A 56,155-nucleotide genomic window follows, 5' to 3' on the forward strand; every position below is an offset into this window, starting at 1 on the left:
CGAGAGCAGGGCCCCTGCCCCGAACCCGTGCGCGTCCGCCACGGCGCGTTCGACGAGCAGTGGCTGATCCCGGACCACCGGCTCATCGACGTCGCCCGCCCCGAGCTGTGGCGGGTCGCCGGCCGCGGGCAGCTGTTCGCCGTCGAGCAGGGGTACGTGCCCGGCAGCGGCCCGGGGCCCGCGGTCGTCGCGTCCGCCGCGCTGCCGGACGGGTACGCGCCCGCCGGGCGGCCCGGCCGCATCCGGCCGCTGTTCCGCCGCCCCGGGGGCCTGGAGCCCAATGTGGCGCCCGGACTGCTCGGGCATCTGTCCGGGATGCTCGGCCAGGAGGTGACGGCGCGGTCGCTGCTCGCCTGGGTGCTCGCGCTGGGGTCCGGCTCGGCGGCGGGCTGCCGGGTTCCGCTCACGGCCGACGCCGCCCTGTGGGCGAGCGGCGTACGGCTCGGGGAGCGGCTGCTCCGGCTCCAGCTGCGCGGTGAGGGCCCGCGCCCGAAACTCCCCGGCGGGCGCAGGCCCTACGTCCGTGCGCCGCTGCCCGCCCGGCCGCGTGACCTGGCGTACGACGCCGAGGAGCAGGTCCTTCGGGTCGGTGGGACGGGCGTCATCTCGCCGGTGCCGCGAGCGGCGTGGGAGTTCGAGGTGAGCGGGGTACGGGTGCTGGAGCGGTGGTTCGAGGAGCGCGCGGACGCTGCGGAGGCGGAGCCGGGGACCCTGGAGTCGATCCGCCCCCGGGCGTGGCCGCAGGCCTGGACGTCCGAACTGCTGGAACTGGTCACGGTCCTGGCGCTGACGGCCGAACTGGCGCCGGAGCGAGCCCAGTTGGCGGGGGCCGTGGGTCGCGGGATCACCGCGGGCGAGCTGGGCGGCGCGGGCCTGCTGCCGGTGCCCGACCGGGCGCGGCGGCCGGCGTCCGTCCTCGATCACCTCGAAGAGGGACCCGAGGGGCAGTTCGCGCTGCTGTAGACCCGCGGGGCGGTCCGGGCCGTGCGGGGTGGGTGGTGCGCACGGCCGTCGCGCCGTCGGCGGGTGCGCGCACGTCGTGCGGCGTCACCGGGGTGGTGTGACGGGTGAGAGGGGAGGGGCGAACGAGGGGATGGGAAAGATCCGCCGCGGAGCGGCGGCTCAGTCCCGGGGGCCGCCTGTGGTCAGCGGCCGCCGAAAAGCGATCGCCGCAGCCTGCGCAGAGGCGCGAAGAGCGAGACACGCCTCACTCGGGCTCCCCTGCTGCTGCGGGCGTGCGCGGTGTCACGTGAGGTCAGCTCACGCATCAGCAGCGTCGCCTCGTGCGACTCCCGCTGCGGGACGGCTGGGCCGCCCAGCACCGAGAGATGGCGGTCGAGGCGCGAGCTGCTCGCGCTGCTCCCACAAGTGATCGCAGGGACACGCGCCCTGCTGCGCACCGTTATCTGTTCCATGTCACTCCCCACCCGTACGAGGGCACCCGGCCCAGGGCAGGTTAACCCTATCGCCCCGGCGGGACACACGTGTATCCCGGCCACAGGATTCACCTGCCCCGCAAGGGGGTTGACGACCCCGCTCCGAATATGACTGATTCCAGGGCGACTTGGACATTCGACCCCGGTGGGCGGTGCCGTACGGGCCCCGGCGGCCCTCGCGTGGGGTATCTCACGTGCCAGCGTCCGCGATCCCGCTTCGCGCGGGCGGCGGGCTCCCGGTTCGCACGGAGAGTTGCTACTTTTGTGGAGAATCGCACCACTGCGAAGGGGGACACCCGTGAGCCCGTCAGAGCGTGTGATCGCCGGGCGGTACCGCCTGCTCGCGCCGCTGGGCGAGGGCGGCATGGGCACGGTGTGGCGGGCCAGGGACGACGTGCTCGGGCGTGAGGTGGCCGTCAAGGAGGTCCGCGCGCCCGCCGGCCTCCCCGCCGCCGAGATCGACCGGCTGCACGCGCGCCTGGAGCGGGAGGCCTGGGCCGCCGCCCGCATCCCGCACCGCAACGTCGTCACCGTCCACGACGTGGCGATGGAGGAAGGGCGGCCCTGGATCGTCATGGAGCTGGTGCGCGGGCTCTCGCTCTCCGACGTCCTGGAGGCGGAGGGCGCCCTGCCCCCGCGCCGCGTCGCCCGCGTCGGCGCCGAGGTGCTCGCGGCCCTGCGCGCCGCCCATGACGCCGGGGTCCTGCACCGCGACGTGAAGCCCGGCAATGTACTGATGGCCAATGACGGCCGGGTGGTCCTCACGGACTTCGGCATCGCCATGGGCGAGGGCGGTTCCGCGCCGACGATGAGCGGTGAGGTCGTCGGGTCGCCCGAATTCCTGGCCCCGGAGCGGGCGTTGGGCCACCGGCCGGGCCCGGCGTCCGATCTGTGGTCGCTCGGCGTGACGCTCTACGCGGCCGTGGAGGGGACCTCGCCATTCCGTCAGGAGACGCCGCTGAGCACGCTGCGCGCGGTGGTGGACGAGGAGCTGCCGCCCGCCCGCCGTGCCGGGCCGCTCACCTCGGTCGTCGAGGGGCTGCTGCGCAAGGACCCGGACGAGCGGATGTCCGCCGCCGACGCCGAGCGCGATCTGCGGCTCATCGTCTCGGGCGGCAGGCCGCTGGCCGGGGCCCCGCTCCCCTCTGCGCCGCCCGCCACCGCCGAGCACCCCCCGCCGGAGCCCACGGCGCGGCAGGCCGCGGCCGTCCGTGAGACGGCGCCGACGAGCGTGCCGGACCGGCGCCGACGCGCGATGCCGGTCCTTGTCGCGGTTTTGATCGCCCTGGCGCTGGCCCTCGGCGGGTTGACGTACGCCCTGGTCACCCGCGACGACGGAGGCGGCGGCGACAACGGCGGCTCGGTGAGCGGTGACGTGCGCGCAGGAGACCCCGACGGGCGGGGTCTCCTCCACGCCGGACGCGTTCGTCCGGCCCGCGGTGATCAGGGTGCGGTGATCAGGCCGCCGAGGTGAACACAGGGAGGTAGCCACCGGACTGTCCGGCGGCCGTGGGGTGGTAGGACTCGCCGATGTTGAGCCAGTTCACGCTGTGCAGCCATGCGCTGCCCGAGCAGATCTCGTGCCCGGTGAAGGCGCCGGTGACCCCGGCGAAGGTGAAGCCGTGGTCGGCGGCCCGCTTCTCGGTGGCCGCGTTGAGGTAGTCGGAGGCGTCGTTGATGGCGGCCCGCTCACGCTCGGAGAGGCCGGTCACGCAGGTGCCGTTCAGCTTGTAGAAGCGGGGGTAGCCGAGCACCACCACATGGGCGGCGGGGGCCTTGGCCTCGATCGCGGAGTACACCTTGTCGAGGTTGCCGGGGAGCGTCGAGTCCACGTACGAGCGGGCCTGGGCGATGCGGTTCAGACAGGTGGCCTCGGACTGGAGTACGCAGGTCGTCATCACGTCCGAGAAGCCCGCGTCGTTGCCGCCGACGGAGAGGGACACGAGGCCGGTGCCGGCGCCGAGCGGGCCGAGCTGGTTCGCCAGAACATCACCCGTACGAGCGCCCGAACACGCCGTGAAATGGAAGCTGGAGGGTGAGTGGGCGGCCGCCCAGAGAGCGGGGTAGGCGCGCGTGCTGCGCTTGCAGTCGCCGCTCGCGCTGTCGTAGCTGCCGGCCCCGACCCCCGAGGAGTAGGAGTCGCCGAGCGCCACATAGCCGGTGGCCGCCGCGTTCTGGTCCGCGTGGGCCGTCGTGGCCCCCGCGAGGGCGAAGGCGGCGGAGAGGAGGAGCGAGGACATGTATGCCGTGAAGCGGGACAATCTCATGGAACCTCCTTTAGCAGGGTTTCTGCCTCGACCGTGGTAGCACGCGGCCGCGCCCGCCGATAGTGTCCATGTCAACGAATTCGTTCACAATTCCCCTTCCCGCTCCCGGAGTTCACTCCGGTCACACAGGTGTTTCAGCGAACATCTGCACGCATCCGCCGCGTCTTGACGGGCCGATCGGGACTGCGCCACATTGAAGCGCCGGAATTCGGCGCGTCGGGGGGCAAAGCAGTCCATGCAGACCATCAGGCTCAAGTCACCGCCATCGGGAACGGACCGGGACACCGGTCGGGGCGGCGGGACGGATCTGCTGCCGCTGGCAGCGGGCGCGGCCGTCGCCGTGGGAGGCGTCGGCGCGGCGCTCGCCCTCTTCGACCTGGACGCGCCGCTGCGCGGCCCCTGCACCCTCTTCTTCCTGATCGCCGCACCCGCGGCGGCACTCGCCACGGCCCTGCGGGCACTCGAACCATGGGGCCGCGCGGTGGCCGCCGTGGCCGGCGCCCTCGCGGTCGACGTCCTGGTGGCCCAGGGCATGTTGGCGCTCCACGTGTGGTCGGTGCGCGGCGGTGTCGTCGCCGTCGCCGCCCTCAGCGCGCTCGCTCCGCTCCTGGCGGCGGCGCGGCACCTGCGCCGCCACCCGGCGAGAAGGCGGACCACCTGAACATCGGGCGTACCGCGCTCCGATCAGAGCGCTGCGCACCACCGTGCTCTCCCGACCGGAATTCTTCGGAACGGTCGCCACATTGCTCAAGCGGGTGGGCGGAATCCGATCGCCGAGCAAGAAATTGAGCAGTCCGAATGCGACCGCATAGATTGCCCGTCTCATGAGAGAGGTGAGGGGAGAGAGCTCAGGATCTCGGTGGTTTCGCGCGGGGCGCGGTAGGGGGGTGCCCGTGCCCGGTGAGCGCTGTTCAGCCGGGTCACGGGCCGCGCTGTGCCAGTGCATTCGACATGCCCGGAGATCTCCCTTCGGCGTGCTCGGGTGAGAACCCCCCTTTCGACCCGGATCGATTACCGGACCGCCCGGGGGCGGGCGGTCCACCGGTGAGAGGGATTTTTCGGACTCATGACTTCTTTTCTGCGCCCGGCAGACGCAGGGCAGGACCCGTTGGACGAGTTCAGCCACCATTACCGTCCCATCTCCACGCATCTGGCGATCACTCCGCCGGTCAGTGTGGTCATTCCCGCGATGAACGAGGCGGAGAATCTTCCCCACGTCTTCAAGACACTTCCCGACTGGATCCACGAAGTCGTCCTGGTGGACGGGAATTCCACCGACGACACCGTGGCCGTGGCCCGGGAGCTGTGGCCGGAGGTGAAGGTGGTGCGCCAGCTCGGCACGGGCAAGGGCGACGCCTTGATCACCGGATTCGCCGCGTGCACCGGCGACATCATCGTGATGGTCGACGCGGACGGCTCCGCGGACGGCCAGGAGATCGTCTCCTACGTCTGCGCCCTCGTCTCGGGCGCGGACTTCGCCAAGGGCTCGCGGTTCGCCAACGGCGGCGGCACGGACGACATGACGCCGATCCGCAGGCTCGGCAACCACGTCCTGTGCTCGGTCGTCAACGCCAAGTTCGGCGCCCGCTACACCGACCTGTGCTACGGCTACAACGCCTTCTGGCGGCACTGCCTGGACAAGATAGAGCTGGACTGCACCGGCTTCGAGGTGGAGACCCTGATGAACATCCGGGTCGTCAAGGCGGGGCTGAAGGTGCAGGAGATCCCGAGCCACGAGTATCTGCGGATCCACGGCACCAGCAACCTGCGCGCCATCCGGGACGGCATCCGCGTACTGAAGGTGATCCTCGGCGAGCGCTCGGGCCGGCGCGGGCGCGGCGCGCGGCGCAAGGACGTCCGGGGCCTGCCCCTAGGCGCGGGCCGGGGAGAGGTGTCTTGAGCCCGGACGTGTCCGTCGTCATCTGCGTGTACACCGAGGACCGCTGGGCGGACATCCTCGCGGCGGTCTCCTCGGTGCGCGCGCAGTCCGTGGCGGCCCTGGAGACCCTGCTGGTCGTCGACCACAACGCCGTGCTCCTGGACCGGCTCGCCCAGGAGTACGAGGGGAGTGAGGGGGTGCGGGTGCTCGCCAACGCGGGCCCCCGCGGCCTGTCGGCGGGGCGCAACACCGGTGTCGCCGCCGCGCGCGGCGCGGTCGTCGCCTTCCTCGACGACGACGCCGTCGCCGAGCGCGACTGGCTGCGCCACTTCGCCGAGGGGTTCGCGGACCCGCGGGTGTTCGCCGTCGGCGGGCGCACCGTGCCGCTGTGGGCGTCCGGGCGGCGGCCCGTCTGGTTCCCCGAGGAGTTCGACTGGGTCGTCGGATGCACGTACCGGGGCCACCCGGCAGGGCGCGTACGGGTGCGCAACGTCCTCGGCGGGAACGCCGCCTTCCGGCGCTCCGCCTTCGACGTCGCGGGCGGCTTCGCGACCGGTATCGGACGCGACGGCGGCGGCCGGCCGCTCGGCTGCGAGGAGACGGAGTTCTGCATCCGGCTCACCCGGGCGAGACCGGACGCGGTCCTGCTGGTCGACGACCGCGCGGTGATCCACCACCGGGTGCCCGCGGCGCGGGAGCGGTTCGCGTACTTCCGTACGCGGACGTACGCCGAGGGCCTCTCCAAGGCGCTGGTGGCCAGGAGTGTCGGCGCCGGCAGGGGACTTGCGTCCGAGCGGCACCACACCACGCGCGTGCTGCCCGCCGGGGTCGGCCGCGGCCTGCGGGACGCCGTGCTCGGGCGGCCCGGCGGCGCGGGGCGCGCGGGCGCGATCGTGGCGGGAGTGGCGGCGGCGGCCGTGGGCTATCTGCTCGGCAGCGTCCGTGCGCGCCGGGCGGGCACCGCGTTCCGTGTCACGGAGATCACCGGCCCGACGGAAGACGTGCGGGGCAGGGGTGGCGAGGGAGCCGCCGGATGAGCGACAGACGCGTGCCGATACTGATGTACCACTCGGTCGCGCGTGAGCCGAGCGAGGCGACGCGCGGCCTCTCGGTGTCGCCCACCGCGTTCGCACGCCAGATGGAGATGCTCGGCGAGCGGGGCTTCACGCCCCTCACCACCGCCCGGCTGGCCGCGGCCTGGCGCGCCCCGGGCGGCCCCCTGCCCGAACGTCCCGTCCTGATCACCTTCGACGACGGCTACGAGAGCGTGCACCGGTACGCGCTGCCGGTGCTCGCCGCGCACGGCTTCGCCTCCACCCTGTTCGTCTCCACGGGCTGGCTGCGCGGCGCGCACGACACCGGGGGCGGCCTCGACCTCATGCTCGACTGGGGCCAGGTGCGCGAACTGGCCGCCGCGGGCGCGGAGATCGGCGGCCACAGCCACACGCATCCCCAGCTCGACCAGCTCCCCGACGCGGAGCTGCGCCGGGAGCTGCGCCGCTGCCGGGACATCATCGCCGACGAGACGGGCACCCGGCCGGCCTCCTTCGCCTACCCTTACGGCTACTCCAGCCGCCGGGTGCGCGAGCGGGTGCGCGAGGCGGGCTTCGCCCAGTCGCTCGCCGTCGGCAACACCCTGGCCCGCCGCGCCCAAGGCCCTTACGCCCTGCGCCGGGTCACGGTGCGCAGGTCCACCGGGCCCGAGGAGTTCCTGCGGCTCGTCGAGGGCCGCGCGCTCGCCCGTACGTTCGTCAGGGACCACGCGCTCACCAAGGGGTACGCCGTGGTCCGCAGAGTCCGACAGGTCCGCCGGAAGGCCATCCGTTCCCGTGTCTGACACGTCCACCGCCCAGGCCGACGTCCCGGGTTCCCCGCACGGCGGCGAGCGGCCGCCGCCCGGCGGGCCACGCCGCATGCGCCCGCCGGGGTCGGGCGGCGCCGGCCCGCTGTTCCGCAACGCCTACGCGCTGATGCTCAACACGGGGATCTCCGGGGTGCTCGGCGTCGGCTTCTGGCTGGCCGCCGCCCGGTACTACTCGGAGTCGGCGGTCGGTCAGGGCTCGGCGGCGATCGCGGCGATGAAGCTGCTCGCCGGGCTCACCGCCGTGACGCTGACCGGCGCCCTCGCCCGGTTCATCCCCGTCACGGGGCGCGCCGCGGGCCGGCTGATCCTCCGTACGTACGCGGGCAGTTCGCTCGCCGTGGCGCTCGCCGCGGGGCTCTTCCTGCTGACGCTGGACCTGTGGGGGCCCTCGTACCGCTTCCTGCACGGTCCCGTGCCGGGCGCGGGGTTCGTCCTCGCCGTCGTGGCGTGGTCGGTGCTGACCCTTCAGGACGGTGTCCTGACCGGGCTGCGCGACGCGCTGTGGGTGCCCGTCGGCAACACCGTCTTCTCGGTGGCGAAGCTGGTGCTGCTCATCGTGATGGCGGCGGCGCTCCCCACCGCGGGGGTCTTCGTCTCCTGGGTCGCCTCGATCCTCGTCTCGGTGATCCCGCTGGGCTGGCTCGTCTTCCGGCGTCTGGTGCCGCGCCATGTGCGGGCCACCGACGGCCGCACGCGACCGCCGACGCCGCGGGAGGTCGGCCGTTTCCTCGCCGGGGACTGCACCGGCTCGCTCTTCTCGCTCGCGGTGGTCTACCTCGTCCCGGTCGTCGTCGCCTCGCAGGTCGGTTCGGTCGACAATGCGTACTTCTACGTCACCACCGCCATCGGCGGCACCGTCAACCTCCTCGCCGTCAACATGGGCGCCTCGCTGACCGTCGAGGGCGCGCACGATCCGGCGCTGCTCGCCGCCAACACCCGCTCGGCGCTGCGCCGGATGGCGGTCATCATGCTGCCGGTGTGCTGCGTCCTCTTCCTGGCCGCGCCGCTCGTGCTGAGCATGTTCGGCCGGGGGTACGCGGACGCCGCCACGCCGCTGCTGCGCTGGCTCGCGGTGGGGGCGCTGCTGCGGGTGGTCATGGAGACGTACTTCGCGGTGCGCCGGGCGCAGAGCAGGACCGCCGGAATCGCCTGGCTCCAGGGCCTGTTGTGCGTGCTGGTCCTCGGCCTCACGCTGGTCCTGCTGCCGCGGATGGGGCTGACCGGCGCGGGCGTCGCGGAGGTCTCCAGCCTGGCGGTGATCGTGGCGGTCGCGACGCCGAGGCTGTACCGCGTGGTGCGGGCGGCCCCCTCGGGCGGGCCCCCCGGGAACACGGCGCCGGACGCTGACCTGACCGGCCCGGGGAAGCCGGCCGCGCCCGTCCCAGGCCCTGACGGGGGCGCCGGCCGCGAGGGGCGGCACGGGCCCGCGTGGGCGTGGCGGGACTCGCTCGACTCGGACACCTCGCAGCTCGCCGTACAGCCCGACTTCGACCACTTGGAGCGCGGGCCGGACGTCCGCCCCGGCCCCGGCACGCCCGTGCACACGGGGCCCGCACCGAGGAGCGGGAGGGGCGGGAAGGACGAGGGGGACGACGCGGAGGGTGCGGTTGCCGCCGGGGAGGGGGCGGCGGCGCGCCCGGGGCGCCCGGGGCGCCCGCGTGTTCTCGGCGTGGCGCTGCTGCTCGCCGGAGCGCTCGGTCTGTACTGGGGGCCCGTCGCCGGTCTCGGTGACGCGGACCTGGACGGCATGGGCGGGCTCGGCCTGGTCTCCGTGCTGCCGGTGGCGACGCTGCTCGGCGCCGCGCTCCTGGTCCTCGTCTTCGCACTCCTGCTGCGGATGGACCGGCCGGTCAAGACCCTGCTGCTCGTGACGCTGCTGGCCACGGCCGTGTCCCTGCACGCGCTGCCGGCCGTCGTCGAGACCGAGCCGCGGTTCGCCACGGCCTGGCAGCACCTGGGCTTCCTGGAGTACATCGAGCGGACCGGCACCGCCGTGCCCGACCTGGACGCGCGCTGGAGCTGGCCCGGCTTCTTCGCGGCAGCCGCGTTCGTCGCGAAGGCGTGCGGCGTCTCGGACCTGACCGAGGTGATCCGCTGGTGGCCGACGGCCGTCCAACTGCTGTATCTGGCGCCGATGTTCCTGCTCGTGCGCGCGATGCGGGCGTCCTGGCGCGCCAAGTGGGCCGGTTTGTGGATCTTCGTACTGAGCGGCTGGGTCGGTCAGGACTACTTCTCCCCGCAGGGCTTCACGTACCTGCTCCACCTCGCCTTCGTCGCCGTACTCCTGGTCTGGTTCCGCGCCCCGCGCGTGCTGTGGGCCAAGCGGCGGCCCGGCGAGAGCGAGGTGGAGCCGACGGGCCGCGGGGAGCGGGCGGTGCTGCTCCTGGTCCTGATCGCCCTCTTCGCGGTGACCGTCCCCGCGCATCAGCTGACGCCGTTCGTGATGCTCGGCGTCCTCACGGCACTGGTCCTGGCCGGCCGCTCGGAGCTGCGCGGTCTGCCGATGCTCTGCGGCGTGCTGGTCGTCGGCTGGCTGGGGTTCCTCGCCGAGCCCTACTGGTCGGGGCACTTCCAGGACCTGTTCGGCGGGGTCGGGGGCGTCGGCGGCAACGTCTCCTCGTCGGTCTCCGGGCGCATCGAGGGCGGCAGCCCCAGCCACCGGCTCGTGCTGTACGCGCGGGTGGCGCTGGCGGGCGGCGTCATGGCGCTCGCCTGCTGGGGCTGGTGGCGGCGGCGCTCGTACCGGTACGGGGAACGCTCGCTCCTCGTCCTGACCTTCGTGCCGTTCCTGGGCTTCGCCATGCAGTCGTACGGCGGTGAGATGGCCCTGCGCGTCTTCCTGTTCGCGCTGCCGGGCGCGGCGCTGCTCGGCGGTCTCGCGCTGTTCCCGCGTGCGGGCGTCACCCCGGCGGAACGGGACCGCGAGCGGGTGAGCCGGGCGCCGGCGGCCTCGCTGCTGGCCGGGCTCGTGCTGATGGGCGGCTTCCTCGTGGCGCGCTGGGGCAACGAGTCCTTCGAGCGCGTCCGGCCCGGCGAGGTCGCGGCGATGGAGTACGTGTACGCGCACGACGAGCCGAGCGCGCGGCTGCTGTGGCTGAGCGACGACACGGTGAACGACGTGACGCCGGCGATGCCGTGGGGCGCCCGGGACATGGAGAAGGTGGAGTACGTCCCGACGCCCGCGCCCGCCGACCCGGTCCTGGTCTCCGGCCTGGTCAAGGCGCTGAAGGACGCGGGGCCCCGGTCCTACCTCATGGTCAGCCGCGGCCAGTCGGTCTCTCTGGAGCTGAACGCGGGCTATCCGGGGAACTGGGAGCCGCGGCTCATCCGGCACCTGGACGACCGCGAGGAACTCGAGAAGGTGTTCTCCCACCGGGACGCGACCGTCTACAGCCTGCGGGACCAGCCGGACGGCGCGGTGCCCAAGGCCGACCCGGGGGCGGTCGGGCCGCAGGTGACCTGGACACCGTGGTCGGTGGTGGGCGCGCTCACCGGCGCCGTGCTCGTGCTGCTGCTCACCGCGCGTGAGGTGGTGCGGGTCGCGGCGGCGCCGGGCGTACGGCAGCAGCGGTGGCTGGAGGGCAGTTTCTGGTTCGCGCTGCCGCTGCTCGCCGTGCTGCTCGCGTCGCTGGTCCAGCGCTTCGTGACGATGGCGTGAGCCGGGGCCCAGGAAGTCACCGCTTCAGCCACTTCACCTCGTACCCCTTCAGGGCGAGGGAGTGCCCGTCGACCTCGGCGCTGATCCGCCGGTCCTGGGTGTTCACGACGAGGACGGCCTTGTCGTCGGCGAGGACCCGGACCTCGGCGGCGTCGTCGCCGGCGACCGGCACCTTCTCGTACGAGGTGCCGGGGCCGAACTCCTCGCCGAACCGCTCGATGAGCCGCAGCATCGGCAACGGCCGCCCGCCGTCCGCCTGCTGGGTGGCCGTCCACAAGCAGCCGGCGCACGCGGCGCCGCGCTTCTGCGGGTTCCAGTAGAAACCGGTGGTGGCTCCGCCGCGGGCCATCGCCATCAGGCCCGAGGCGTGGACGGCGACGCGGTGCGCCTCGGACCAGTCGTCGCGGTTGTCCTGGCTGTCGCCGGGCTCCACGTAGTACTCGGCCCACCACAGGGGCAGGTCCCCGGTCCGTTCGCGCACCCAGTCGCCGACGGCCGTGAGCTTGTCGGTGGCCGTGAACTCGTCGGGCAGCAGCTCGTCGTCCTTGGTGTAGCTGGAACCGTCGACGACGACGAAGTCCGCGCCCCTCTTGTGCTGGTTCCAGTACTCGAAGGCGTCCAGGGGCCGTTGGTCGAGGCGGCCCCAGGGGCCCTCCACCCGCGAGGCGTTCTCGCTACCGCGCGGGCCGAGGCTGTCCATGACCAGGTAGGGGCCGCCGACCAGGATGTCCTCGTCGACCTTCTTCAGCTCCTCGTAGACGAGGTTGTACAGCTCGGTGTAGCCCTCCTGGTCCCAGCGTGCCTCCTCGTCGTTCCAGAAGCCCTTGAACTCGTTCCAGACGATGAAGTGGCGTACGTCGGGGTAGCGCTTGGCGACGGTCGCGGCGAGCCTCGCGAAGTCGCCGTAGTGCTCGGGCTCGGGGGCGGTCTCCAGGGCCTGTTGGCTCCAGTCGGTGTTGTCCGCGCCGGGCTCGCCGCCCTTCATCCAGTCCGGGGCGCAGCACAGGGTGACGACGGGCGTGCCCTTGCTGCCCCGGATGAAGTCCATCCGGCTGTCCATCGCGGCGAAGTCGTAGTGGCCCTTGACGGGCTCGGGGTTGCCCGCGCCCCAGCCCATGATGTGCTGGATCTGCGGGACGGGGCGACCCTGGGCCGCCAGCTCGGCGCGGACGCGCGCGACGGCGTCCGGCTCCCCGTCGTCCGCGCTGTACTGGGTGTGGGTGAAGCCCCAGCCGGCCTCGGGCGCGGGCCTGCCGGAGGGGACGGCGGGGGTGCCGTGCACCTTGTCGCCGTCCGGGGTGGTGCCGGCGGTGCTGCCGCCGTCGCCGGAGTCCGTGCGGACCAATGTGATCACCAGGGCCAGTACGGCCAGACCAACGCCGAGCAGTGCGGCGAGACGCCACCACCCTGCCCGTGAGAACCACCCATGACGTGCCATCACGGACAAGCGTATCGGCGGCGGCGGACGCTGGGACAGGTTCCGCGGGACGGCGCCCGGGGCTCCCACGGGCAACCGGGCGCACCACGGCGCGCGCGGCTTCCGGGGAAACCGGGTGCACGACGGCGCGCGCGTGCCGGATCATGGCGGCATGGCTGCGAACCCTCACGACGCCCTGCCGATCCGGCTCAACGTCGACGACAACGACTCCCCCTCCGACGTCGTCGACGCACTGTTCCTCGGTCGCTTCGCGACGGGCGAGCAACCCTTCTCGCACAGCGCCAACATCGAACGCGTCAAGAAGGGCTCCACCCTGCTGCCGCCCGGGGCGAGGGTGCTGCGGGCCGCCCGGGACGAGGACCGCAGCGCCACGCTCGCCGAGGGCGAGGGGTGGACGCTGCTGGTCTCCCGCTGGAACCGCGGCGCGGACATCACCGTGACGGCGACCAGCGCCGAACTCGCCGAGCGGGTCCTCGGGCAGGCCACGGACGGCGCGCAGGACGAGCCCGCGCCCCAGCCCGACGACGTGACGATGGGGTTCTGGTACGTCTCGCCGCGCCGCGGCCCGCACCGCACGACCCGGCAGATCTCGGCCGGCACCTGGGAAGAGGTGCGGCCCAACTACACGGCGCCGGTCGCCGACGCCATGGACAGGCTGATGAAGACCACCCCCGAGGACATCTCGGGGCGGCTGCTCCTGCTGCACGGCCCGCCGGGCACGGGCAAGACGTCGGCGCTGCGGACCCTCGCGCGCTCCTGGCGCGACTGGTGCCAGGTGGACTGCGTCCTGGACCCGGAGCGGCTGTTCGGCGACGTCGGCTATCTGATGGACATCGCGATCGGCGAGGACGACGGCAGCGCCGAGGGGCGCTGGCGGCTGCTGCTCCTGGAGGACTGCGACGAGCTGATCCGCGGCGAGGCCAAGCACACGGCGGGGCAGGCCCTGTCCCGGCTGCTCAACCTCACGGACGGCCTCCTCGGGCAGGGCCGCAACGTCCTGGTGGGTGTCACCACCAACGAGGACCTGGAGCGCCTGCACCCGGCGGTCGTGCGTCCCGGCCGCTGCCTCGCCCGCATCGAGGTCGGCCCGCTGACCCGGCCCGAGGCGGTGGAGTGGCTCGGCACGCAGGAGGGTGTCCCGCGCGAGGGCGCGACCCTCGCCGAACTCTTCGCGCTGCGCCGGGGCACCTCGCCCACGTCGGTCCCGGACCAGCGTGAGGGGGCGGACTCCGGGCTGTATCTGTAGCCCGGAGTCCGGCCCGCTCCTCTCGGGGCGGCCCACCGCCCTCTCCTCGGCTCAGCCGCGCAGGCCCGCCTCAAGCCGGCGGTGGAGGGCGCCGAGCCGGGTGCGGCCGGGGGCGCCGGCCGGCATCCGTGCCACCACCGCCCGCACCCGCGGGGGCACCTGACCGAGCGCCCAGCGGACCTCGTCGTCCCCGACGCCGGGGTCGTCGCCCTGCGCCAGCTCGTGGGCCCGGGCGAGGTACAGCGCGGGGCCGAGGACGTGCTTCAGCTGGTGCTTGGTGGCCAGCGGATGCAGGTACGGGGCTCCGGCCGCGCTGCCCGCGGCGCGCGCGGCGGCCTCGGCCGCCGGGTCCCCGGCCTCGCGCGCCGCCTGGTACGCGCTCCAGGCCGCGGTACGCAGCCGTGCCGTCCGCCGCTCCCCCAGCGCGAAGGCGCGGGCGGCCTCGACCGCCTCGCGCGGGCGGGGGTCGCTGGGGGCCTTCGTCTCGAAGAGCGGCAGCGCGCGCTCGGCGCACGCGACGGCCCAGCGGGTGACGGAGCGGCGGTCGTCCTCGGTCAGTTCGAAGCTCGGGCTCTCTCGGCTCATGCCTCTCCACGATATCCCTGAACAGGGCGTTTGAGACTTTGTGCCGCTCCTGCCGCTTTGAGCCCCGCTGGTGGGGCGGCAACCCTCAAGCCGGGGTCCGGGCGGTCCGCTAGCCGGACGCCCCGTAGGCCGCGCGGAGCGCGTCCCGCACCGCGGCCAGCGCGTCCTGTTCGGAGAGGCCGAGGCGCCGGACGCGTTCGGCGTACGTCTGCGCGGCGGTGGACGCCTCCTTCGCCGCCGCGTCCCCCGCGGCGGCGACGAACGTGCCGTTGCGGCCGCGGGTCTCGATGACCCCGTCGGCCTCGAGTGCCCGGTAGGCCTTGGCCACCGTGTTCGCCGCGAGGCCCAGCGACTGGGCGAGCCCGCGCACCGTGGGCAGTTTGTAGCCGACGGGCAGCGCGCCCGACCGCGCCTGCCCGGCGATCTGGGCCCGCACCTGCTCGTACGGCGCGTCGCTCGCGCCCTCGTCGATGTCGATCTTCACAGTCACCCGGCGATTGTCCCGCACGGCCGGGGCCCGGCGGCGGGAAAAGCGGAGGCGCGCCGGGACGCCGTCCGCGTACCGTGCGGGGCCATGACAGTGATCGTGCGCTCCCTCAGCCCCGGCGGCCCGACCGACGCCGCGGACGTCGCGGGTTTCGCCGCGGTGCGCCGGGCCTGCGTGCCGGCCATGCTCGCCACCCCCGAGTCCGTCGCCTTCGACGGCGCGCACGCCCATCCGGCCGCCCGCTACCGGCAGTTGATCGCCGAGACCGACGGCGAGGTCATCGGCACCGCGCAGGTGGGCATCGCCCACGACAGCCCCGAGCCGGGCCAGGGCTTCGCCAACGTGTACGTCCATCCGGAGCGGCTCGGCACCGGCGCGGGAACGCTCCTGCTGCGCACGGCGGAGGAGCATCTGGCGGCCGAGGGCGCCGGCACCGTCTACTCCTGGGTGCTGGACGAGCCGGCCAACCTCGCCTTCGCCGCCCGCCGCGGCTACCGCGCCAGCCGGCGCGCCCACTTCCTGCGCCTCGACCTCGCCCGGGGCGCGCTGCCGCCGCGCCGGGAACCGCCCGCCGGGGTGGAGCTGGTCAGCGGCTCGGTGTTCGCGGACGACGCGCGGCCGCTGTTCGCACTCGACGCGGAGACGGCGGCGGACGAACCGGGGGATGTGGCGGCCCAGTTCACGGACTACGAGCACTGGCTCGCCGAGACCTGGCGGCATCCGCTGGTCAGCCGGGAGCTGACCACGGTGGCCCTGGTCGACGGCCGCCCCGCGGCGTTCACCCTGGCCCGCACGGACGGCGCGGGCCGCTACGCCTCCGGCATGACGGGCACCGCACGCGCCCACCGGGGCCGGGGCCTGGCCAAGCTCGCGAAGAACGACTCCCTGCACCGGGCCAGGGCCGCCGGCTGCACGGAGGCCTTCACGGGCAACGACACCGGAAACGAACCGATGCTGGCGATCAACCAGTGGTTCGGTTACGAGATCTGCGCGACGGAGGTACGCCATGTCCGGCACCTCGGCTGACGGAGGGCGCCCCGCCACCGTGGAGGTCGCCCTCGTCAAGGCGGGCCGCACCAAGATCCGCTACCCGGCGGAGCTGCTCCACGACGACGGGACGCGCGTCACGGTCCGGGCCCCCTGGGCGGCCCCCGGCAGCCGGGACTTCGGCTTCGTCCGCTTCGAGCCGGGGGACGTCTTCACCGAGCACTACTGGCGCGACCGCTGGTACGCCGTCAAGGAGGTGTACGCCGGTGACGGCACCTTCAAGGGCTGGTACTGCGACGTGACCCGCCCCGCCGTCCGCGCGGAGGGCGTCCTCACGGTGGAGGACCTGGACCTCGACCTGTGGTGCTCGCCGGACGGGAGCACCGTGCTGCGCCTGGACGAGGACGAGTTCGAGGCGAGCGGCCTGCGCGCCGCGGACCCCGAGGCGGCCGCGGCGGCCCTGCGCGCCCTCACGGAGCTGGAGTCCCTGGCCCGCGCCGGGCTCCTCGGCACGGTCTGAGCACCGCGCCCCGGGCCGGGGGCGTCACCCGGTGAGCGGGACCGAGGCGGCGGTGCGCTCTCCGTCGTACGCGACGCTCTCGCCGTCCGACTGCCAGTGCACGGTGAAGCGTTCGCCCGCGCGCCAGGCGGTCAGGGCCTCGCGGCAGTACGCCACCGTGTCGTGCGGCAGGTCGGCCAGGGGGTGCCAGGTCAGCTCGGCGCACTTGTGCGGCTCGGCGTTGACCGGCTCGCCGCCCGCGCCGTACGCGGCGGAGAAGAACCAGCCCATGCGGGGCGCCGCGCCGGGTCCCCGGTGCTGGACGACCAGCTCCGCCCGCAGGTCCGCCGGCGCGAGGTCCAGGCCGATCTCCTCGCGGGCCTCGCGGAGCACGGCCTCGCGGACGTCCTCGCCGTCCTCCAGGTGGCCCGAGGGGAGGTTCCACAGGCCGTCGCCGTACCCGGTGCCGGCGCGGCGGGCCAGCAGCACCTCGTCCCCGCGGCGCAGCATGAGGTGGACGTCCACGACTTCGGCGTGCCGCCGCGGGGCCGCGGGGGTCACGCCGATGACCGCGTACCGCTCGTCCTCGACCGGGCCGCCCCACAGGCGCGGGTCCCCGGAGAGGCGCTCGGTGTGCAGCCGGGTGACGAGCGGGGTCAGGGCCTCGGTGAGGCGGGACATGGGCAGGCCGGCGGGCCGGGCCAGGTCCCAGACGCCCTCGACGAGGATCAGGCGGCCGCCGGGGCGCAGCAGGGTGTGCCAGTGGCGCACGGTGGCCTCGGGGTCCGGGAAGAGCCACAGGACGTGGCGGGCCAGGACGGTGTCGAACTTCCGGTCCCCCACCGGGGGGCGGGCCGCGTCGCCGGTCAGGATCTCGGCGTCGTGGCCCGCCAGCTTCTCGCGGGCCCGCGCCGTCATGTCCGGCGAGAGGTCGACGCCGGTGACCCGGTGGCCGTGCTCCGCGGCGAGCAGGGAGAGGCTGCCGGTGCCGCAGCCGAGGTCGAGCACGTCCCCGGGGGTGGCGGGCAGCCACTGCGACAGGCGCTCCAACCAGGCCCGGCGCACCGTCGCGTCGCGCAGGCCGTGGTCCGGTTCGTCGTCGAAGGTGGCGGCGGCGGCATTCCAGTCGACCCGTGCGGAGGCGTTGTTCATCATCATGGTCCGAGCCTGTCATCCACCACTGACAACGGGCCCCCCGGCGAGGCGTTGACGGCCCTTTGGCAGGTGCTCGGGCAGGTGCTCGGGCAGGTGCTCGATCAGAAAGGTGGCCCGGAGAGGTCTAGCGGAGCGCTCCGGTGGACATCGGTAAGGCAGGGAGGCAGCCATGCGCCGAGTCACCACGCACAAGCCCGTCATCAAGCCCGTCAGCCGCCGGGTGCGCGAACGCCAGGAGGCCGAGGTCAGGCCACGGGAGAGGCCGGAGGTCCGCAGGGACATCCAGCGGACGTGGTGGCCGGAGGGATGAGACGCCGCCCGGCGGAAGGCCGCCCGTAGGCACGCCGCCCCGTCAGGGGGTGGGCAGCCGCTTGCGGTAGTGCAGGCGGTCGTAGGGGCCCTCGACGCGGCGTTCCACGAGGTCGTAGCCGTAGCGAGGGTAGATCTTCTGGTTCTCCCACATCAACGCGTTGGTGTACAGGCGCACTTCGGGCAGGGACAGGGCACGCGCGTGTGCGTCGGCATGGGCGAGCAGGGCGCGGCCCACCCCTTGGCCCGCGGCGTCGGGGTGGACCGCGATGGATTCCAGGAACAGGTGGGCGTCCTCGGGCGGTTCGGTGACCGGGACGAGGACCAGCAGGCCGATGACCGGGTCCCCGGTGACGTACACCCGCCCCGCCGCGACGTCGGCCGCGTGGTCGGCCTCCATCGGGGCGGGGACGACGCCGATGCGCCGGATGTAGTGGTGGTAGGCCGCGTCGGTCACGGCCCGCACCGCGGGGACGTCGGAGGCGGTGGCGCGTCGGATGCCCGTGGGCACGGTGGTCGTGGTCATGCCTTTACGTCTACGTCACGGCGCCGCGCCCGCACCAGCGCCGTCCTCACCAAGGGCCACGCGGCGATCAGGACACGCAGGCCATGGACGGGACCGGACGCCACCGCCACCGAGGCGCCCCGGTCAGGACAGGCACGTGCTCGGTGTCGCGTGCTGCGGATCCAGCGCGTTGGCCACCTCGTGGTGGGCGACGCGGTCCAGGGTGCCGATCGCCACGTGCTCCGCCACATCGGCCCCGCACAGGTCCTGGACGGTCACGTTGCGCACTCCGGGACCGTCCAGGAACTGGCTGCGGTAGGGGGTGACCACCTCGTCGTATTTAGTGGCGATGACGGTGTAGCGCACGCCCGGCACGGTGTCCCCGCCGGCGTTGAGCCTGGTCAGGAAGGGTGAGCCGGCGATCTGGTCGGCGAGGGCCGGGGTGTTCGTGGTGAGCAGGTCCTCGATGCCCGGGAAGTACGGCAGCAGGCGGGTGAGGCCGAGCAGGGTGGTGCCGTGGTTGTCGGGCGCGAGGCCGATGAGGGCGTTCACCTTGGCGGCGCCGCCGAGGAACTTGAGGTAGTGGCGGGGCATCATGCCGCCCTGCGAGTGGCCGACGAGGTCCGCCTCCTTCGCGCCCGTCGAGGCGAGCACCTTGTCGACGAAGTCGTCGAGCTGCTCGGCGGACTTCTCGATGGGGCCGAGCCCGTGGAAGAACGGCACGTCCTTCAACTGGCCGTAGTCCAGGGAGTAGACGCAGTAGCCGCGCGCGACGAGGTAGGGCGCGAGGACGAGCCAGTTGTCGACGGAGTTGCCGAACGTGCCGTGCACGAGGACGACCGGGCGGGGGTGGGCGGCGGAGGGCCGGCAGGTGTAGTCGTTCCAGCCCCGCGATGTGGCGGCGGCCGCCTGAGGGGCGGCGTTCGCGGTGGCGGCGGGGGTGAGGGTGGCCGCACCGGTGAGAAGCAGGGCGACGGCGAACGCGCGCAGCGCGCGTCTTAGGGGCAGCATCGGGCGATCTCCTCGCGGCAGGGGAAAGAGGGGGGTACGCCCTGTGATCCGGATCGACAGGATGCCGTGCACACGTCAAATTACGCGCCGGTAGATGAAGAGTGAAGCGGCGCGTCACGACAACTTCCGGCACCGCCGACGGGGCCCTCGACCCGCGTCAGGCAGGGGCACGGGCGATCCCGGGCGCCCCCGTCCCCCTCCCCCCGCGTCACGCCGCCAGCGTGCCCGGCACGATCGTGCCGGGGCCGAACTTTTCCCGGGCCCGGTCGGCCACCTCCTCGATGCGGCGGGCCTTCTCGTCCGCCGGGTCGAACGTGAGCTGGTGGGCGGCCTGTTCGGCCGGGCCGAGCCCCTCGGCGCGCAGGGCCACGGCGCGCACCCGGGCCCGCTGGAGACCGAGCGCCTCGTACGCGCGGTAGGCGGCCGTGGTCAGCGCGGTGGAGTGCGCGGTCGGCTCCGGCAGGGTCCTGGTGCGCACGGTCGTACTGCGGTCCGCGTACCGCACGGTGAGGGTCAGCGCACGGCACACCTGGCCCTCGGCGCGCATCCGGACACCCAGTTCCTCGGCGCCGGACAGCAGGGCGCGGCGGTGCCGGAAGGGGTCGAGCTCGTCTCGGGGGAAGGGCCGTTCGACGGCGAGCGAGCGCGCGGCGGAGTTCGGCACGACCCGGGTGCGGTCGACGCCCCGCGCCTTCTCCCGCAGCTCACGGCCCGCGCGGGCGCCGACCAGCCGCTGGAGGGTGGACAGGGGCGCGGCGGCGACCTTCCCGAGGGAGTCGAGGCCGTACTCGCACAGGGTGCGGGCGGTGGCGCGGCCGATGCCGGGCAGGTCGCCGACGGGCCGCTCGGCGAGGAACTCCCGTACGCCGTCCGGGCCTTCCGGCACGGCGCGGGTCACGCCGGGGGCGGCACCACGGGCGGCCATCCGCGCCAGCATCGGGCCGGGTCCGGCGCCGATCGCGCACTCCACCCCGTACAGCGCGAGCGCCCGCACCCGGATCAGCGGGGCCAGCTCGACGGCGCTCCGCCCGAAGTACCGCCGCGCGCCGCGCAGGTCCAGCAGGGCGGCGTCGGGCGGGAGCGCCTCGACCTGGGGGGTGAACTCCCCGAGCATGCCGAGCAGTTGGGGGAGGGCGGCCTCGTACATGGGCGTCAGCAGGAAGCGCACGTAGAGGGTGCTCGCCGCGCCGCCCGCCACACCGCCGACCTCGCCGCCCACTCCCTCGCCCACCTCGCTGCTCGCCCCCCTGCTCATCTCACCGTTCGTCTCGCCGTTCATCCCGCGCTCCCCGGACTCCGGTGCCAGAACTTCCTGGTGCCGCCCGCCGCCCCCTCGCCCGCCGGACGGAGATCCGCCCAGGGGTGCATCTCGTACCCGGTGGACATGCGGACGCGCCGCCCGCCCGGCCCCGGCCCCGGTCCCGGCCCCTGCTCGGATGCGGGGTCGGGCTCGGGCGTCGGCTCCGGTTCCGCCAGCCGCAGCGCCACCGCGTCGAGGCCGCCCTCCTGACGCACCTCCACCAGTTCCGCGAGGTTCCACGCCGCCGCGCCGACCACGCTGAGGCTGCGCGGTCCGCGGCGCTGCACCACACCGCGCACCAGCAGCAGCCAGGAGTGGAAGACGGTGTGCGCGCACCGCTCGTGCGCGTCGTCGAAGAAGGCGAGGTCGACCAGGCCCGTGCCGTCGTCCAGGGTGGTGAAGATGACCCGCCTGCCGGAGCGGATCGGCGGGGTCTGGGTGGCCGCCTTGGCGCCCGCGACCAGGACGGTCGCGCCGTGTTCGGCCTCCCGCAGCCGCCGGGCGCTGAGCACGCCCAGTTCCGCGAGGAAGGCGGCGTGGTCGCCCATGAGATGGCGCGAGGAGTCCATGCCGAGGACGCCCAGTTCGGCGCTGAGCCGCTCCGCCTCGTCGAGGTCGGGCAGGCCCGCGGGCGCCGTCTCGCGCCCGCCGGACAGGGGCAGTTGGGCGCCGGCCGCGCCCCGGGCGCCCCGCCGCAGCTCGGCGAGGTGCAGTTGCAGGTCGCGGCGGTTGGCGCCGAACGCGTCGAGCGCGCCGACCTGCGCGAGCCGCTGGGCGACCGGCTTGGAGGGGCGGGCCCGCTCCCAGAAGTCGACGAGGGAGGCGTAGGGCCGCCCGTCCGCGATGCGCGCCGCCTCGGCCTCGCTGATGCCGTGCACGTCGCAGAGGGCGAGGCGCAGGCCCCACATCCGCCGGGGCTCGGACACCAGTTCGATACGGTGGGCGACCGCGGACCGGTTCACGTCCACCGGCAGGATCGGCACCCCGCGCCGCCGCGCGTCCGCGAGCAGCAGCCGCTTCGGGTACATCCCGGGGTCATGGGTGAGCAACCCGGCGTAGAACGCGGCCGGGTGATGGGCCTTCAGCCACGCCGACTGGTACGTCGGCACGGCGAAGGCCACGGCGTGCGCCTTGCAGAAGCCGTACGAACCGAAGGCCTCGACGATCTCCCAGGCGCGGGCGATCGTCGGGGCGTCGTACCCCTTGGCCGCCGCGTGCCGCGCGAACCACAGGCGGATGCGCCCCTGCGACTCGGGGTCGGAGAGCCCGCGCCGCACCTGGTCCGCCTCGTCGCGCCCGCAACCGGTCATGATGTCCACGATCTGGATGATCTGCTCGTGGAAGACGACGACGCCGTAGGTCTCCCGCAGCGGCTCGGTCAGGTCCGGATGCGGATAGCGCACGGGCGCGCGGCCGTGCCTGGCCTCGATGAAGGGGCGCACCATGTCGGCCGCGACCGGGCCCGGACGGAACAGGGAGATGTCCACCACCAGGTCGTGGAAGGTCGAGGGCTGCAACCGCCCGACCAGGTCGCGCTGGCCCGGCGACTCGATCTGGAAGCAGCCGAGCGTCTCGGTGGACTTGATGAGCCGATACGTCGCCGGGTCGCCCGGCGGCACCGCGTCCAGGTCGACCCGCTCCCCCGTGGCCCGCTCGACCTCCGTCACCGCGTGCGCCATCGCCGACTGCATCCGCACGCCGAGCACGTCGAGCTTGAGCAGGCCGAGGTCCTCCACGTCGTCCTTGTCGAACTGCGACATGGGCAGGCCCTCGCCGCTGGTGGGCACGACGGGCGTGCGGGCGAGCAGCGAGGCGTCGGAGAGCAGCACCCCGCACGGGTGCATGGCGACGCCGCGCGGCAGCGCGTCCAGCGCCTCGACCAGCTCCCACAGCCGGTCACGGCCGCCCAGCTCCTTCGCCACCGCGCGCAGTTCCGGCAGTTCCGCCAGCGCGGAGCGGGCGTCGCGGGCGCGGATGTGCGGGAAGGCCTTGGCGAGCTTGTCGATCTCGGCCGGGTCCATGGACAGGGCCGCCCCCACGTCGCGTACGGCGTGCCGTACGCGGTAGGTCTCGGGCATGGCGACCGTGGCGACCCGCTCGGCGCCGAAGCGGCCGATGATCGCGCGGTAGACCTCCAGGCGGCGGGCCGACTCGACGTCGATGTCGATGTCGGGCAGCACGTAGCGCCGCTTGGACAGGAACCGCTCCATGAGCAGCCCGTGTTCGACGGGGTCGGCGTGCGCGATGCCGATGAGGTGGTTGACGAGGGAGCCGGCGCCGGAGCCGCGCGCGGCGACCCGTATCCCCAGCCCGCGTACGTCGTCGACGACCTGGGCGACGGTGAGGAAGTAGGAGGCGAAGCCGTGGTGGGCGATGATGTCCAGCTCGCGGTGCATCCGCTCCCAGTAGGCGCGCCGGGAGTCGTAGCCGCGCAGCACCATGCCCGCCGCCGCCCGGGAGGCGAGGACGCGCTGCGCGGTGCGCCGCCCGGCGCCGACCAGACGCGGTTCGGGGAAGCGGACGGAGCCGATGCCGAGGTCGTCCTCGGGGTCGACCAGGCACGCGGCGGCGGCCGCCCGGGTCTGGTCGATCAGCCGGTGGGCGGTGTCGCGGCGGAACCCGGCGGCCTCCACGACCCGTTCGGCGACGCGCAGCATGGCGTCCGCGTCCTTCAGCCAGCGTTCGCCGCCGTCGAGTCCCTTGGCCGGGTCCACCGGGACGAGGCGGCGGGCGGCGTCCAGGACGTCGGCGACGGGGCCCTGACCGGGGTCGGCGTAGCGCACGGCGTTGCTCAGGACGGGTCGTACGCCTTGTTCGGCGGCGAGGCCGAGGGTGCGCGCGGCCAGCCGGAGGGAGCCGGGGCCCGTGCCCTCGCGTCCGTGCCAGACCGTCTCCAGGCGCAGGTCGTCGCCGTACCGCTCGCGCCAGGGCGCGAGGAGCCGGGCGGCGCGGTCGGGGCGGCCGGCGGCGAGCGCGCGGCCCACGTCGGAGGCGGGGCCGAGCAGCACGGTCAGGCCCTCGCCGTGGTTCTCCTCCCACGGCAGGACGGGCCGCCCCTCGGCGGCGGCGTCCCGGTGCGCGGCGCTGACCAGGCGGCAGAGCGTGGCCCAGCCGGTGGCGCCGTCCCGGGCGAGGTAGGTCACGCGCGGGGTCGACTCGTCGATGAAGGCACCGCCGCGCACAGGGGTCCGGCGCCGCTCGCCCCTGGCCGGGGCGGGCTCCCCCACCGCCAGCTCGGTGCCGAACAGCGGCCGCACGCCGGCCTTCGCGCAGGCCTTGGCGAACCGGACGGTGCCCGCGAGGGTGTCCCGGTCGGTGAGCGCGAGGGCGTCCATGCCCCGGTCGGCGGCGCGCTCGGCCAGCCGCTCCGGGTGCGAGGCGCCGTACCGCAGGGAGAACCCGGAGGCGGTGTGCAGATGCGTGAACCCGGGCACACGCACCTCCTGTCACCCTCAACCGATCCGATCCCGTATCCCCCACCTCCACCATAGACCAAGTTTCGAACGCTTGTACGACATGCGTGCGGGGCCCACCCCACGGCACCGCCGCGTCACCCGTCCGGCCCCTCCCACCTGCGCGGACGACCGGTGCCCTGGAGCGTGGGGGCATGAGGTTCGCCGACGAAATGAAGAGCGCCGTCACGCCGCGAGCAGCCCTGCTCGTCCTCGGCGTACTCGCCCTGCAGCTGCTGTTCATCGCCTCCTACGTGGGCGCGCTGCACGACCCGAGGCCCAAGGACGTGGCCTTCGGGGTGGTCGCCCCCAAGGAGGCGGCCCAGCAGACCGCCGACCGGCTGGAGAAGCTGCCCGGCGAACCGCTGGACCCCCGCGTCCTCGCGGACGAGGCCGAGGCCCGCCACCAGATCGCGCGCCGCGACATCGACGGCGCCCTGCTCGTGGACCCGCGCGGCACGACCGACACCCTCCTGGTCGCCTCCGGCGGTGGCACGGCGCTCTCCAGGACCCTGACCTCCCTCCTCACGGAGGTGGACGCGGCCGAGAAGCGCACGGTGAAGACCGTGGACGTGGCCGCCGCGTCGGACCAGGACTTCAACGGCCTCTCGTCCTTCTACCTGATCGTCGGCTGGTGCGTCGGCGGCTATCTGTGCGCGTCGATCCTCGCGATCAGCGCGGGCTCCCGCGCCGCCAACGTGCCGCGCGCGACCATCAGGCTCGCCACCATGGCGCTCTACTCGATCATCGGCGGCCTCGGCGGCGCGGTCATCATCGGGCCGATCCTCGGGGCCCTGCCCGGCAGCATCATGGGCCTGTGGGGCCTGGGCGCCCTGGTCGTCTTCGGGGTCGGCGCGATCACGCTCGCCCTCCAGGCGCTCACCGGCATCATGGGCATCGGCCTGGCCGTCCTCATCATCGTCATCGGGGGCAACCCGAGCGCGGGCGGCGCCTTCCCGCTGCCGATGCTGCCGCCCTTCTGGAAGGCGATCGGGCCCTGGCTGCCGCCGGGCGCCGGCACCTGGGTGGCGCGCTCCATCGCCTACTTCGAGGGGAACGCGATCACCGGGCCGCTCCTGATCCTGGCCGCCTGGGCGCTCGTCGGCGTCGTCGTCACCCTCGCCCTGTCGGCCCGGCGCGGGCGGCCGGTCAACGGCTCGATCGACCTCAGCGGCACGCACTACGGCAGGACGTGAGCCCCGCCCCCCGTCGCTCGCGGGCGGGGGCGGGGCTCATGGCGTCCGGCGGACTCAGCCGATCCGAGCGCCGTAGGCGCTCAGCGCCTCCGGCACCGGCTGGAAGAAGGTCTCGCCTCCCGAGGAGCAGTCGCCGCTGCCGCCCGAGGTGAGACCCAGCGCGGTGTCCCCGGCGAAGAGGGGGCCGCCGCTGTCGCCGGGCTCGGCGCACACCGTCGTCCGGATCAGGCCGTCGACCCGGCCCTCCTGGTAGTTCACCGTGGCGTTCAAGGCGGTGACCTCGCCGTCGTGGACCTGCGTGGTGCTGCCGCTGCGCCGCACCTGCTGCCCGACGGTGGCCTCGCCCGCCCTGGTGATCGCCTGGGCGCCGCCGTCGTAGAGGTTCACCTCGCTCGGGTGCGGGATGTCGGCCGTGTACTTCACGAGGGCGTGGTCGTCGCCCGGGAAGCTCGACTCCCGCGTATCGGCGATCTCCTGGCCGCCCTCGGTGGCGGACCAGCTCTTGACCGCGTTGCCGCAGTGGCCCGCCGTCAGGAAGTAGGGCTCACCGCCCTTGACGACGTTGAAGCCGAGCGAGCAGCGCGAGCTACCGCCCCAGATCGCGTCGCCGCCGGCGATGAACACCTTGTACTCGCCCTTGCCGCGCCGGAGTTCGGCCTTGCCGCCGAGGCCCTTCACGACCGAGGCGACCTTGTCGAGCGCGGCGCCCCTGACCGTGCGGTCCGCCGTGAGCACGACCTTGTTGGCGGCCGGGTCCATCGCCCACGAGGTGCCGGGGACGGCCGCCTCGCGGTCGAGCACGGCGCGGGCGCCCGCCAGCTCAGCCAGGGAGTTCCCGACGATTCCGGCCCTGCCGCCCGCCGCTTCGACGGTGTCCGCCGCGCGCTCGTCCAGCACGTTCACGACGAGCGTGCGGGACGCGGCGTCGTAGTACGTGCCGGCCGCGGCCGGGCCCAGGTCCTTGCTCAGGGCCGAGGCGAGCTTTCCGGCCTGCGCCGCCGAGAGGATGTGCGGTGCCGGCTCGGGCGGCCTCTCGCTCGCGTTCGCACTCTGGAAGGTGGCTCCCGCGGCGATCAGCGCGGCGATGCCCGCGCCTGCCACGGCGGTCCGCCGCTTGGGTGTGCGTCGGTGGTTCAAGGCTCACGACCTTCTGTGTGTGGGGGGAGAACGACCCGCTCGGCGTGGGGGCCTGAGGGGTCGTGAGGCGTACGCGGCACAGATGGAGGCATGCCCGAACAGCGGCGTTGTCACGCGGTGATGACCGCGTCCATGCCCATCGCCTCGTCCACTGTCCCGACGCCGCGCGGTCGCACACAAGGTCCACTTCAGGACGCGCACGCGAAAGCGGCAGTGCGCCCTTCCGCTCCCCCACGCCGTCCCCGGCGCGAACACCGCGTCCGCGACGGGGACGAGCCCCCACCCGGTGGCCGGGTGGGGGCTCGTCGTGCTGCCGGTACGACCGGTGCCGTGGCCGCTGGTGCTCAGTACACGCTCACGTTGTACGCGCGCAGCGCCTCGGTGACCGGCTGGAAGAAGGTCGTGCCGCCGGACGAGCAGTTGCCGCTGCCACCGGAGGTCAGACCGAGCGCCGTGGAGCCGGCGTACAGCGGGCCGCCGCTGTCGCCGGGCTCGGCGCAGACCGTGGTCTTGATCATGCCGTAGACGATGTCGCCGCCGCCGTAGTTCACGGTCTGGTTCAGCGCGGTGACCCGGCCGCTGTGCGTACCGGTGGTGGAACCGCGGCGGGTGACGGTCTGGCCGACCGTGGGATCGGCGGCGGTCGTGATGTCCTGACTGCCCACGGTGCCGGACTTGGTGATCGAGGTGTTGGTGTAGCGCACGATCCCGTAGTCGTTGGTCGGGAAGCTGGAGCCGTACGTGGTGCCGAGCACGGTGGTCTTCGCCGAGTCGGCCCACCACGTGCCCGCGCCGTCGGTGCAGTGCCCCGCGGTCAGGAAGTAGTAGGTGGTGCCGTTGCGGACGTTGAAGCCGAGCGAACAGCGCCAGCTGTCGGCGTAGATGGCGTCGCCGCCGGAGATGTACTTCTGGAACTTGCCCGGGGTGCGCTCGATCTTCAGGGCGCCGGCGTTGGACCCGGCGGCCGCCTTGAGCTTGGCGATCTCCGCCTTGGACACCGTGCTGTCGGCGGTGACCACGACCTGCTTGGTCTTGGGGTCGATGCCCCAGGCGGTGCCCGCGACGTCGGCGCCGAGCACCGCGTCGCTGGCCTGTTCGAGCTGCGAGGCGCTGAAGGTGGCCATGCCGTCCTGCGCGCTCGCCGCGGGTACGGAGAGCGCGCCGGCGGCGAGCAGAGCGGTGGCCGTCGCGAGCAGGCGGGTACGTCTCACCAGGCCGGTGTGGGGGATGGTGCGCTTGATCCTCACGTTGTTCCCTCCCGAGGGAAGTCAGTGGGTCCTTGTGGGTTGAGGACCCGTGAGGCGCAGCCATGGAGCAGACCCGGGTTCCGCATACGCCGTGCTCCTGACAAGCGCTGCTCGGGAGTATTGAGGGGCGAGGACCAGCCGCACAAGGGCGCCTTTCAGCCGTCCGACCGGCCGCCGGACCGCCGCCCCCAAGGGCCGGTCCGGGGTTTCCCGGAGCCGGCCCAGCCCTCTTCCCGGAGCCGGGGTTCAGCGCTCCAGGACGTTCCGCTCCCCCGCCGCGATCTCCGTCGCCAGGGTGTTGCCCGGCGGCGGGAAGGGGCAGACGAAGTGGTCGGCGAAGGCGCACGGCGGCAGCAGCGCCCGGTTGAAGTCGACCGTGGTGCGCCCCTTCGCGTCGGGCGCGGCGGGCCGCAGGAACCGGAAGCGGTAGCTGGACGTGCCGCTGGTGGCGTCCGCGAAGACGGCCCAGAGCGAGCCGTCCGCCTCGACGCTCACCTGGAGCGTGTGCTCGGCCTCCCCGAGCCGGAAGGCCAGCTCCCCGTCGAGGCCGAGGCCCCGCTCCTTGCCGTCCGCGTTGCCGACCTTGACGGTGCGGTTCTCCCCGTACGGCGTGAAGCGCCCCGGCACGGCCCAGCGCGCGTCGTGGGCGGTGGCGTCGATGCCCTGGAAGGCGCGGCGCGTGGCGGCGTGCGGGTCGAAGACGCGCACCGCCCACAGGCCCTCGCGCCGGATGACGACGAGCCGGCGTTCGCCGTGGGCGACACGGGCGGTGGCCGGGCCGCTGTCCGCGCCCAGCCGGACCTCGCCGGTCAGGGGGCGGCCGTCGACGGTCAGACCGTCCCCGGCCCCGGCGCTCAGGACGACCGCGTCGGCCGTCCCGGTCCACCGCCCGGGGATGTCCAGAATTGAACCGTCCGGATGGTCCGCGAGCCAGTGCGTGCCGGTGAGCGAGAGCGGCCCGTAGGGGGCCGCGACCGTCTCGGCGCGCTGTTCGTGCCAGCGCCGCCAGTCCTCCGCGGCGTCGGGGTCCGGGGCGCTCGGGGCGTGCTCGGGGTGCTCGTTGGTCATGAGGGTCAACCCTTCCATACGGGCTCGCGCAGCCCGAGGTGGGAGCGCAGCGTCGCGCCCCGGTATTCCGTGCGGTGCGCGCCGCGTTCCTGGAGCAGGGGCACCACCTGGTCGACGAAGTCGTCGAGGCCGCCGGGCGTGAGGTGCGGGACGAGGATGAAGCCGTCGGCGGCGCCGACGCGCACGAACTCCGCCATCTCCCGCGCGACCGAGCGGGCGGTGCCGATGAACGACTGGCGGGCGGTGGTCTCGATGACGGTCTGCCGGATGGACAGCCCCTTGGCCTCGGACAGGGCCCGCCACTTGCGGGCCACCGCGAGCGGGTCGGCGATCCGCACCCGGCCCTGGGCCAGCTCGGACGAGGGGTCCGGGTCGAAGGCCGGCAACGGCCCGTCCGGGTCGTACGAGGAGAGGTCCACGCCCCAGACCTGTTCGAGGGCGAGGATCGCGTTCTGCGGGGAGACCTGCCGGCGGCGGATCCCGGCGGCCTTCTCCTGCGCCTCGGCCGCGGTGTCCCCGAGGACGAAGGTGACGCCGGGCATGATCTTCAGGTCGTCGGGGGACCGCCCGTACGCCGCGAGGCGCCCCTTCACATCGGCGTAGAAGGCGCGTCCGGCCTCCGGGGTGCCGTGCCGGGTGAAGACCACGTCGGCGGCCGAGGCGGCGAACTCCCTGCCCTCGGGCGAGTCCCCCGCCTGGATGACGACGGGGTGCCCCTGCGGGGAGCGCGGTGCGGTGAACTCGCCCTCCACATCGAAGTGCTCCCCGTGGTGCGCGAAGGGCCGCGCCCTGCCCTCGGGCGTCCAGGAGTCCCACAGCTGCCTGGCCGTCGCGAGGAACTCCGCGGCCCGGGTGTAGCGGTCCGCCCGGTCCAGGTAGCCGCCGCGCCGGAAGTTCGCGCCGGTGAAGGCGTCCGAGGTGGTGACGATGTTCCAGGCGGCGCGGCCCGCGCTGAGGTGGTCCAGGGCGGCGAACCGGCGGGCCAGTTCGAAGGGTTCGTTGAAGGTCGCGTTGACGGTGGCGGCGAGGCCGAGCCGCTCGGTGACGGCGGCGAGGGCGGCCAGGACGGTGAGCGACTCGGGTCTTCCGACGACGTCCAGGTCGTGGATGCGGCCCTTGTGCTCGCGCGGGCGCAGCCCTTCGGCGAGGAAGAAGAAGTCGAACAGGCCGCGCTCGGCGGTGCGGGCCAGCCGCTCGAAGGACGAGAAGTCGATGTGGGAGCCGGACGCCGGGTCGGACCAGACGGTGGTGCTGTTGACGCCGGGGAAGTGGGCGGCGAGATGGACCGGCCTGCTCACGACCGCTCCCCCGCGGGCACGGCGTGGCGGTTGGCGGGCCGGGGGAGCCCCAGGTGCTCCCGGAGGGTGCTGCCCGGGTAGAAGGTGCGGAACAGGCCGCGGTGCTGGAGCAGGGCGACGGTTCCGTTGACGAGCCGCTCCAGGTCGCGGCGCGGCTCCACCGGCGTCAGGTGGAAGCCGTCGACGGCGCCCGCGCGGTGCCAGTCGGCGATCAGCTCGGCCAGGTCGACGGGCCCGCCCCGGTACACCGGCCCCTCGGCGGTGGGCAGCGGCCCTCCCCCGTGGCCCGGTTCGGCGGCGCACTCGCCCCCGCCGAGGTCGACGACGAGGGCGGCGAGCACCCGCAGCGTGTCGGGGTCGCGGCCGGAACGGGCGGCCAGCGCCCGCAGTTCGGCCCGCGCGGCGTCGGCCCGGCGGGCGGAGGCGGCCCGCACCAGGGCGACGTCCGCGTGCCGGGCGGCGATCTCGCGGGCGGCCGGCACGGTGGCGTCGACGACCCGTACGGGGTGGCCCTGGGGCGGCCGCGGCACGATGGAGGGGCCCCGCACCGAGAAGGTGCGGCCCGTGAAGTCGACGTGGTGCAGTTTGTCCCGGTCGATGAAGCGGCCGCTCGCCGCGTCCCGTATCTCCGCGTCGTCCTCCCAGCTGTCCCAGAGCAGCGCGGCGGCCTCGGCGACCTCGCCGGCCTCGCGCCACAGCTCCTCGCGGGGCGCGGCGCGGCGCCGCCCGAAGAGCCGCGCCTCGGCCTCGGTCTCCGACACGCCGAGGAGCCAGCCGGCCCGCCCCCGGCTGACCCAGTCGAGGGTGGCCACGGCGGCCTGCACGTGGAACGGCTCGGTGTGCGTGGTCGTGACGGTCGGCACGAGCCCGACGCGGCCGGTGGCGGGCGCGATCCGGGCGGCCACGGCGAGCGCGTCCGGGCCGGGCCGCGCGAAGGAGTCGCCGAGCGTCACGAAGTCCAGGGCGCCGCGCTCGGCCAGCAGCGCCAACTCGGCGTAGGGGGCGGCTTCGTGGACGCCCGGCAGGTCGATGGCGGCGGCGAGGTGGAGGGCGCCGCGGCAGGGGGCACCAGGGGATGGGGTCATCGGGTGGGGGGCCTTTCGCTGGGGCGAGTCATAAGGGGGGGTCAAAGGGGAAGTTCGGCGGGGAAGGCGGGGCCACGTGGTCACCGCGCGGCTCCCAGGACGTCGAGGACGGCACGCGCGGTGGCGTCGTTCTGCCGGAAGGAGGGGCTGTTGGTGCGCGGCCGGGTGAAGGCGCCGGCGCCGCGCGCGTCGGTGTGCGGGCCGAGCGCGAAGCGGCGGGGGTGTGCGGCGCCCGCGCGGTCCAGGACGCGCCCGTCGGCGGGGTCCACGGCGAGCAGCCCCGCCGGGGTCGGGGCGGCCCCTTCGGCGTGCAGGGCGCGCAGCAGCGGGTCCCGGGTGCGGGCGAGCGTGGGGCGGGGCAGGCGGGCCTCGACGAGGGCGCGGGCCTCGGTGACCTGGCCGGGCAGGGTGGGGCTGCGGGCGCGGAACACGCCGTCCTCGGCGCTCACCCGGACGTCGGCGCCGAGGAAGCGCACGACACCGGCGCGCGAGAGGGCGAGCAGGTGCCGCAGCCGCGGCCCGGGCGGCCCGGACGCGAGGAAGCTGAAGAAGCCGTGCCACCACGGCCCCACGTCACCGAGGCGCACCAGTTGTCCGTAGGCGGACAGAAGTGCGAGGAAGACGGCGAGGTCGGGGCTGTGCCCCGGATCGTGCCGGCGCGCCAGGTCGGCGGCGATGTGAGCGCGCACGCCCTCCTGGAGTTCCTCGTACGAGGTGGGGCGCACCCCGGCGAGCGGCCGGTCGAGGGCGGCGAGGTCGAGCCGGTCGGCGGGGTCGGGCACGGCGGAGGCGACGAGGGCGGCCAGCTCCGGGCTGCCGGGCGGGCAGGCCCCGTACTTCTCGTCGAAGTCCGTCCAGGCGACGGCGGTGCGCTCGGGGTGGGCGGTGAAGAGGCGGTGGTAGTGGGCGAAGCCGAGTTCTTTGCCGATGAGCGGCCACACGTCACGGCGGAAGTCGGGCGGCCGCGGCCCGGCGAGGAGTGCGTCGATCTCGGCGGGGCCCAAGTAGCGGGGCAGCGGCGGCGGTTCCCCCGTCCAGTCGTAGCCGATCTTGGAGTGGTAGGGGACGCCGCGCCGGGAGCCGACGTACAGCACGGGCTCGCGCCCCGAGGGCAGGTACCGCTCCCCTTCGTGCCGGCCGCCCCGGCCCTCGGTGAGGAGCACCATCAGGTCCACGAAGGCGAGGCCGAGGCCGCGCACGATGACGGGCTCGCCCGGGGCGAGCGGCGACAGATCGCTGTCGGCGGTGAACTGGGGCGGCAGGTACACGAGCCCGTTCCGCGCCGCGTACTGGACCAACTCCCGCTGCTCGTCGTCCGGTTCGGCGTCCAGGTGACCCTGGGCGAGGACGACCGCGTCGGCGGCGAGCGGCTCGGCGACGCCCTCCAGCCACACCTCCTGGCGCCCGTCGGGCGGCCCGGTGACCCGTAGCGCCCTGCGCCGGTGGTGGTGGACGGCGGTGCCGGGCGGCAGGGCGGCGACGGCCTTCTCGTACACCCAGCGCAGATAGCCGCCCTGCTCGCGGCGGCCGACGAAGGTGTGCCCCGCGCGGCCCGTCCACTCGTCCAGCGCGGGTCCCGGCAGGACCGGTCCGGCGATCTCCACCGTGTCGTCCGTGAACATCGTGACGTCATCGGCCCGCGAGTTCATCCACAGGAGCGGCGACTGGTCCTGCCGCCAGACGCGGCCCCCGCCGGGCGGATGCGGGTCCACGAGGTGCAGGTCAAGGCCGGGACCGCCGTACAGCTCGGGCGCGTTGGCCGCGAGGCGCTCCAGGACGCCGGTGCCGCGCGGCCCGGCGCCGACGATCACCAGCGAGGCACGGGCGGGAGCGGGAGCGGGAGCGGCCGCAGAGGTGACGGTGCCGCAGGGCGGGAGAGCACCGGAGGTCGGCGGAGGGCCGGAAGGGGTGAGGGGGTCGCGAGGCATGCGGAAGGCTCCGTGGATGCGGGGGATCGAACACGGGTGGTGCCTTCACACGGACCGAGCCCCTCAGCACGGTCCGCCGTCGAGATTACGGGGCCTCTCGCGTGCCCTGTCAAGGCTGTCCAGGATATGAGCGGTGCGTCTCACGGCAGTTGACGGGGAAACGGATGCCTGTTCCACTTAGCCCCATGCATTCGCAGCAGTGGCTGGTCACGCGCTCCCACATCGACTTCGGTCGCGTGTGGTCCGCGTCTTGTTGACGCCCTCCTGAGCCGAGCCTTCGGCCCGCTGCGCCCTCCCCCGACGCCGCGCCCCGCGCGCCGTCGGCCTCGCACCGCCGCCTTCACACGCGCGCCCCGCATGTCCCGCCGCTCACCCCTCCCGGGCGCGAGCGGCGGTCCCCCCTCCCCTCGTACGTCCGCTTCGGGCCGCTGCTCACAGGCCGCAGTCGCAGCACTGACAGCACTCGCAGCAACCGCAGTCGCAGTCGCAGTTCTGGCAGCAGCCCTCCCGCTTCTTGCGGGACCAGGGGCCCTCGTACTCCTCGGCGCAGCACATCTTGCAGGTGCAGCACAGTCCGATGGCGACGGCGCACCCCGCCCAGAAGCCGCGCCTGCCCGGCTTCGGCGGCTGCGGCTCGAACGCGGGCCCGCCCCCGAAGCCGCCCGGCCCGCCCGGCCCGCCACCTCCGTACGGGCCGCCGCCACCCCCGTACGGGCCGCCGCCCCCGTACGGATTGCCGCCGCCTCCCTGAGGACCTCCATAGGGTCCGCCGTACGGCCCCCCGTACGGCCCGCCCTGCTGCGGCGGAGGCTGGTGCGGGGACCCGCCGAACGCCCCGCCCGGCGCCCCGAACGCGCCGCCCTGATGATTCGTCACCTCGTGGGCGTGTCCGCAGGACGCGGCGCCGAACGCACGGTCCACCGACCGGCGCAGCTCGTGGGCGAGCAGCACATGCGCGAGTCCGCCGTCGGTGAAGCGCACCTCCCGCAGCGCCAGGCGTATGCCGTGCAGCGCGTCGTCGGCGAGGCGGCGCGCCTCGGTGAGGGACGTGCCCGTCGCGGCGAGGGGGTTCCAGGCACCCGACGCGGCGTCAGCCTCCCGGTCCTCCACCGCGTCGAGCAGGTGCGCGAGCCGGCCGAAGAGCCGGCCCGCCTCGGCGAGGGGCTCGACGTTGCCCGGCCGGCCCGCGAGCACCGCGGTGTGCGCGAAGGCCGCCGCGGTCGCGGTCTCGGTCGGTTCGGTGACCGCGAGCAGGGAGGTGCCGGGGCCCGCCAAGGCCTCGACGCCCGCCTGCCGTTCGACGGCGTCCACCAGGACGGCGGTGTCGAAGCCCACCGCGGAGCCGGTCCGCGCGCCCGCCTTGTCCCAGCTCCTGGCCACGCGCCGGGCGGCGAGCGCCACCGGCCGGCGCGCCAGCAGACCGTCGCCGTCGACGACATGGTCGCGGACCTTGGCCGAGGCGAGCACCAGCGAGACGGCGGCCGCCAGCCGGGCGCCCTCGCCCCGCGCGACGGAGGCGGTCCGCATCCCGCGCAGCGGGCAGGGCCCCGCCGTGCGCCGGCCGGCCGCGGTGCGCTCGGCCTGAGCCTCCGTCAGCACCGAGATGATGAGCCCGTCGTAGTTGGTGACGACGCGGGCGAACTGCCCGTGGTCACCGCGCAGCGCGAGGCAGAGCCCGCACAGGTGCGCCGTCCACTGGGTGGCGAGTTTCTCGCCGAGACGATGACTGCAGGGCCTGACGATTCCGAACACGGCGACTCCCCCGAGCGGCCCGAAACTGATGAACCCCGGCATCGTAGCGAGGGCCGTTCACCCGTCCGTACCCGCCGTCACCCATACGCCGTGAATCATCACATTTCACTCTCCGTCAGCATCCGTACGCAAGGGGCCCCTTGAACCACCACGTGCGTCGGCGTGTTGACTCTGCACCAGTACCGTCACGAAAAGCCCGCGCGGCGACTATCCACTTGGCGCACTATCCGCATCATGGACGAGCATAGGGACGCGGATGCAGGGAAACCGCTGTGAGAGGAGGCGTCCATGGGATCGGTGCGCAAGGCGAGCGCTTGGCTTGGCCTCGTCGACGACAACAACGACGAGCGATACTACGACGACGGTTATGAGGACGACAGGGACGAGGGGCCGGCACAGCCGGAGGCATGGGTCACCGACCCGCGGGGGCGGGTGGCGCCCGAGACGGCCGAGGACGACGGGCGCCGGATCGGCACCGTGACCCCGGACAGCTTCCGGGACGCGCGCGCCATCGGCGAGCTCTTCCGGGACGGTGTCCCGGTCATCATGAACCTCACGGCCATGGAGCCCACCGACGCCAAGCGCGTGGTCGATTTCGCGGCCGGTCTCACCTTCGGCCTGCGCGGTTCGATCGAGCGCGTGGCGACGCGGGTCTTCCTGCTCACCCCGGCCGACACGCACATCGTCAGCGGCGAGGCCGCGGGCCGTCCCTCGGACGGCTTCTTCAACCAGAGCTAGGGCAAGGCCGCTCACCGGCCCCTGCCGGGGTCACCGGAAGGCGTCGAGACCGGTGAGCGCCTTGCCCAGCACCAGCTGATGCATCTCGACGGTGCCCTCGTAGGTGAGCACCGATTCGAGGTTCGTCGCGTGCCGCATGACCGGGTACTCCAGCGAGATCCCGTTGGCGCCCAGGATCGTCCTGGACGTGCGGCAGATCTCGATCGCCTCCCGTACGTTGTTGAGCTTTCCGAAACTGACCTGCTCGGGACGGAGCCTGCCCGCGTCCAGGCGCCGTCCGAGGTGGTGGGCGAGCAGGATGCCCTTGTGCAGTTCGACCGCCATGTCGGCGAGCTTGGCCTGGGTGAGCTGGAAGCCGCCGATGGGCCGGCCGAACTGCTCGCGGGTCCGCGCGTACTCCACCGCCGCCTCGAACGACGAGCGGGCGGCGCCCATCGCACCCCAGACGATGCCGTAGCGGGCGTGGGACAGACAGCTCAGCGGGCCCTTGAGGCCGACGACCTCCGGCAGGACCGCGTCGGCGGGCAGCCGCACCTCGTCCATCACCAGCTCACTGGTGACGCTCGCGCGCAGCGACCACTTGTGCTTGATCTCGGGTGCCGAGAAGCCGGCCGTGTCGGTCGGCACGACGAAGCCCCTGATCCCCTCCTCGGTCTGCGCCCAGACCACGGCGACGCCCGCCACGGAACCGTTCGTGATCCACATCTTGCGGCCGCTGAGCAGCCAGTCGGTGCCGTCCCGCTTCGCGTACGTCCGCATCGAGGCCGGGTCGGAGCCGTGGTCGGGCTCGGTCAGGCCGAAGCAGCCGATGATCTCGCCCGCGGCCATGCCGGGCAGCCAGCGCTGCTTCTGCTCCTCGGAGCCGAAGCGGTGGAGGGCGTACATGGCGAGGGAGCCCTGCACGGAGACCAGTGAGCGGATGCCGGAGTCCGCGGCCTCCAGCTCCAGGCAGGCGAGCCCGTACTGGACGGCGCTCGCGCCCGCGCAGCCGTAGCCCTCCAGCGACATGCCGAGCGCCCCGAGGGAGCCGAGCTCGCACGCCAGCTCGCGGATGCCGGGCAGCTCGCCCCGCTCGTACCACTCGGCGATGTGCGGCAGGACCCGGTCGGCCGCCCAGGAGCGGACGGTGTCCCGGACCGCGAGGTCCTCCGGGTCGAGGAGGTCGTCGATGCCGAGGGGGTCGCTGGGGTCGAAGGGCGGCAGAGGGGAGCGGGCGCTTGCGGACATGCGGGCCTCCGGCGGCACAAAACTAGCAGTGGTAGTCAACTACGGCTGGCGCCGACGTTACGACGCACTCTCCCGCACGTCCAGACCCGCCGGACCGCGACCACCGGCCGAAGGCGGCACGTCTCCACGCCGGGAGCCCACCCCGCCCCGCGCCGGACTCCCGGGCGCCGGAATCCCCGCACGTCCAGACCCGCCGGACCGCGCCACCGGCCGAAGGCGGCACGTCTCCACGCCGGGAGCCCACCCCGACCCGCGCCGGACCCCCGGGCGCCGGAATCCCCGCACGTCCAGACCCGTCGAGCCCCACCGACCGAAGGCGGCCCGTCTCAACGCCGGGAGCCCACCCCGACCCCCGCCGGACCCCCGGGCACCGGAATCCCCGCACGTCCAGACCCGTCGAACCCCACCGGCCGAAGGCCCCGCACCTCAGCGCCGGGCGTCCGCCCCGACCCCCGCCGGGTCCCGGGGCGCCGGAATGGGCCGCTCGGCCCGCGCCGCCGGCGCCCCGCACTCCATGTCCCGCGGCAGCCTCAGCGCCGCGAGCGCCCCGAGCAGCAGCAACCCCGCGCTGACCAGCAGCGTCACATGCAGTCCGTGCACGAAGGAGTCGCGCGCGGCGGCCCGCAGGGCGTCCCCCGCCGGCCCGCCGAGCCGCGCGGCGACCTCGTACGCCTCGCCCAGCGAGTGGCTCGCCGCCGCGCCGTCCGCCGCCGGCACGCCCCGCACCGAGGACAGTCCCGGCGCGTACGCCGCGTTCATGACCGTGCCGAGCAGGGCGATCCCCATGCCCGCGCCCAGCTGGTAGGAGGTCTCGCCGATCGCCGCGGCCCCGCCGGCCTCGGACTGCGGGGCCTCGTTCAGCATCGATTCGTACGCGCCGAAGAGCGTGGTCTCCAGGCCGAAGCCGAGCAGGACGAAGCCGGAGAGCAGCAGGCCGTCGTCGGCGTGGCCGCCCATGCCGGTCAGCACCACCACGGCGGCCGCGGTCAGGCAGAAGCCCGCGCAGACCATGCGGCGCGGCCCGAAGCGGTGCAGCAGCTTCGATCCGCCGAGGCCGGCGGCCATCGCGGCGACGGTGAGCGGCAGCAGGCGCAGCCCGGTCTCCAGCGGGGACAGGCCGAGCACCAGCTGCAGATACTGCGCGGCGATCAGTTCGAGGCCCACGAGGGCGAGCATGGCGAGCACGATGCAGCCGACCGACGTGCTGAACGCGGGGCGCGCGAACATCGACAGATCGACCAGTGGCTTCGTACGCCGCCGCTGCCTGCGCACGAAGCCGACGAGCAGCGCGGCGCCCACGGCGAGGGCGACGAGGGTGGTGGCGCCGAGCGGCGACTGGCCGCCGCCGAGCCGCTTCACGCCGAGCACCAGCCCGAAGAGCCCGCCCGCGGCCATCAGTGCCCCGACCACGTCCCACGGCCCGTCGCGCTCGCCGGTCGACTCGGGCAGCAGCAGACGCCCGATCGGCAGGCTGACCAGCATCAGCGGGATGTTGATGAGGAAGACCGAGCCCCACCAGAAGTGCTCCAGGAGGAACCCGCCGAGCAGCGGCCCGACGGCCGCGCCGACGGCGGCCACCGCGCTCCAGACGCCGATGGCGAGCGCCCGCTCGCGCCGGTCGGGGAAGACCTGGCGCAGGATCGACAGCGTCGCCGGCATGATCATCGCGCCGCCGACGCCGAGCAGCGCCCGGGCGGCGATCAGGACCTGCGCGCTGTCGGCGAGGGCCGCGACCGCGGAGGCGACGCCGAAGAGGGCGTAGCCGAGGAGGAGGACGCGTCTGCGGCCGACGCGGTCGCCCAGGGTGCCGAAGAGGATGAGGAGCGAGGCGCAGACCAGTGGATAGATGTCGACGATCCACAGCAGTTCGATGGCGCCGGGGGTCAGGTCCTCGGTGACGGCGGGCACGGCGACGTGCAGGACGGTGGCGTCGACGGCGACCAGCAGCAGGCTGACGCAGAGGACGACGAGCACGAGCCAGCGGTTGGCCCCGGCACCGGCCCCGGATCCCCGACGGCCCTGCGGTGCTGCGGCCGTGGTCGTCCCGGACATGTGCGTACCTCCCAGTGATCGCTCGCGTCGGCGGCCTGCGGGATGGGGACTGGCGGCTCCGGCGGCGCGGACAGGGCGAGTGAGCCGTCAGAGTACGCGAGTTCACGCCGGGGGCGCGTGGCGGACCTCTCATGGTTGTGCGGATGCCGTGTGGCGTGCGCCACCCTTGCCGTCCGGGACCACGCACCGGGTGGGCGCGCGGTTCCTGCGACGGCCGATAATCGAGCCCGTGACCGCTCTTGATCAACGTCTTCCGCCGTCCCCGGCGGGCCCCGTGCTGCGCCGCGCCGCGCCCGCGCTCCTGGTGTACGCGGGGGTGCGCGCGCTGGGTCTCGCGGTGCTCGCGGTGTGGGGGGCGGTCGCGGGCAGGAGCCCGCACACGCTGCTGTCGGCGCGCTGGGACTCGCTCTGGTACACCCGGGTCGCCGAGCACGGCTACGGCTGGCAGGTCACGCTCCCGGACGGCAGCGTCCACTCGAACCTCGCCTTCTTCCCGCTCCTGCCCTGGCTGGAGCGGCTCGTCTCGGCGGTCGGTCCTCTGTCGTACGCCGACGCCGGCCTGGCGGTGAGCTGGACCGCCTCGCTCTTCGCCGCCGCGGGGATCTTCGCGGTCGCCGAGCACGTGTACGGGCGCCGGGCCGGGGTCTGCGCGGTCGCGCTGTGGGCGGTGCTCCCGGTCGGTGTCGTGCAGTCGATGGCGTACAGCGAGTCCTTGTTCACGGCGCTGGCCGCCTGGTCGCTGTACGCGGTGCTCACGGAGCGGTGGCTGTGGGCGGGCGTGCTCGCCTCCTTCGCCGGGCTGACCCGGCCGGTGGGCGCGGCCGTGGTCGCCGCGCTCTGGGTGGCGGCGGCCGTGCGCGTCCGCCGGGAGCGGCGCGTCGAGGCGCGCGTGGTCCTCGGCGTGCTCCTCGCCCCGCTGGGCGCCGCCGGCTATGTGCTGTGGGTGGGCCGGCGCACCGGCGGCGGCCTCTTCGGCTATCTCGACGTGCAGGCCGGCTGGGGCAACGGTTTCGACTTCGGTTATGCCTTCGCGCGTTTCATCGGGGAGAAGTTCACCTCCGTGCCCGGCGCCCTCGCGGGTGTCGGGCTCCTCGTCGGAGTGGCGCTGGTGATCTGGCTGTACGTCCTCGGCGTCCGCCGGGGGCAGCCGCTTCCGCTGCTCGTCTACGGCGGGATCGTCGTGGCGCTCGCGCTGTGCGCGGCGGGCTACTTCGGCTCGAAGCCGCGCCTTCTGCTGCCCGCCTTCCCGCTGCTGCTGCCGGTCGCGGTGGCGCTGGCCCGGCTGCGCGCCTCCAGGTCGGCGCTGATCCTCACCTCGGTCGCGGTGCTGAGCGCGGTGTACGGGGCGTTCTGGCTGCACGGCTCGGGGCCGCCGTGATCCCGTCATGATCGTTTTCGGGGCCCGTGGTGAGCGGACGGAAAATTCCACGCCAGCTCCCGGTGAACAAATTCATAAGCGCCATAAAACGCCATCGAAAACGATCAACGAATTACGTAAGGCGGAGACAGCCCAATAGGGATTTCCCCGGAATAAACCTCGGCCTGAGATCAATCCCACATCACATCGTCATCACAAAGCCACTGAATCGGCCTAGTGCCAGACTCACTCGCTGTAACGTCGATTGGGTGCGTACCGAACGAAACCTCACCCGTCTTGACCGGGTCTTCGCCCGGCTGGACCGTGAGCCGGAACGACCGTCCCACCTCGATGTCCCGAGGATGAGCCGGCACCGGGTCGTGCTCTTCAGCGCGACCCTGGCGTTCTACCTGGCCATCGTCGTCGCCGTGCTGACCACCTCGTGGCTGGTGCGCTTCGACTGGCAGGTCATGTTCTTCCGGCCCTACCAGCAGTGGCCGGAGATCCACGCCTTCCTCGACTACTGGGTCGTCCTCGGCCAGCGCGGCCCGACCGCCGTCATGGTCGCGGCCTGGCTCGGCTGGCGCTCCTGGCGCCAGCACACGCTGCGGCCGCTGCTGATGTTCGGTGCCGCCCTGCTCCTGCTCAACGTGACCGTGGGCGCCGCCAAGCTGGGCATGGGCCGCCTCGGTCCGCACTACGCCACCGCGATCGGCTCCAACGAGATGTGGCTCGGCGGGGATATATTCCCCTCCGGTCACACCGCCAACGCCGTGGTGACCTGGGGAATCCTGGCCTATCTGGCCTCCACGCCCCGCACCCGGCGCTATCTGTCGGCCCTGTCGGCCGTGGTCTCCCTGAGCGTCGGCCTCACCACCGTCTACCTCGGTACGCACTGGCTGAGCGATGTCTTCCTCGGCTGGGCGGCGGGCCTGCTCATCCTGCTCGCGCTGCCCTGGTTCGAGACGCTGATCGCCCGGGTGGAGGCCGTGATCTTCCAGGTCCGCGAGGCCTGGCGCACCCGCCGCGCCGGTGCCGTGTCCCTGCCGGAGCCCGCCGACACCCCCGTCGGGACCCCCGCGATGGTGCCGCAGCGCCTGGCCGTGGAGGAGCCCGCGCCGGCGCGTGAGCCGGTCGGCGCCGCGCGCACCGCGCGCCCGCCCGCCTACCTCGCGCCGGGCCCGCACACGGCCCGCTCCGAGCGCACGCCGGTCACCCCGGCCGGCAGCCGCCGCCCGCCGCACTCCGACCGGGTGCCGCGCGGCGCCACGTCCGCCCGTCCGGTGACGGGCGGCTGACCACCGGCGGCGGGGCCCGGTACGCACGAACCGCCCCCCGCGCCGCGAAGGCCCCGGTTCCGTCGAGGAACCGGGGCCTTCGTCGTCAGCCCTTCCAGGACCGCTTGACGACGCCTTGCTCGACCTCGAAGTTGAGGCGCCCCGTGAGGTACTCCATGGTGGTGAACGCCCCCGGCGGCAGCGTCCTGACGGTGGACCAGCCGCGCTCGCGCGCCTGCCGCTCGGCGGCTTCGGCCGCCAGGCCCACGTAACTCTCCGGGCTGTCCTCGGGCTCTGCGGGTGGGGTGGGGATGGGTGCCATGGCCGCCACGTTAGGCGGGCAGGGGGGCGCCGGGGAAGGCCGGGGCCGCACACCATGCGTCACTGATCCCTCTCCGGTCACGCTTTCGTCACAGGATCACGACGCGTGTTTCGGCCGAACTCCGTCACACGTATGGGGGGTTCCGTCCCTCTGTCGGGGTAATTCGCGGACCTCTTCCCGACGCCGTGAAGGACTCCGTGCCGCCGCCTTGAATAGCACGTCCCGAATAGCGCCGGGCGCTCTTGACGAACTCTCCGCATTTCGGAGTCCTGGCCCGCGCCAGGGCGCTGACGGCGCATAGGGAATTCATGATTCCGGCACGGCGGCCGATGTGCCGGCCCCGGTACGCGGCGCTCCCGGCGTCGGACCCGGGCCGGCCTCCCGAGGGTCCGCGGACCGGGCGCCCCGGTCCAGGGCCCGGCTCAGGAGGCCCGTGAAGTTCCTGATCCGCTCGGTGAGTTCGGCGGGTTCCACGACCTCGAACTCCAGCCCCATGAACATCACGTGGAAGACCATCACGTCCAGGCTCGCCGCCCCCGTGCGCAGCAGGCAGCTCCGCTCGGTCTCGGCCTCCAGGGTGCCGTCGGCCGGTGAGATCCGCCGGGCGGCCTCCTCCAGCGGCACGAGGAGGCGCACCACGGCCCGCGCGGCGTACGCGCGCGTGGAGACGCCCTTGGCGACGTACGCGGCCAGGTCGTCGGCCGGCGGGGTGCGCGGTGCGCAGCGCGGCCCGTGCGGCGGTCTCGGCGTGAGGCGGTCCACGCGGAACGTGCGCCAGTCCGCGCGCTCCAGGTCCCACGCCACGAGGTACCAGCGGCTCTCGGTGCACACCAGGCGGTGCGGCTCGACGGTGCGGCGGCTCGAGGCGCCCGTGTGGTCGCGGTAGTCGAAGCGCAGCCGCTCCGCGTCCCGGCAGACCCCCGCCAGCTCGGTCAGGACGGCGGCGTCCACGCCCTGGGCCCGCGGAGCGCGCAGCATCGGCACGGTGAAGGCGTTCAGGGCGCCCACCCGGCGGCGCAGCCTGCTCGGCAGCACCTGTTCCAGCTTGGTGAGCGCCCTGACCGAGGTCTCGCCGATGCCCTCGATGCCCTGCCCGGCGGCGGTGCGCAGGCCGACGGCGACCGCGACCGCCTCGTCGTCGTCCAGGAGCAGCGGCGGCAGCTCGGCGCCCGCGCCGAGCTGGTAGCCGCCCCCGGTGCCGGGGCTGGCGTGCACGGGGTAGCCCAGCTCGCGCAGCCGGTCGACGTCCCGGCGGACCGTGCGCGCGGTGACGCCGAGCCGGTCGGCGAGGTCGGCGCCGGACCATTCGCGGTGGGCCTGCAGCAGGGAGAGCAGGCGGAGCAGTCGTGCCGAGGTCTCCAACATGGACGCGATTGTGCCCCGGGTTCAGGACAGCCGCGGTCCGCGATGTCAGCTCTCCTCGGCGGAGTCCTCCCCGGACCGGACGGCGCGGACGCGGACGGCCAGGTCGTTGTCGTTGGTGTAGTACGGGCCCGTCTCGACCGGCCCGTGCGCGCTCTCGCGGCGCACGACGGGGTAGGTGAAGATCGTCTTCTTGTCGGCGACGTCGTCGAGGAGCCGGGCCAGGCGCACCCGCGGTCCGCTCTCGCCCGTGGGGTGGATCCACAGGTCCCAGGGCCCCGGCCCGCTGTCCGCGAACGGGTCGTGGCGGAGCGCGAAGGTGAACTCGGGGCCCGTCGCGGTCACTTCGGCCCGCTGGACGAGGCCGGGGTCGTCGCGCTTGACGGCCTCGGCGTAGACGGCGTCACTCGCCGTGGTGCCGTAGAGCCGTCCGCGCACGGTCAGGCCCGCGTCGTCGATCTCGATCTCACCGGCCTCGGCGTGCGGGGCCCGGTGCCAGCTGCGCACTGAAAGGTTGCCCTGCTTCGTCGCGTACGGGATGCGCACCGCGACACGGCCGCGGCTGCCGCTGGGCGCGCGGTCCACGAGCGAGCGCAGGTCGTTCACGCCCGGCAGCAGGCGGCGCGGCTCGCCGCCCGCGATCTGCGCGTAGGCGTTCCAGCGCCCTTCGGCGAGGTCGACGGTGCTGGGCAGCGCGGCCCGCAGCCGGCCGTCGGCCGACGGGGAGAGCGGAAGCCGGACCTCGTCGTCGCGGTCGCGCAGGCGCAGCAGCAGGTGGACCGTGTCCCGAGTGCCGGTCCCCGCCGGTTCCGTGACGTCGAAGGTGAGGCCCCCGGCGGAGTCGGCGACGCAGTCGGCGCGCGGCGCGGTGGACGCCTCCTGGTCGTCCCCGGCGGGGGACGCGGGGCGCGAGGTGGCCAAGGACGTCATGCGGTCGATCCCTTCGTCTGTACGCGTCCGAGGTCCCGCAGCGCGTACGCGCCCCCGAGCAGCGCGCCGCGCGTACGGTGCAGGGAACCGCGCATCCGGCCCCCGAACGAGCTGCCCCGGGTGATCATCCCGGTGAACATCGCGTCGTAGCGCTCGGCGATGCGGACCGGGTCGAAGCGCTCGGAGTCCTGGAGCGCGGCGCCCGCCATGCGCCGGCGGAGCGCGTCGTCGTTGATCAGTTCGAGCAGGCCGCCCGCGATGGCGTCGGGGTTGCCGACCTCCACGAGGCGTCCGTCGACACCGTTGTCGATGATCTCGCCCGGGCCGTGCGGGCAGTCGGTGGCGACGACGGGCAGGCCGCAGCGCATCGCCTCGACGATCGTCATGCCGAAGGACTCCAGGCTGGAGGTGACGGCGGCGATGGAGCCCTTGGCCCACTCGGGCTCGATGGGGTGGGCGGGGCCCATGAGGAAGACGTGGTTGTAGAGGCCGAGTTCCTCGATCAGGGCGCGCAGCTTCTCCTTCTGCTTGCCGCCGCCGTAGATCCGCAGGCGCCAGTCGGGGCGCTCGCGGCGCACCCGGTCGAAGGCCCTGATCAGCAGGTCGTACCGCTTGACGGGGGCGAGCCGGCCGGCGGCGACGACCCACTTGTGGGAGCCGTCGGCGGGCTCGATGCCGGGCGGGGGCACGGGGTTGGGCACGGCCTGCACATGGACGCCGGGCAGCCGCATCTTCTGCGTGTAGGCGCGGGCGTCGGCCTCGGTCGTCGTGGTCAGGACGTCGAGGCGGGGGTAGACGCTGCGCAGCTGCCGGCGCAGCTCCTTGGAGTGGCTGTCCAGCGTGAGGTGCTCCTGGCCGACGCGCAGGGGGCCGCGCGCGGCCTGTCGGGCGATGTGCACGTTCAGCCCGGGGCGGGTGCCGACGACGACGTCGGCGTCCAGCGCGGTGAGGTGCGCGGCGATGCGCCGGTCGGTGAGCGCGCTGTACTGGGCGTAGCGGCCCTCGGCGCTGGGGAACGTCCGGGCGGGGCGCAGATGGTCGGGGTCCTCGCCCTCGTAGCCCGGGCTGTCCTTGCGCGTGTCCACGAGGTGGCTCAGGCGCACGCGCGGGTCAGGCGCGAACACCGGCTCGTCGCGGTGACGGAACACGGAGACGATCTCCACGTCGTGCTGCTGGGCCAGCGTGTTGGCCAGGTTGTACGTCGTCCGGATCGTCCCTCCTATCCCGTACGCGTTGTGTATCAGGAAGGAAATGTGCATGCGTCCCCGTATCCCGTGTTTCCGTGCGGACAGCCCCCCTCGCCCGCCTACCACAGGGTTAGACGGTCATTCCTGGCCAAAGGTTGGGTGCCAATACCATCCTGTTTCGGAAAAGCTGGGCGCCCGCCCGGTGGACCGGGGCGACCTGCGCGGTGGACGCGCACGTCAGGGCCGGTAGGCGAGCTGCGGGACGTCGAAGCAGTTGTCGTTCATGTCCTTGCCCTGGGTGACCCAGCCCTTCCCGTCCCGCCAGCGGGCGACCGACACGCACGCCGTGCGGTGCCGGGGCGGCCGCGTCCGCCGCTCGAAGGTCACGGGGACCAGCAGGCCGTGCGCCGAGTACGGCTTTCCGCAGTTCATGAACCGGTCCACGCAGCCGCGCGTGACGGCGCCGCCCGCCGCCCGCAGGCAGGACGTCGCGGCGTCCGTGAACCACCGGGCGGCGGCCCAGCCCTCCAGATGCCACTGGGAGAGCGCCTCGCCCCGCAGGGCGGCACGGAACTCGCGGACGGCCGGGTGCGCGCTGTCCTCGTAGTTCCTGCTCGACCCGGTGGCCCACAGGGCGTTGCGGCAGCGCGGCGCGTTCTTGTAGTCGTCGCCGACGGTCGAGGTCCAGTTCTGTACGTTGGTGACCTTCGCGGTGACCTCGGCCCCCACGTCGTCCATCGCCTCGCAGAGCCGGGCGTTGCCGTGCGTGTCCATCGCGTCGAAGACCAGGTCGACGCCCCGCTCCTTCAGATCGGCGGCCGCCGCGCGGAAGTTCGGCAGGGCGAAGTCGACCTGTTCGGTGACCACCTCGTAGCCCTCCGCCCGCAGGCCCCGGGTGACGAGCCGGGCGTACGCGGCGGAGGCGGCCTGGTTGTAGGAGACGACGGCGGCCGTGCGCGCCCCCTGCTCGCGCTTGAAGTAGCGGTAGACCTCGGTGCCGCCGTAGAGCATGCCGTCCCAGCCCGGTTCACCGTCGCGCGGGGCGAGGCTGCCGTAGATCCCGTACAGGTGCGGATACGTCTCGTACGCGGCGCCGATCGGCTGGCCGCCGATGTCGGGCACGCCGGCCCGCGAGACCCGCGCGGCGCCCGCGTAGTCCAGCGAGGCGGTGGCCACGAGCGCGACGACCTCGTGCTCCTCCACCAGCTCGCGCACGCAGTCGTTGTTGCCGACGCCGCTGCCGCCGTCGTCGCAGGTGCGCACCTGCACCGGGCGGCCCCCGATGCCGCCGCGGGCGTTCAGCCGGTCGAAGTAGGCCTTGGCGCCGTCGCGCGGCCCGGTGAACGCGTCGCCGCCGACCGGGCTGGTCGCGCTGGTGATGACGCCGACCTCGATCGGTGCCCGGTCGGCGGGCGCGGTGGCCCTGCCGCGCCGCTCGAAGTCGCCCTCGGGCAGCCGGGACCCGCAGGCCGCGCCCGCCAGCACGAGCGCGACGGCCAGCAGCGCCTCAGCAGCCCGGACCGGGCGACGCATTCCCGCTCAGCTTCACCAGCGCGCAGAGGGTCTTGACGGACACCTTCCAGGTGTCGTCCTGGTGGACGGCCGTGCCGGCGGCGTCGGGCAGCGCGGTGGCGCCCTTCAAGGTCAGCGCGTAGGTGACGTCGGCCTCCTCGGCCGAGGTGAACGCGACCTTCCCCACCTCCGCCGCGACCTGCTCGCCGCGCTCGTCGCCGCTGAAGCCCTCGAGGACGCCGCGCAACTTGGAGCCGTTCTCCAGGACGGCTTCCTTGTCCTTCAGCGAGACCTCGGGGTCGAAGAACTTCTCCCAGTTCTCCCGCACCTCCGCCTCCGCGGCCGCCGGGTCGGCGGGCTCGGCGCCGCCCCCGGCGGGCTGCGAGGACTTCTCCACCGACGGCTCGGGCGGGGTGCCGCCGTCCCCGCCCCCGCTGTCGTCGCCGCAGGCCACAGCGGTCGGGACGATCAGGATGACCGCGGCGGCCGCCAGCGCCGCGCCGCGCACTCTTGCCCGCACCATCTGGCTCACCACCGGGTGTCGGTCCGGGCCGCCCGGGCCCGGAGCTTTCCGCGTCAGCTTCCAGAGGGCATAGTGCAAGCCATCGGCTGACATGGACAGACCATTGACACCACTGGCGTGACCGACGACGTGTCCCAGGGGGGCCTCGATGCGGGCGGCTCGGACGGCTCAGATGGCTCGGACAGCTCGGACGGCTCGACCGGCAGACGCGCCCGGCCCGGCCCGGCCGGGCGCCGCGCGGGCCGTCCTGTGGGCGGCCTGCGCGGCGCTCGCCGGCGGCGCGGTGCTGTGCGTACTGGGCTGGTACGGCGTCTCCGGGGAGCGCTTCGCCGAGCGGCAGCTGCCCTATCTCGCCTCGTGCACGGTGCCGGGCGCCGCCCTGATCATCGCGGGCGCCGTGCTGCTCACCCACGGCGAGAGCGCCCTCGCGGCGGCGCGGGTCGAGGAGTTGTACGGCCTGCTGGTGGCGGCGGACCCCGCCGACATGCCCGTACGCGATCCCGCGCCCCTGGCGACGAGTGAGGAACTGTGCGCCGTGCCGGGCGGCACGCTGTGGCACCGCGCCGACTGCCCCCTCGTCGCGGACAGACCCGGGGTGCTGCCCGTCGACCCCGCGGCCCCGGCGCCGGGTACCTTCGCCCCCTGCCCGATCTGCGAGCCGCCGGACCCCGCCGCGCCCGCCCCGGAGCGCTGAGCCGATGGCGTCCCTGAGCTATGACCTCACCCTGGCCGGGCTCTCGGTCGGCGGCGCCGCCGCCCTCACCGGCATCGGCCTGATCGTCACCCACCGCGCGACGGGAGTCCTCAACTTCGCGCACGGCGCGATCGCCATGGTCTGCGCCTACCTGCTGCGCCAGCTCACCGCCGACTGGCACTGGCCGCTGCCGCTGGCCGCCGCCGTCACCCTGCTCCTGGTGGCGCCCGGCATCGGCCTGCTCCTGGACCGCGCCGTCTTCCGCCCCCTGGCGGTCCTCGGCGGCGATCCCGCGCAGACGCTGGTGGCCTCGATCGGCGTCTTCGTGCTCCTCGTCGGCGGGGCGGCCCTCGTGTGGGGTCCGGGCGCCCGCGACGATGCGCCCACCCTCCTGTCCGCCGACCCGTGGGTCCCGCTGGGGGCGGCTGTGGCGCTCGCCGCCGCCGTGGGGGCGGTCACCCGGTGGACCCGCCTCGGCGGCGAACTCCGGGCCGTCGTCGACAACCGCGGGCTCGCCGTGCTCTTCGGCGTCGACGCGGACCGGGTGGCGGCGGCCGGCTGGGCGTTCGGCTCCTTCACCGCGGGCCTGACCGGCGTACTCCTCGCGCCCTACGTACGTCTTGACCCGTACGGCATGCCGCTGCTGGTGATGGAGGTGGTTGCGGTCGCCGTGGCGGCCGGGATGCGCAGCCTGCCCGTCGCCGTCGCGGTGGCGCTCGGCCTCGGGGTGGCCCAGAGCCAGCTGACGCGGCTGCACCCCTCGGGGCCGCTGGAGCAGCTCCTCCAGACCGCCGGCGCGAACCTCTTCGTCATCGCCCTGCTGGTCGCGGCGCTGATCATGCCGGGCATCGGCTCCCGGGACGCGCTGGCCCGCACGGCGACGGCCCGGGTGCCGACCCCGCCGGGCGCCTGGATCGTGGCGGCGGTCCTCTTTCTCCTCCCCCTCGGCTTCGCCGGCCCGGACCTGACGACCTCCGTCCAGGTCCCCGCGCTCGCGGTGATCCTGCTGTCCCTCGTGATCGTCACGGGCCGCGGCGGCCAGATCTCCCTCGGGCAGGCCGCGTACGCGGGGCTCGGCGCCCTGTTCACCGCCCTTCTCGCGGCGGGCCGCTTCCCCGGTCTGCCCGCGCTGCCGCACCTGGTGGCGCTGTTCGCCGCCGTCCTCCTCGTCGCACCGCTCGGCCTGCTCACCGGGTGGCCCGCGATCAGCCGGCACGGCCTGGCGCTCGCCCTCGCGACGTTCGCGGTCGGCGTGGGCGTCAGCCGCTTCGTCTTCACCCAGCCGTACGCCACCTCGGGGCCGGCGCCGGACCGCCCTGCCGGGTTCGGCGGCGACCGCGCGTACTACGTCCTGGAACTCGCCCTCCTCGCCGGGGCGCTGCTCCTGGTCACCGCGTTGCGCCGGGGCCGCGCCGGCCGCGCGCTGGCGGCGATGCGCGATCACGAGGCGGGGGCGGCGGCCGCCGGGGTGCCCGTGCCCGCCCTGAAGCTCACGGCGTTCGTGACCGGGGCGGCGCTGGCCGCGCTGGGCGGCGGCATGCTGGCGATGGGGCAGCGGGCGTTCGACTCCGGGGCGTACGACCCCGTGCGGGGACTGCTGTGGTTCGCGGCGGTGGTGGTCCTCGGCTCCGACAGCGTGCTCGGCGCGCTGGTGGGCGCGGCGCTGCTGGTAGGTCTGGACGCGGGGGCGCGGGGCGGAGTGGCCGCGGCGGTGATCGGCGTCCTCGCGGTCCTGGTCGGCCGCTTTCCCGGCGGGCCCTACGAGGCCCTCCGTACGCTCCTGCCGCGCCTGCGTCCCCGGGTCCGCCTGACTCCCCTGGGCGCCTCGGTCCGCGAAACCCTCGCTCCCGCTCGCGGCGCCGCCACCCGCCAAGGACCTCCGCGACCCATCGGGCAAGCCCCGAGGCCCCGCCCCGCGAAGCCGCCCCGGCACGGGCGCACGCGGGCCGTCAATGTGCCCGGTGACGTGTCCCTCAGGGTTCGGCGTCTCGGCGTCGCCTATCAGGGCTTCGCCGCTCTCGACGACGTCAGTCTCCACGTCCCCCGAGGCCGGATCACCGCGGTCGTCGGGCCCAATGGCGCCGGCAAGAGCACCCTCTTCCACTGTCTCGCCGGCGCCCTATGTCCCGACAGCGGGCGGATCACCCTCGGCGCCCGGGACATCACGCGGCTCCCGGCCCCTGCCCGGGCCCGTCTCGGCGTGGCCCGCACCTGCCAGCAACCGGCGGTCTTCCCTTCGCTGACGGTCGCCGAGAACGTCCTGGTCGGCGCCGAACAGGGCCGCGCCGGGACCGACCGGGCCGCCGCACACGCCCTGCGCCTGCTGGACCTGACGGACCTGCGCGACCATCCCGCCGCCGCCCTGTCCACCGGCGCCCTGCGCCGCACGGAACTGGCGCGGGCCCTCGCGGGCGCCCCGCACACCCTTCTCCTGGACGAACCGGCGGCGGGCCTGGACGGGGCCGAGGTCGCCGCGCTCGCCCTCCTGCTGCGCGCCCTCGCGGCCGACGGCATGGCGCTCCTCGTGGTCGAGCACGACCTCGACCTGGTGGCGGACCTCGCCGACACCGTGCACGTGCTGACGGCGGGCCGCATCACCGCTTCGGGTCCCGCTGCCCGCCTGACGGAGGGGCATACCGCGTGAAAGGCATCGAACTGCGTGACGCCCGCGTGCGCCACGGCCCCCTGGAGGCCCTGCGCGGCGTCTGCCTGGCCGCGCCCGCCGCCGCCCTCACCGTCCTTGTGGGCCGCAACGGCTCCGGACGCACCACCGCTCTGCGTGCCCTGGCCGGCACGCTCCCCCTCACCTCGGGAGCCGTCCTCCTCGACGGCCGGGACATCACCCGCCGGCCCGCCCATGAGCGGGCCGCGCGAGGCCTGTGCTTCGTACCGGACCGCCAGGCGGTGTTCCCCTCCCTCACCGTCGCGGAGAACCTGGAACGGGCCCGCCCCGGCGGCGACTTCGGCCGCGCCCTGAGCGCCTACCCGGAGCTGGGCCCCCTGCTCCCCCGCCGCGCGGGCACCCTGTCGGGCGGCGAGCAGCGCATGCTGGCCCTGTCCCGGGCCCTGCTCTCAGGGGCCCCGGTGGTCCTCGTGGACGAACCGACGCAGGGCATGGCGCCGTCCGTCACGGCGCGCACGTACGCGCTCCTGGCCGATCTCTGCACCCGGGGCGCCTGTGTGGTCGTCGCCGAACAACGACTGCCGCCCGCCTTGCGCGAACGCGCGAGACGGGCGGTTGTGACCGTGGTGGTCCATGAGGTGCGCCGGGGCGCGGTGGTGTTCAGCGCGGAAGCGGCGGAGTTCAGGACCGCCCGGGAATGACGAGCTTCGTGCCGACGCCGAGCCGGTCGGGGTTGGCTCCCACGACGACTCGGTTGGCCCGGTACAAGGCCTGCCAGCCGCCCACGACGGCGTACCGGCGGGCGATCGAACTCAGCGTCTCACCGGAGGCCACCACGTGCGCCCGCCCGTGGAACCGTTCGATCCGCACCTTCTTGGAGCAGGTGGGCCAGGCCTTCCACCCCTGGGTGCGCAGCACCTTCTCGGCGACCATGATCTGCTCTTCCTTGGTCGCCAGGTCGGCGCGCGGCGCGTACTTGAGTCCGCCGTGCTCCTCCCAGGTCGGCTGCCAGAACTGGAGCCCTCCGTAGAAGCCGTTGCCGGTGTTCGCGTTCCACCGCCCGTTGCTCTCGCACTCGGCGAGGCAGTTCCACCGGCCCTTGCTCACGGGGCATTCGTACGCCTTGACCAGAACGTTCCGCGGCGGTGACGGAGCCGCGGACGCGGCGGCCGACGGCAGCGCCACCGCGGCCAGGGCCACGCCCACGACCACGGCCAGAGACCTCAGAGTGTGCGTCGGCCTCGGACGCCCCGTATGACGGAAATGCGTCAGATGCCCAAAATGCGTCAGATGCATCGGGCCACGCTAGGCAGCCCCGCCGCGGCTCCGGCGCGTGCCGCGCCGCCGCACCCCCGCGAGCCCACCCGGACGGCGGCTCCCTCTCCGGGGCGGGCGGTGGGCGGCGGGCGGGCCGGGGCGGCCGATCGCGCCGGGGCGGCGCCCGCGCGTCACCAGACGTATCGGCGTCTTTCAGCCAACCTCAGCCGCCTCTCGGCCATCCCCACCCTCCCCCACCCTTCCCCTCATTGCCTGATATCCGTATTTATCGGCCAGCGGGATCACCGACCCGCGCCTCGCCTCGTCGGCTCAACTACCTTGTTCTGAAAGGCTTTTGGTGCCCGGCGGTTGCTTTCCGCGTCCGAATCGCCTTCCCCCGCCGGTGGTTCGATTCCGTTCGCGTCCATCCGTGACCTGCGCCGCTGATCCACCGTTGTCTTCTCATGAGCCGGGACATCACCCGGCCCGCCGGACATCACCCGAAGCACCCATGTGCCGATCCCGAGGAGCCACCCCGTGCCGCGCATGCTCGACGTCAGCGACGACGTACGCGCCGAGATCGGCGACGAAGAAGCCGACCGGCTGCTCGCCGGAGACAACGCCCCGGGCAGTTACGACTGCACGTCCTGCCGCACCCCGGGCGACTCCGAGCAGGAACGCACCAGCACGGTCCTGTTCGTCGGCGACGAGACCGCCGTGCTCGCCTTCGCCCACGCCACCTGCCTGCCCTCCCAGATCGTCACGGTCTCCGAGGAGCAGCTCCAGGGCGCCGTGCGGTCCATCACCGGCGAGAACGCCGAAGGGCCCGGCGAGGAGCCCAGCCAGGCCGTGCTCGGCGTGACCAGCGGCCTGGTCCTGATCGAGGGCGAGCTGCGCCCCGCGCTCGTCGTCGAACCCACCGGCCCCATCGCCCGCCCGGGCGCCGCCCCCGACGACGGCGACGAGTTCCTGCCGCTCCTGATCGAGCAGGGCTTCCTGCCCACCCCCTCCCTCGACGGCGTGCCGCCCGTGCTGCACGGCTGGTCGGTGCTGCTCGCCATGGGCCAGCTGCACGCCGTCCTGCAGCCCGGCACCGGCGGCGGCGCCCCCGTCGCCTGGTGGCAGGCCCACCAGCCGCTGCACGTCACCGAGGCCTGGCGGGCCGCGGCGAACAAGACGCAGAGCGTGCTGCTCTTCGCCGCGCCCGCGGGCTCCATCGGCCGGCAGCCGCGCGAGGACCTGCTGCGGGAGGCCCTGGACCGGACGGCGGCCCAGGGGCGGCTCGTCGCCTGCACGATGCCGCTCGCCGGAACCTGACGGAAAACGGCTGCCCGCGCGCCGCCCCGAGCCGCGAACGCGCCGGTCACACTACTGACCGGTCCCCGGAAAGCGGCGTGGCCCCCGCATCCGTAGGCCCACGATTTCGTTGGCACAGACGTGCACACATACGACCCCTCCCGCCACCGGCCGACGTACCAGAACCCGATCCCGTCCATGCGCTCGGCGCAGGACCCGACGGGCGAGCGCTCGGCCACACCGATCTACGACACGCTGTACTCGGAGTACCGCAGGGCCTTCAGGACCCTGCCGGGCGACCGCAGCGGCGAGGAGAATCTGGGGTTCACCGCCTTCGGCACCGGGCCGTACGGCACGCAGCACCGCGGCGACGGACGGTTCGACGCCCGGCACGACCCGCGCCAGAACTCCTTCGGCCAGCTGCACATGGCGCGCTACGGCCAGCAGGACCACCAGTCCACCGGCCACCACTCGTTCCTCGCGGCCCTGCCACCGGCGCCGCGCCGCGAGTACTGAGCACCCCGGCGCCGCACGCCGAGCAAGCGAAATGCCCGGCCCCCCGAAAAGGGGGAGCCGGGCATTCGCGTACTCGCCGGAGCGGCGCCTACTTCTTGCGGCCGCGCTTCTCGCGCACCCGCACCGAGATGTGGATCGGCGTGCCCTCGAAGCCGAACTCCTCGCGCAGCCTGCGCTCCAGGAAGCGGCGGTAGCCCGCCTCGATGAAGCCCGACGCGAAGAAGACGAAGCGCGGCGGCTTCGTGCCCGCCTGGGTGCCGAAGAGGATGCGGGGCTGCTTGCCGCCCCGGACCGGGTGCGGGTGGGAGGCGACGATCTCGCCGAGGAACGCGTTCAGCCGGCCCGTCGGCACGCGCGTCTCCCAGCCCGCGAGAGCCGCCTCGATCGCCGGGACGAGCTTCTCCATGTGCCGGCCGGTGGCCGCCGAGACGTTGACCCGCGGCGCCCAGGCGACCTGGGCCAGCTCGGTCTCGATCTCCCGCTCCAGGTAGTAGCGGCGCTCCTCGTCCAGGGTGTCCCACTTGTTGTACGCGACGACGATCGCGCGGCCCGCCTCGACGGCCATCGTCACGATGCGCTGGTCCTGGACGGAGATGGTCTCGGAGGCGTCGATGAGGATCACCGCGACCTCCGCCTTCTCCACGGCGGCGGCGGTGCGCAGCGAGGCGTAGTAGTCGGCGCCCTGCTGGAGGTGGACGCGCTTGCGGATGCCCGCCGTGTCCACGAACTTCCAGGTGATGCCGCCCAGCTCGATCAGCTCGTCCACCGGGTCGCGGGTGGTGCCCGCCATTTCGTTGACGACCACGCGGTCCTCGTTCGCCACCTTGTTGAGCAGCGAGGACTTGCCGACGTTCGGGCGGCCGATGAGCGCGATGCGGCGGGGGCCGCCGATGGCCGTGCCGAAGGTCTGCTCGGGCGCCTCGGGCAGCGCCTCCAGGACGGCGTCCAGCATGTCGCCGGTGCCGCGGCCGTGCAGCGCGGAGACGGGGTGCGGCTCGCCGAGGCCGAGCGCCCACAGGGCGGTGGCGTCGGCCTCGCCGGAGGGGCCGTCGACCTTGTTGGCGCACAGGACGACGGGCTTGCCGGCCTTGCGGAGCAGGCGTACGACCGCCTCGTCGGTGTCGGTGGCGCCGACCGTGGCGTCGACCACGAAGACCACGGCGTCCGCGGCCTCGATGGCGTACTCCGCCTGGGCGGCGACCGACGCGTCGATGCCGAGCACGTCCTGCTCCCAGCCGCCGGTGTCGACCAGCTTGAAGCGGCGGCCCGCCCACTCGGCCTCGTAGGTGACGCGGTCGCGGGTGACGCCGGGGCGGTCCTCCACGACGGCCTCGCGGCGGCCGATGATGCGGTTCACCAGGGTCGACTTGCCGACATTGGGGCGGCCGATGACGGCGAGGACGGGGAGCGGGCCGTGGCCCGCCTCCTCCAGGGCGCCCTCGACGTCCTCGACGTCGAAGCCCTCCTCGGCGGCCAGCTCCATGAACTGCGCGTACTCGGCGTCGCCGAGCGCCCCGTGGTCGTGGTCGGCGAAGCCGTCGCCCTCGGGCTGGGTCTGGTCGCTCATGAAGTCCGTACCTCGTCGTTCATCGTGGTGATCGGTGCGCCGGTCCTGTGCGGGCCGGGGCACTACTTGATAAGTCTCGTCCGGATAAGGCCCGACCCCGTGAAGGCTCGACCTGTTAAGTCTCGCTCAGCGCCCGGTCAGGCGCCTGGCGTTTTCCAGGTGGGCGGAGAGCCGCTCCTGGATGCGCACGGTCGCCTCGTCCAGCGCCTTGCGCGTGCGCCGCCCGCCGCTCTCGCCCGCCTGGAACGGGTCGCCGAAGACGACGTCGACCCGGCTGCGCAGCGGCGGCAGCTGCTTTATCAGCCGGCCGGGCCGGTCGGTGCTGCCGAGGACCGCGACCGGGACGATCGGGGCGCCGGAGCGGACGGCGAAGTACGCGAGTCCGGCGCGCAGCGACGCGAAGTCGCCCTCGCCCCGGGTGCCCTCGGGGAAGATCCCGAGGACGCCGCCGTGCTCCAGGACGCCGAGGGCCCGGGTGATGGCGGTCCGGTCGGCCACGGCGCGGTCGACCTTGACCTGGCCGATGGCGTCCAGGAAGGGGCCGAGCGGGCCGACGAACGCCTCCTTCTTGACCAGGAAGTGCGTCGGCCGGGGCGCGACGCCCATGACCATAGGGCCGTCCACGTTGTGCGCGTGGTTGACGGCCAGGATCACGGGGCCGTGGACCGGGACCCGCCAGGAGCCCAGTACGCGCGGCTTGAACAGGCCGTACATGAGGCCGACGCCGATTCGGCGGCCGACCTCCGCACCGCGCTCGCCGGCGCCCCGCTCGGCAGCACCTTGGGTCACTTGGCGGCCCGCTTCTCCTCGACGAGGGTGACGACGCACTCGATGACCTGCTGGAGCGTGAGCTCGGTGGTGTCGACCTCGACGGCGTCGTCGGCCTTGGCCAGCGGGGACGTCTTGCGGCTGGAGTCGGCCGCGTC

Annotated in this window: 48 protein-coding genes and 1 pseudogene (2 of these 49 running past the window's edge); 20 read left to right on the forward strand and 29 right to left on the reverse strand. The window is 74.0% G+C overall.

Going from position 1 to position 56,155, the window contains the following annotated elements; all coding sequences use genetic code 11:
• Positions 1 to 963: the 3' portion of a type ISP restriction/modification enzyme gene (locus ABZ385_RS28320; RefSeq protein WP_358590357.1), read on the forward strand. The gene continues 249 nt to the left of window position 1, outside the view; the window shows 963 of its 1,212 coding nt (coding positions 250-1,212); its start codon lies off the left edge, out of view; its stop codon occupies positions 961 to 963.
• Between the two features lie 182 nt (positions 964 to 1,145).
• Here the strand turns inward: ABZ385_RS28320 and ABZ385_RS28325 are convergent, their stop codons facing one another.
• Positions 1,146 to 1,415, reverse strand: coding sequence for a hypothetical protein (locus tag ABZ385_RS28325; protein WP_358590355.1), 270 nt, complete (start codon positions 1,413 to 1,415; stop codon positions 1,146 to 1,148).
• 385 nt (positions 1,416 to 1,800) lie between these two features.
• Here ABZ385_RS28325 and ABZ385_RS28330 point away from each other — a divergent pair.
• Positions 1,801 to 2,784, forward strand: a pseudogene (locus ABZ385_RS28330) (serine/threonine-protein kinase); the annotation flags it as partial.
• 109 nt (positions 2,785 to 2,893) lie between these two features.
• Here ABZ385_RS28330 and ABZ385_RS28335 read toward each other — a convergent pair.
• Complete coding sequence (locus ABZ385_RS28335; RefSeq protein ID WP_358589211.1) at positions 2,894 to 3,703, reverse strand: SGNH/GDSL hydrolase family protein; 810 nt, start codon at positions 3,701 to 3,703, stop codon at positions 2,894 to 2,896.
• Positions 3,704 to 3,938: 235 nt separating this feature from the next.
• On the opposite strand from ABZ385_RS28335, the gene ABZ385_RS28340 reads away from it, so the two are divergent.
• The 5 genes from ABZ385_RS28340 to ABZ385_RS28360 all read left to right on the forward strand — a co-directional run bounded on the left by ABZ385_RS28340 (position 3,939) and on the right by ABZ385_RS28360 (position 11,104).
• Entirely contained in the window at positions 3,939 to 4,364 is a 426-nt protein-coding gene (locus tag ABZ385_RS28340) for a hypothetical protein (protein ID WP_358589212.1), read from the forward strand.
• A gap of 405 nt (positions 4,365 to 4,769) precedes the next feature.
• The gene (locus tag ABZ385_RS28345) at positions 4,770 to 5,603 is read left to right on the forward strand and encodes a glycosyltransferase family 2 protein (protein ID WP_358589215.1); all 834 of its coding nucleotides are present in this window, start codon (positions 4,770 to 4,772) and stop codon (positions 5,601 to 5,603) included.
• Positions 5,600 to 6,619 carry a glycosyltransferase gene (locus ABZ385_RS28350; protein ID WP_358589217.1) on the forward strand — a complete coding sequence of 340 codons (1,020 nt, stop codon included), beginning with the start codon at positions 5,600 to 5,602 and terminating at the stop codon, positions 6,617 to 6,619. The genes ABZ385_RS28345 and ABZ385_RS28350 overlap by 4 nt, the downstream gene beginning before the upstream one ends.
• Entirely contained in the window at positions 6,616 to 7,419 is an 804-nt protein-coding gene (locus tag ABZ385_RS28355; protein WP_358589219.1) for a polysaccharide deacetylase family protein, read from the forward strand. The genes ABZ385_RS28350 and ABZ385_RS28355 overlap by 4 nt, the downstream gene beginning before the upstream one ends.
• 76 nt (positions 7,420 to 7,495) lie before the next feature.
• The gene (locus tag ABZ385_RS28360; RefSeq protein ID WP_358913732.1) at positions 7,496 to 11,104 is read left to right on the forward strand and encodes a lipopolysaccharide biosynthesis protein; all 3,609 of its coding nucleotides are present in this window, start codon (positions 7,496 to 7,498) and stop codon (positions 11,102 to 11,104) included.
• Between the two features lie 16 nt (positions 11,105 to 11,120).
• Here ABZ385_RS28360 and ABZ385_RS28365 read toward each other — a convergent pair whose 3' ends face one another.
• Positions 11,121 to 12,542: a xylan 1,4-beta-xylosidase gene (locus ABZ385_RS28365; RefSeq protein WP_358913706.1), complete on the reverse strand. Its 1,422-nt coding sequence runs from the start codon at positions 12,540 to 12,542 to the stop codon at positions 11,121 to 11,123.
• Between the two features lie 151 nt (positions 12,543 to 12,693).
• Between ABZ385_RS28365 and ABZ385_RS28370 the strand changes: the two genes are divergently transcribed.
• Entirely contained in the window at positions 12,694 to 13,788 is a 1,095-nt protein-coding gene (locus tag ABZ385_RS28370; protein WP_358589222.1) for a DUF5925 domain-containing protein, read from the forward strand.
• Between the two features lie 51 nt (positions 13,789 to 13,839).
• On the opposite strand, the gene ABZ385_RS28375 is transcribed toward ABZ385_RS28370, so the two are convergent.
• Entirely contained in the window at positions 13,840 to 14,373 is a 534-nt protein-coding gene (locus tag ABZ385_RS28375; RefSeq protein ID WP_358913707.1) for a putative immunity protein, read from the reverse strand.
• A 109-nt stretch (positions 14,374 to 14,482) separates the two neighbouring features.
• Positions 14,483 to 14,863 carry a GntR family transcriptional regulator gene (locus ABZ385_RS28380; protein WP_358913708.1) on the reverse strand — a complete coding sequence of 127 codons (381 nt, stop codon included), beginning with the start codon at positions 14,861 to 14,863 and terminating at the stop codon, positions 14,483 to 14,485.
• 84 nt (positions 14,864 to 14,947) lie between these two features.
• Between ABZ385_RS28380 and ABZ385_RS28385 the strand changes: the two genes are divergently transcribed.
• Positions 14,948 to 15,886 (forward strand): GNAT family N-acetyltransferase, encoded by a 939-nt coding sequence (locus tag ABZ385_RS28385; RefSeq protein WP_358913709.1) that lies wholly within the window; start codon positions 14,948 to 14,950, stop codon positions 15,884 to 15,886.
• Positions 15,867 to 16,367: a DUF402 domain-containing protein gene (locus tag ABZ385_RS28390; protein ID WP_358913710.1), complete on the forward strand. Its 501-nt coding sequence runs from the start codon at positions 15,867 to 15,869 to the stop codon at positions 16,365 to 16,367. Before ABZ385_RS28385 ends, ABZ385_RS28390 begins: the two co-directional genes overlap by 20 nt.
• Positions 16,368 to 16,391: 24 nt before the next feature.
• Here ABZ385_RS28390 and ABZ385_RS28395 read toward each other — a convergent pair whose 3' ends face one another.
• Complete coding sequence (locus ABZ385_RS28395; RefSeq protein WP_358913711.1) at positions 16,392 to 17,504, reverse strand: methyltransferase domain-containing protein; 1,113 nt, start codon at positions 17,502 to 17,504, stop codon at positions 16,392 to 16,394.
• A gap of 166 nt (positions 17,505 to 17,670) precedes the next feature.
• Between ABZ385_RS28395 and ABZ385_RS28400 the strand changes: the two genes are divergently transcribed.
• A complete protein-coding gene (locus ABZ385_RS28400; RefSeq protein ID WP_358588177.1) occupies positions 17,671 to 17,811 on the forward strand; it encodes a hypothetical protein in 141 nt (46 codons plus the stop codon).
• Positions 17,812 to 17,853: 42 nt separating this feature from the next.
• On the opposite strand, the gene ABZ385_RS28405 is transcribed toward ABZ385_RS28400, so the two are convergent.
• The 4 genes from ABZ385_RS28405 to ABZ385_RS28420 all read right to left on the reverse strand — a co-directional run bounded on the left by ABZ385_RS28405 (position 17,854) and on the right by ABZ385_RS28420 (position 24,060).
• Positions 17,854 to 18,336: a GNAT family N-acetyltransferase gene (locus tag ABZ385_RS28405; protein ID WP_358588175.1), complete on the reverse strand. Its 483-nt coding sequence runs from the start codon at positions 18,334 to 18,336 to the stop codon at positions 17,854 to 17,856.
• 123 nt (positions 18,337 to 18,459) lie between these two features.
• Positions 18,460 to 19,326 (reverse strand): alpha/beta fold hydrolase, encoded by an 867-nt coding sequence (locus ABZ385_RS28410; protein WP_358913712.1) that lies wholly within the window; start codon positions 19,324 to 19,326, stop codon positions 18,460 to 18,462.
• A 208-nt stretch (positions 19,327 to 19,534) separates the two neighbouring features.
• Positions 19,535 to 20,473 (reverse strand): hypothetical protein, encoded by a 939-nt coding sequence (locus tag ABZ385_RS28415; RefSeq protein WP_358913733.1) that lies wholly within the window; start codon positions 20,471 to 20,473, stop codon positions 19,535 to 19,537.
• Positions 20,474 to 20,601: 128 nt separating this feature from the next.
• Positions 20,602 to 24,060 carry a DNA polymerase III subunit alpha gene (locus ABZ385_RS28420; protein WP_358913713.1) on the reverse strand — a complete coding sequence of 1,153 codons (3,459 nt, stop codon included), beginning with the start codon at positions 24,058 to 24,060 and terminating at the stop codon, positions 20,602 to 20,604.
• Positions 24,061 to 24,233: 173 nt separating this feature from the next.
• On the opposite strand from ABZ385_RS28420, the gene ABZ385_RS28425 reads away from it, so the two are divergent.
• Complete coding sequence (locus ABZ385_RS28425) at positions 24,234 to 25,274, forward strand: DUF3533 domain-containing protein (RefSeq protein WP_358700584.1); 1,041 nt, start codon at positions 24,234 to 24,236, stop codon at positions 25,272 to 25,274.
• A 54-nt stretch (positions 25,275 to 25,328) separates the two neighbouring features.
• Here the strand turns inward: ABZ385_RS28425 and ABZ385_RS28430 are convergent, their stop codons facing one another.
• From ABZ385_RS28430 to ABZ385_RS28460, 7 genes are all read right to left on the reverse strand, one after another.
• Positions 25,329 to 26,411 (reverse strand): S1 family peptidase, encoded by a 1,083-nt coding sequence (locus tag ABZ385_RS28430; protein WP_358588166.1) that lies wholly within the window; start codon positions 26,409 to 26,411, stop codon positions 25,329 to 25,331.
• Between the two features lie 344 nt (positions 26,412 to 26,755).
• Positions 26,756 to 27,607 carry a S1 family peptidase gene (locus tag ABZ385_RS28435; RefSeq protein ID WP_358913734.1) on the reverse strand — a complete coding sequence of 284 codons (852 nt, stop codon included), beginning with the start codon at positions 27,605 to 27,607 and terminating at the stop codon, positions 26,756 to 26,758.
• A 297-nt stretch (positions 27,608 to 27,904) separates the two neighbouring features.
• Positions 27,905 to 28,726 carry a DUF1684 domain-containing protein gene (locus tag ABZ385_RS28440; RefSeq protein WP_358913714.1) on the reverse strand — a complete coding sequence of 274 codons (822 nt, stop codon included), beginning with the start codon at positions 28,724 to 28,726 and terminating at the stop codon, positions 27,905 to 27,907.
• Positions 28,727 to 28,731: 5 nt separating this feature from the next.
• On the reverse strand, positions 28,732 to 30,024 hold the full coding sequence (locus ABZ385_RS28445) for an NtaA/DmoA family FMN-dependent monooxygenase (protein WP_358913715.1): 1,293 nt from the start codon (positions 30,022 to 30,024) through the stop codon (positions 28,732 to 28,734).
• A complete protein-coding gene (locus ABZ385_RS28450) occupies positions 30,021 to 31,109 on the reverse strand; it encodes an LLM class flavin-dependent oxidoreductase (protein WP_358913716.1) in 1,089 nt (362 codons plus the stop codon). Before ABZ385_RS28450 ends, ABZ385_RS28445 begins: the two co-directional genes overlap by 4 nt.
• A gap of 80 nt (positions 31,110 to 31,189) precedes the next feature.
• The gene (locus ABZ385_RS28455; protein ID WP_358913717.1) at positions 31,190 to 33,037 is read right to left on the reverse strand and encodes an FAD/NAD(P)-binding protein; all 1,848 of its coding nucleotides are present in this window, start codon (positions 33,035 to 33,037) and stop codon (positions 31,190 to 31,192) included.
• Positions 33,038 to 33,469: 432 nt separating this feature from the next.
• Positions 33,470 to 34,789, reverse strand: coding sequence for a DUF5685 family protein (locus ABZ385_RS28460; RefSeq protein WP_358913718.1), 1,320 nt, complete (start codon positions 34,787 to 34,789; stop codon positions 33,470 to 33,472).
• 288 nt (positions 34,790 to 35,077) lie between these two features.
• Between ABZ385_RS28460 and sepF the strand changes: the two genes are divergently transcribed.
• A complete protein-coding gene (sepF, locus tag ABZ385_RS28465; protein WP_358586875.1) occupies positions 35,078 to 35,527 on the forward strand; it encodes a cell division protein SepF in 450 nt (149 codons plus the stop codon).
• A gap of 30 nt (positions 35,528 to 35,557) precedes the next feature.
• Here sepF and ABZ385_RS28470 read toward each other — a convergent pair whose 3' ends face one another.
• On the reverse strand, positions 35,558 to 36,754 hold the full coding sequence (locus tag ABZ385_RS28470) for an acyl-CoA dehydrogenase family protein (protein WP_358913719.1): 1,197 nt from the start codon (positions 36,752 to 36,754) through the stop codon (positions 35,558 to 35,560).
• A gap of 426 nt (positions 36,755 to 37,180) precedes the next feature.
• Complete coding sequence (locus ABZ385_RS28475; protein ID WP_358913720.1) at positions 37,181 to 38,806, reverse strand: MFS transporter; 1,626 nt, start codon at positions 38,804 to 38,806, stop codon at positions 37,181 to 37,183.
• Between the two features lie 229 nt (positions 38,807 to 39,035).
• Between ABZ385_RS28475 and ABZ385_RS28480 the strand changes: the two genes are divergently transcribed.
• Together ABZ385_RS28480 and ABZ385_RS28485 are read left to right on the forward strand one after the other, a co-directional pair.
• Complete coding sequence (locus ABZ385_RS28480) at positions 39,036 to 40,184, forward strand: glycosyltransferase family 39 protein (RefSeq protein ID WP_358913721.1); 1,149 nt, start codon at positions 39,036 to 39,038, stop codon at positions 40,182 to 40,184.
• Between the two features lie 248 nt (positions 40,185 to 40,432).
• Positions 40,433 to 41,461, forward strand: coding sequence for a phosphatase PAP2 family protein (locus tag ABZ385_RS28485; protein ID WP_358913722.1), 1,029 nt, complete (start codon positions 40,433 to 40,435; stop codon positions 41,459 to 41,461).
• 85 nt (positions 41,462 to 41,546) lie between these two features.
• Here ABZ385_RS28485 and ABZ385_RS28490 read toward each other — a convergent pair whose 3' ends face one another.
• The 6 genes from ABZ385_RS28490 to ABZ385_RS28515 form a co-directional block, all read right to left on the reverse strand.
• Entirely contained in the window at positions 41,547 to 41,762 is a 216-nt protein-coding gene (locus tag ABZ385_RS28490) for an I78 family peptidase inhibitor (RefSeq protein ID WP_358586885.1), read from the reverse strand.
• 306 nt (positions 41,763 to 42,068) lie between these two features.
• Positions 42,069 to 43,127, reverse strand: coding sequence for a YafY family protein (locus tag ABZ385_RS28495; protein WP_358586886.1), 1,059 nt, complete (start codon positions 43,125 to 43,127; stop codon positions 42,069 to 42,071).
• Between the two features lie 45 nt (positions 43,128 to 43,172).
• Positions 43,173 to 44,054 (reverse strand): hypothetical protein, encoded by an 882-nt coding sequence (locus ABZ385_RS28500; protein WP_358586888.1) that lies wholly within the window; start codon positions 44,052 to 44,054, stop codon positions 43,173 to 43,175.
• Complete coding sequence (locus ABZ385_RS28505; protein ID WP_358586891.1) at positions 44,051 to 45,313, reverse strand: glycosyltransferase family 4 protein; 1,263 nt, start codon at positions 45,311 to 45,313, stop codon at positions 44,051 to 44,053. Before ABZ385_RS28505 ends, ABZ385_RS28500 begins: the two co-directional genes overlap by 4 nt.
• A gap of 165 nt (positions 45,314 to 45,478) precedes the next feature.
• Positions 45,479 to 46,774 carry an ABC transporter substrate-binding protein gene (locus tag ABZ385_RS28510; RefSeq protein WP_358913723.1) on the reverse strand — a complete coding sequence of 432 codons (1,296 nt, stop codon included), beginning with the start codon at positions 46,772 to 46,774 and terminating at the stop codon, positions 45,479 to 45,481.
• Entirely contained in the window at positions 46,749 to 47,276 is a 528-nt protein-coding gene (locus ABZ385_RS28515; protein WP_358913724.1) for a hypothetical protein, read from the reverse strand. Before ABZ385_RS28515 ends, ABZ385_RS28510 begins: the two co-directional genes overlap by 26 nt.
• Before the next feature lie 172 nt (positions 47,277 to 47,448).
• On the opposite strand from ABZ385_RS28515, the gene ABZ385_RS28520 reads away from it, so the two are divergent.
• Genes ABZ385_RS28520 through ABZ385_RS28530 form a run of 3 tightly spaced genes read left to right on the forward strand, consistent with a single transcriptional unit; the run spans position 47,449 to position 51,294 of the window.
• Complete coding sequence (locus tag ABZ385_RS28520; RefSeq protein ID WP_358913725.1) at positions 47,449 to 47,970, forward strand: hypothetical protein; 522 nt, start codon at positions 47,449 to 47,451, stop codon at positions 47,968 to 47,970.
• Between the two features lie 4 nt (positions 47,971 to 47,974).
• A complete protein-coding gene (locus ABZ385_RS28525; RefSeq protein ID WP_358913726.1) occupies positions 47,975 to 50,614 on the forward strand; it encodes an ATP-binding cassette domain-containing protein in 2,640 nt (879 codons plus the stop codon).
• A complete protein-coding gene (locus tag ABZ385_RS28530; protein WP_358913727.1) occupies positions 50,611 to 51,294 on the forward strand; it encodes an ATP-binding cassette domain-containing protein in 684 nt (227 codons plus the stop codon). Before ABZ385_RS28525 ends, ABZ385_RS28530 begins: the two co-directional genes overlap by 4 nt.
• Here ABZ385_RS28530 and ABZ385_RS28535 read toward each other — a convergent pair.
• Positions 51,275 to 51,805 (reverse strand): transglycosylase family protein, encoded by a 531-nt coding sequence (locus ABZ385_RS28535; protein ID WP_358700336.1) that lies wholly within the window; start codon positions 51,803 to 51,805, stop codon positions 51,275 to 51,277. The genes ABZ385_RS28530 and ABZ385_RS28535 overlap by 20 nt on opposite strands.
• A 582-nt stretch (positions 51,806 to 52,387) precedes the next feature.
• Here ABZ385_RS28535 and ABZ385_RS28540 point away from each other — a divergent pair.
• Complete coding sequence (locus ABZ385_RS28540; RefSeq protein WP_358586900.1) at positions 52,388 to 53,167, forward strand: hypothetical protein; 780 nt, start codon at positions 52,388 to 52,390, stop codon at positions 53,165 to 53,167.
• A gap of 120 nt (positions 53,168 to 53,287) precedes the next feature.
• Positions 53,288 to 53,662 (forward strand): hypothetical protein, encoded by a 375-nt coding sequence (locus ABZ385_RS28545; protein WP_358586902.1) that lies wholly within the window; start codon positions 53,288 to 53,290, stop codon positions 53,660 to 53,662.
• Between the two features lie 88 nt (positions 53,663 to 53,750).
• On the opposite strand, the gene der is transcribed toward ABZ385_RS28545, so the two are convergent.
• The 3 genes from der to cmk form a co-directional block, all read right to left on the reverse strand.
• Positions 53,751 to 55,229 carry a ribosome biogenesis GTPase Der gene (gene der / locus ABZ385_RS28550; protein ID WP_358586904.1) on the reverse strand — a complete coding sequence of 493 codons (1,479 nt, stop codon included), beginning with the start codon at positions 55,227 to 55,229 and terminating at the stop codon, positions 53,751 to 53,753.
• A 126-nt stretch (positions 55,230 to 55,355) separates the two neighbouring features.
• Positions 55,356 to 56,057, reverse strand: coding sequence for a lysophospholipid acyltransferase family protein (locus ABZ385_RS28555; RefSeq protein ID WP_358586906.1), 702 nt, complete (start codon positions 56,055 to 56,057; stop codon positions 55,356 to 55,358).
• A protein-coding gene (gene cmk, locus ABZ385_RS28560) for a (d)CMP kinase (protein ID WP_358586908.1) crosses the window boundary here: on the reverse strand, positions 56,015 to 56,155 show its 3' portion. 555 nt of this gene lie beyond the right edge of the window; the window shows 141 of its 696 coding nt (coding positions 556-696); the start codon falls outside the window, past its right edge — the gene reads right to left on this strand; it ends in the stop codon at positions 56,015 to 56,017. The genes ABZ385_RS28555 and cmk overlap by 43 nt, the downstream gene beginning before the upstream one ends.

It is taken from the genome of Streptomyces sp. NPDC005898 (assembly GCF_040629635.1).
In the GTDB taxonomy this organism is placed as follows: domain Bacteria; phylum Actinomycetota; class Actinomycetes; order Streptomycetales; family Streptomycetaceae; genus Streptomyces.

What these genes read in the sequence shown, in the direction of transcription:
- ABZ385_RS28325 (WP_358590355.1), bottom strand. Translation starts at nt 1,415, where the DNA reads ATGGAACAGATAACGGTGCGCAGCAGGGCGCGTGTCCCTGCGATCACT.
- ABZ385_RS28335 (WP_358589211.1), bottom strand. Translation starts at nt 3,703, where the DNA reads ATGAGATTGTCCCGCTTCACGGCATACATGTCCTCGCTCCTCCTCTCC.
- ABZ385_RS28340 (WP_358589212.1), top strand. Translation starts at nt 3,939, where the DNA reads ATGCAGACCATCAGGCTCAAGTCACCGCCATCGGGAACGGACCGGGAC.
- ABZ385_RS28345 (WP_358589215.1), top strand. Translation starts at nt 4,770, where the DNA reads ATGACTTCTTTTCTGCGCCCGGCAGACGCAGGGCAGGACCCGTTGGAC.
- ABZ385_RS28355 (WP_358589219.1), top strand. Translation starts at nt 6,616, where the DNA reads ATGAGCGACAGACGCGTGCCGATACTGATGTACCACTCGGTCGCGCGT.
- ABZ385_RS28360 (WP_358913732.1), top strand. Translation starts at nt 7,496, where the DNA reads ATGCGCCCGCCGGGGTCGGGCGGCGCCGGCCCGCTGTTCCGCAACGCC.
- ABZ385_RS28365 (WP_358913706.1), bottom strand. Translation starts at nt 12,542, where the DNA reads ATGGCACGTCATGGGTGGTTCTCACGGGCAGGGTGGTGGCGTCTCGCC.
- ABZ385_RS28370 (WP_358589222.1), top strand. Translation starts at nt 12,694, where the DNA reads ATGGCTGCGAACCCTCACGACGCCCTGCCGATCCGGCTCAACGTCGAC.
- ABZ385_RS28375 (WP_358913707.1), bottom strand. Translation starts at nt 14,373, where the DNA reads ATGAGCCGAGAGAGCCCGAGCTTCGAACTGACCGAGGACGACCGCCGC.
- ABZ385_RS28385 (WP_358913709.1), top strand. Translation starts at nt 14,948, where the DNA reads ATGACAGTGATCGTGCGCTCCCTCAGCCCCGGCGGCCCGACCGACGCC.
- ABZ385_RS28390 (WP_358913710.1), top strand. Translation starts at nt 15,867, where the DNA reads ATGTCCGGCACCTCGGCTGACGGAGGGCGCCCCGCCACCGTGGAGGTC.
- ABZ385_RS28395 (WP_358913711.1), bottom strand. Translation starts at nt 17,504, where the DNA reads ATGATGATGAACAACGCCTCCGCACGGGTCGACTGGAATGCCGCCGCC.
- ABZ385_RS28400 (WP_358588177.1), top strand. Translation starts at nt 17,671, where the DNA reads ATGCGCCGAGTCACCACGCACAAGCCCGTCATCAAGCCCGTCAGCCGC.
- ABZ385_RS28405 (WP_358588175.1), bottom strand. Translation starts at nt 18,336, where the DNA reads ATGACCACGACCACCGTGCCCACGGGCATCCGACGCGCCACCGCCTCC.
- ABZ385_RS28410 (WP_358913712.1), bottom strand. Translation starts at nt 19,326, where the DNA reads ATGCTGCCCCTAAGACGCGCGCTGCGCGCGTTCGCCGTCGCCCTGCTT.
- ABZ385_RS28415 (WP_358913733.1), bottom strand. Translation starts at nt 20,473, where the DNA reads ATGTACGAGGCCGCCCTCCCCCAACTGCTCGGCATGCTCGGGGAGTTC.
- ABZ385_RS28425 (WP_358700584.1), top strand. Translation starts at nt 24,234, where the DNA reads ATGAGGTTCGCCGACGAAATGAAGAGCGCCGTCACGCCGCGAGCAGCC.
- ABZ385_RS28440 (WP_358913714.1), bottom strand. Translation starts at nt 28,726, where the DNA reads ATGACCAACGAGCACCCCGAGCACGCCCCGAGCGCCCCGGACCCCGAC.
- ABZ385_RS28450 (WP_358913716.1), bottom strand. Translation starts at nt 31,109, where the DNA reads ATGACCCCATCCCCTGGTGCCCCCTGCCGCGGCGCCCTCCACCTCGCC.
- ABZ385_RS28455 (WP_358913717.1), bottom strand. Translation starts at nt 33,037, where the DNA reads ATGCCTCGCGACCCCCTCACCCCTTCCGGCCCTCCGCCGACCTCCGGT.
- sepF (WP_358586875.1), top strand. Translation starts at nt 35,078, where the DNA reads ATGGGATCGGTGCGCAAGGCGAGCGCTTGGCTTGGCCTCGTCGACGAC.
- ABZ385_RS28470 (WP_358913719.1), bottom strand. Translation starts at nt 36,754, where the DNA reads ATGTCCGCAAGCGCCCGCTCCCCTCTGCCGCCCTTCGACCCCAGCGAC.
- ABZ385_RS28475 (WP_358913720.1), bottom strand. Translation starts at nt 38,806, where the DNA reads ATGTCCGGGACGACCACGGCCGCAGCACCGCAGGGCCGTCGGGGATCC.
- ABZ385_RS28490 (WP_358586885.1), bottom strand. Translation starts at nt 41,762, where the DNA reads ATGGCACCCATCCCCACCCCACCCGCAGAGCCCGAGGACAGCCCGGAG.
- ABZ385_RS28495 (WP_358586886.1), bottom strand. Translation starts at nt 43,127, where the DNA reads ATGTTGGAGACCTCGGCACGACTGCTCCGCCTGCTCTCCCTGCTGCAG.
- ABZ385_RS28500 (WP_358586888.1), bottom strand. Translation starts at nt 44,054, where the DNA reads ATGACGTCCTTGGCCACCTCGCGCCCCGCGTCCCCCGCCGGGGACGAC.
- ABZ385_RS28505 (WP_358586891.1), bottom strand. Translation starts at nt 45,313, where the DNA reads ATGCACATTTCCTTCCTGATACACAACGCGTACGGGATAGGAGGGACG.
- ABZ385_RS28510 (WP_358913723.1), bottom strand. Translation starts at nt 46,774, where the DNA reads ATGCGTCGCCCGGTCCGGGCTGCTGAGGCGCTGCTGGCCGTCGCGCTC.
- ABZ385_RS28515 (WP_358913724.1), bottom strand. Translation starts at nt 47,276, where the DNA reads ATGGTGCGGGCAAGAGTGCGCGGCGCGGCGCTGGCGGCCGCCGCGGTC.
- ABZ385_RS28520 (WP_358913725.1), top strand. Translation starts at nt 47,449, where the DNA reads ATGGCTCGGACAGCTCGGACGGCTCGACCGGCAGACGCGCCCGGCCCG.
- ABZ385_RS28525 (WP_358913726.1), top strand. Translation starts at nt 47,975, where the DNA reads ATGGCGTCCCTGAGCTATGACCTCACCCTGGCCGGGCTCTCGGTCGGC.
- der (WP_358586904.1), bottom strand. Translation starts at nt 55,229, where the DNA reads ATGAGCGACCAGACCCAGCCCGAGGGCGACGGCTTCGCCGACCACGAC.